Genomic DNA, 54,535 nt, shown 5'->3' with positions numbered 1-54,535 from the left:
GGCCAACGGCGCCGACGTGGTGCTGAAGGTGCCGGCCGGAACCGAGATTCTGGCCGAGGACGGCGAGACCCTGATTGCCGACATGACCCATGTCGGCCAGCGTGTGCGTCTCGCCAAGGGCGGCAATGGCGGCTTCGGCAACGCCTACTTCACCACCTCGACCAACCGGGCCCCGAAGCATGCCAATCCCGGGCTGGAAGGCCACGAACAGTGGGTCTGGCTGCGCCTGAAACTCATCGCCGATGCGGGCCTCGTTGGTCTGCCCAATGCAGGCAAGTCGACCTTCCTCGCCACCGTGACGGCCGCCAAGCCCAAGATCGCCGACTATCCCTTCACCACGCTCCACCCCGGTCTCGGCGTCGTGCGCTCCGACGAGCGAGAATTCGTCCTCGCCGACATTCCGGGCCTGATCGAGGGTGCCCATGACGGCGTCGGCCTCGGCGACAAGTTCCTCGCCCACGTCGAGCGCTGCCGGGTGCTGCTGCACCTCGTGGAAGCCACCAACGAGCATGCCGGCCAGACCTACAAGCTCGTCCGGCGGGAACTCACGGCCTATGGCCACGGCCTCGACGAGAAGCCCGAGATCGTGGCCCTCTCCAAGGCCGACGTGGTCGATCCGGACGTGCTCAAGGAGCAGGTCGCACGCCTGAAGCGGGCTTCGAAAAAGAAGCCCCTGATCCTCTCCTCCGCCACCGGTCTCGGCGTGCAGGACGCCCTGCGGGCGCTCGCCCAGGAGATGGATGCGGCCAAGCGCGCCGAGGCCGAGGCACAGCCTGCCGAGGCGTGGCAGCCCTGAGGCGATGCCGCCAGCCCTTGTGCAGCAGGCAACCGCTCGTCACAAGCGGAGGATCGTCCTCCCGCCGCCGCTGCCGATGACCTTCGACGCCCTGATCCCAAACCTCCAAGATTTCCGCCGCATCGTCATCAAGGTCGGCTCGGCCCTCCTCGTCGATCGGACGCGCGGACGCCTGCGACATGCCTGGTTGAGTGCGCTCGCCGAGGACATCGCCGACCTGCATGCCAGCGGAGCCGACGTGCTCGTCGTCTCTTCCGGCGCCATCGCGTTGGGGCGCACGGTGCTTGGCTATCCGCCCGGCACCCTGCGCCTGGAAGAAAGTCAGGCGGCCGCGGCCGTCGGGCAGATCGCCCTCGCACGGCACTGGTCGGAGGCCCTGGGTCATCACGGCATCGCGGCCGGGCAGATTCTGGTGACGCCGCAGGACACGGAGGAGCGTCGGCGCTATCTCAATGCCCGCGCCACGGTTCTAAAGCTCCTCGAGGTGCGGGCCGTGCCCGTCGTGAACGAGAACGATACGGTCGCCACCAGCGAGATCCGCTACGGCGACAACGACCGCCTCGCCGCCCGCGTCGCCACGATGATCGGCGCCGATGTGCTGGTGCTGTTCTCGGACATCGACGGGCTCTATACCGCGCCTCCGAACACCGACCCGGACGCGCGCCATCTGCCCCTGATTGAGCGGATCACGCCGGAGATCGAGGCCATGGCCGGCGGCCCGGCCTCGGAACTCTCGCGCGGCGGCATGCGCACCAAGGTCGAGGCGGCCAAGATCGCCGCCAGCGGCGGCACCCACATGATCATCGCCGACGGACGCGAGAAGAATCCCCTGCGCACCATCCTGCGGGGCGGCCGCTGCAGCTGGTTCCTGTCGGGGTCGAATCCTGTCACTGCCCGCAAGAGCTGGATCGCCGGCTCCCTGGAGCCGCGCGGGATCCTCACGGTCGATGCCGGTGCGGCGCGGGCTCTCCAGGGCGGCGCGAGCCTGCTGCCGGTGGGTGTCATCAAGGTCCAGGGCGGCTTCGGGCGCGGCGATGCCGTGGTGATCCGGGACGAGGCCGGACGCATCCTCGGGCGCGGCCTCGTGGCATATGACAGCGACCAGGCCCTGCGCATCATCGGCCGGCCGAGTCGGGAAATCGCGGATCTCCTCACCCATCCGGGCCGTGCAGAAATGGTGCACCGCGACGACCTCGCCATGGTGGGGGAATAGCTGCTCTGTCAGCGGCAATGCTTGTTTTGACCGTATCCGCCATGGCATGACGGGCGGGAACACATGGCGGCCGCGCCCCTTTCCGCGACGGTCGCGAGGATGAAGGCCGTGCCCGTTCTGAACCTGCGAACCGATTTTGCGCCCCCCGGCGATCTCTCCGAGGAGATGAACGCCATCGGCCGGCGCGCCCGCGCCGCCGCCCGCCAGATCGCTCTCGCGCCGGCCCAGACCAAGGACGCAGCGCTGCGCCTGATCTCCGAGCGCCTCCGGGCCGAGCGGGACGCCATCCTGGCCGAGAATGCCCGTGACGTGGAGGCGGCTCGCGCCGCGGGTCAGACCCAGGCGCTCATCGACCGGCTTACCCTCGACGCGGCACGCTTCAACGGCATCGCGGATGCGGTGGCCAAGATCGGCGCATTGCCGGACCCTGTCGGCCGCCAGATCGCAGCCTTCGAGCGGCCCAACGGATTGCTGATCGAGCGCATCGCCGTGCCCCTCGGCGTGATCGGTGTCATCTTCGAGAGCCGCCCCAACGTCACCGCCGATGCCGGGGCGCTCTGCCTGAAGGCCGGCAATGCCGCGATCCTGCGGGCGGGCTCGGACAGCCACCGCTCCGCCATGGCCATCGCCCGTGTCATGCGCGCCGGTCTGGAGGCCGCCGGTCTGCCCGCCGATGCCATCCAGATCGTCCCGACCCGCGACCGTGCGGCGGTGGGGGCGATGCTCACCGGCCTCGACGGCGGTATCGACGTCATCGTGCCCCGCGGCGGGCGCGGCCTCGTGGAGCGGGTCCAGGCCGAGGCCCGCGTGCCTGTCTTCGCCCATCTCGACGGCATCTGCCACGTCTACGTGGCGGCAGGCGCCGATCTCGAGATGGCCCGGACCGTCGTCCTCAACAGCAAGATGCGGCGCACCGGCATCTGCGGCGCAGCCGAGACCCTGCTCGTCGACCGGGCCTGCGCGGACACGCATCTCGCTCCCCTCGTCGCCGCGCTCTTGGAAGCCGGCTGCGCCGTGCGCGGCGATGCTGCCACCCAGGCCGTCGACGATCGGGTCACCGCCGCCACCGATATCGATTGGCGCACCGAGTACCTCGACGCCGTCATCTCGGTGCGGGTGGTCGACGGCCTCGAGGCAGCGATCGAGCACATCGAGACCAACGGCTCGCATCACACCGACGCGATCATCACCGACGACATGGCGGAGGCGACCCGGTTCCTCGCCGAAGTCGATTCGGCAATCGTGACGCACAATGCCTCGACCCAATTCGCCGACGGGGGCGAGTTCGGTTTCGGGGCAGAGATCGGCATCGCCACCGGCCGCATGCACGCCCGCGGCCCGGTGGGCGTCGAGCAGCTGACCACCTTCAAGTATCGCGTCCATGGGAACGGGCAGACGCGTCCTTGACGCGGCTCCCTCCGCCCCGTTCGGGCTCCGATGCGCCTTGATGCGTCGGGGCCGGCGCACCTGCCTCCCGTCGCGCCGGGCCTGCGCATCGGCCTCTACGGCGGCTCCTTCAACCCGGCCCATCTCGGGCATCGGCATGTCAGTCTCGTCGCCCTGAGACGGCTGCGCCTCGACCGCATCTGGTGGATGGTAACCCCTGGCAATCCGCTGAAGGACCGGGGCGAACTCGCGGCCATCGACCGCCGGGTCGCACGAGCGGACCGCGTCGCCGACCACCCCCGCATCGTGGTCACCGACTTCGAATCGCGGATCGGTGCGCAATACACCCGCCAGACCCTTCGGTATCTCACCCGTCGCAACCCATCGGTGCGCTTCGTCTGGATCATGGGCGCCGACAGCCTCGCGACATTTCACCGCTGGCAGGGATTTTTCGAGATCGCCAGCCTGATGCCGATCGCCATCATCGACCGGCCGGGCTTCACGCTGACGGGGCCGGCCGCACGCGCAGCCCAGGCCCTCGCGCGCTGGCGCATTGCGGAGGCCGATGCACCCACCCTGGCAAACCGACCGGCCCCCGCCTGGATCTTCCTGCACGGACCGCGCTCGGCCCTCTCGTCGACGGCGCTGCGGGCCGGCGCGAAGGACGGCGCATAGGCGGGTTCACGGGCCGGTCATGGAAAAGGCAAGAGCCACGTTCCACTTTATCCGCATACAGGGTACGATCATGGGATGACGATGGCGATTGCAGGAGCCCAGACGCTGAACGACGCGGTCCATACCGGAGCCCCGGGCTCCGACGATTCCACCAGCCGGAAGATCGATGATCTTCGGAGCCTGGCCCTCGATTGCCTCGAGGACATGAAGGCCGAAGAGACGATCGAGATCGATCTGATGGGTCGGACTTCCCTGGCCGACACCATGATCATCACCTCCGGTCGCTCCCAGCGCCATGTCGGCGCGATTGCCGACCGGGTCCTGCAGGAAATGAAGTCGAAGGGTCTCGGTACCGCCCGCGTCGAGGGCCTTCCGGCCTGCGATTGGGTGCTGATCGACGCCGGCGACATCATCCTGCACATCTTCCGGCCGGAGGTGCGTGGCTTCTACAATCTCGAGAAGATGTGGGGAGCCGATCGTCCGACCAGCGACCGTCCCCTGTCCGCCCTGGCCGAGTGAGCGTCGGCACCGCTCCGTGCGCCTCCTCGTGGCGGCGGTCGGCCGCCTGAAGCCCGGGCCCGAGCGCGATCTTGCCCTCCGCTACCGCGAGCGGGCCGCGCAGATGGGGCGTGGTCTCGGCTTCAGCGCGTGCGACGTCAGCGAGATCCCTGAGAGTCGGGCACGGCGTGCCCCGGATCGCGCCGCCGAGGAGGGGGCTGCCATCCTCGCGCAAGCGGCCACCGGCGCGGTTCTGGCGATCTACGACGAGCGCGGCCGGTCGGACCTCACCAGCGAGACTATCGCGGCGCGCATCGGCGGCTGGCGTGATGCCGGTCGCTCCGTCCTCATTCTTGCCATCGGGGGTGCCGATGGTCTCGATGCCGTCGTGAGGAGCCGGGCTGAACTCGCCCTGTCCTTCGGAGCCGCCACCTTGCCGCACGGACTTGTGCGCATCCTCGCCCTGGAGCAGGTGTATCGCTCTCTGACAATCCTGGCGGGCCACCCGTATCACCGCGGAAACCTCGACGAGCGATGAATCCGGCCACGCGACGCAGGCAAGACGGCATGAGTGGCGGCCTGCTGGCGCTCGTCTTCCTCGTCCCACCGCTGCTCGTCCTGTCGGTCGCGCCGCGTGCCGAGACGCCCGCGACGCCGGAGGCGGTCCAGAAGGCCCTGGAGGAGAAGACCCGCCGGGCCGAGAACCTGAAGCGCATCGAGGAGGCGCTGGCCGCCAGCACCGGGGCCCGCGCCAAGTTCGAGGCTGAGATCGCTAGCATCGGCGGCGACCGGACCAAGCTCAACACCGCGCTCCTCGACGCCACCCGCCAGGCGCAGGCCACCGAGGTCCGGATGAGCCGGCTCGAAGAGCGCCTGAGGACCCTCGGGGCCAGCGAGGCGGCTCTGCGTCGGTCGCTGGAGGCCCGGCGCGGCGTAATTGCCGAGATCCTGGCGGCCCTGCAGCGGATGGGGCGGCGCCCGCCCCCCGCCGTGCTGGTGCGGCCCGAAGACGTGCTCGCGGTGATCCGCACCTCGATGCTGCTGGGCGCCGTCGTGCCGGAGTTGCGTGGCGAGGCCGAGACCCTGGCGGCCGACCTCTCCGAGCTCGTTCGCCTCAAGGGACTGATTGCGGCCGATCGCGAGGGCCTGACCAACGACCTCGCGGGCTGGGCCCGGGAGCAGCAGCGGCTGAACGCCCTGATCGCGGCGCGCCGTGCCCGTCAGGCGGAGATCGAGAGCGGCCTCGCGGCCGAGCGAACCCGCGCCGCCGAACTGTCGGTCCAGGCCCGCAGTCTCAAGGATCTCCTCGACCGGATGGAGGGAGAGGTCGCCTCCGCCCGCCGTGCGGCGGAGGAGGCCCGGGTTGCCGAGACCCGCGAGGCCCGTGCGACGCAGGAGCGCTTCGCCGCCGCCGGTGCCCGGGACCCGGCTCGACTGGCGCCGAAGGTGCGGTTCGTCGACACCCGTGGCGACCTGCCGCGTCCGGTGAGTGGCGCGCTCCTTCGCAGCTTCAACCAACCCGACGGAAACGGTGGCACGACCCGCGGCATATCGCTCGCGACCCGGCCGAAGGCCGTGGTTTCGTCACCGGCCGATGGCTGGGTGTCCTTCGCTGGACAGTTTCGCTCATACGGGCGTCTCTTGATCATCAACGCCGGCGATGGCTACTATCTCTTGTTGGCGGGGATGGACCAGATCAACGTCGAGGTCGGCCAGTTCGTGCTCGCGGGCGAGCCGGTGGCGGCGATGGGGGAGGGCGGAACCGGCGCCGATACGGCAGCCGGTGATCGCGGCGATCCGGTCCTGTACGTAGAGTTCAGAAAAGACGGCGGCTCCATCGATCCGGAGCCTTGGTGGGCGAAAAGCCCCAGCGAGAAGGTTCGCGGATAATGCGCAAGGTTTCCCTCGTTCTGCTCGGCGCGTTCATCGGCGTCGGGTCCTCCATGGTGGCGACCCAGACCCGCCTGCTCTCCGGAACGAGCGCGGTCGCGGCATCCGCCGAGACCTACCGCCAACTCAGCCTGTTCGGCGACGTGTTCGAGAAGGTGCGCACCGATTACGTCGAGAAGCCCGACGAGGCGAAGCTGATCGAGGCAGCCGTCAACGGTATGCTGACCTCCCTCGACCCGCATTCGAGCTACATGGATTCCAAGAGCTTCCGCGACATGCAGGTGCAGACGCGCGGCGAGTTCGGCGGCCTCGGCATCGAGGTCACGATGGAGGACGGCCTGATCAAGGTCGTGACGCCGATCGACGACACGCCCGCCTCGAAGGCCGGCATTCTCACCAACGACATCATCACGCAGATCGACGAGGATCAGGTCCAGGGCCTGACCCTCAATCAGGCCGTCGACAAGATGCGCGGCCCGGTGAACTCGCCGGTGAAGTTGAAGATCAGCCGCAAGGAGTCGAAGGACCCGATCGAGGTCACGCTCAACCGCGACGTGATCAAGATCAAGCCCGTGCGCTCCCGCGCCGAGGGCGGCGATGTGGGCTACATCCGCCTGACCCAGTTCAACGAGCAGACCTTCGACGGCCTGCGCGCGGCGATCGACAAGCTGAACGCCGATATCGGTGCCGACAAGCTCAAGGGCTACGTGCTCGACCTGCGCAACAATCCCGGCGGTCTCCTGGACCAGGCGGTGATGGTGTCCGACGCCTTCCTTGACCGCGGCGAGATCGTCTCCACCCGCGGCCGCAATCCGGACGAGACGCAGCGGTTCTCGGCCAAGTCCGGGGACCTGACGAAGGGCAAGCCCATCGTCGTGCTGGTGAACGGCGGCTCGGCTTCGGCCTCCGAGATCGTGGCCGGCGCCCTGCAGGACCACAAGCGCGCCACGGTGCTGGGCACACGGTCGTTCGGCAAGGGCTCGGTGCAGTCGATCATCCCGCTGGGCGGCAGCGGCGCTCTGCGCCTGACCACGGCGCGCTACTACACGCCGTCCGGCCGCTCGATCCAGGCCAAGGGCATTGAGCCGGACCAGGAGGTCCTGCAGGAGGTGCCGGACGAGCTCAAGGGCAAGGACGAGACCAAGGGCGAGGCCGGCCTGAAGGGCCACCTGAAGCAGAAGGACGTCGAGGAGCGCGGCGGCTCGTCGGCCTACGTCCCGCCGGACCCGGCCAAGGACAAGCAGCTCATCGCCGCCTTCGATTTCCTGCGCGGCATCCAGAAGGGCGCGGCCAACACGCCGAAGGCCGCCGTCCCGAACTGATTTAGATCCGCATCGCCTTAGCGATGCGTTAACCATGATGGCCCCCAATGTCGGTTCAGGACCGACGTGGGGGCCGTTGCTGTTTCGGCCGTGAGAAGGCCCCCCTGCGCATCGGTCCGGAAGCCTGGGGAAGCGGCTGCGCGTGGCCACCGACGACATCCTGACTCGTCCGCTTGGCGGCAAGCCGACCGCCGGCCAGCGCCTTCGGTCGCTGCTGCAGGTGAAGGTGACCGCGCCGATGGTGCTCGGCGGACTCGTGGTGGGTCTCGTCCTCGGCGCCAGCATTCTCGTCGTGGCAGGAGATCCCGAGGGCGGCGAGCCGAGCGCGATCGCGACCATCGCGCTTCGCGAACCTGTTGCGGTGGAACCGGCGGCACAGGCGGCCAGGTCCGAGGCGCCGAAAGCCGGTCCGAGCAGCGCCAGCGAGGTGGAGAATGCCTCCGGCGTGACCGTCGTGCGCCCGACCGGTACGGCGGCGCCCACCGATGCGGTGGTGATCCAGGTCCCGCCCGCGGCTCCGGTCAAGCTGAGCGCAGCTCCCGATCCGCGCCTCGTCGAGCGCGGGCGCCACGGCAACATCCCGCGCCTCGGGGACGGGCGCCTGCGCGCCCTCGACGTCTACGCCCGCCCTGATGCCGGCGGTTCAGGCCCCCGCGTCGCCATCCTGGTCTCGGGCCTGGGGATCGGGCAGGCGGCGACCGCCAGCGCCATCACCCGGCTTCCGCCCGCGATCAGCCTCGGCTTCGCGCCCTACGGCAGCGACCTCGAACGGACCGTCGCCCGGGCACGCGAAGCCGGGCACGAGGCCCTGCTCCAGGCGCCGATGGAGCCGTTCGACTATCCCGACAGCGATCCCGGCCCACAGACGCTGCTGACCGGTTCGCGCCCCCCGGAGAACCTCGACAGACTGAGCTGGGTCATGAGCCGGTTCTCGGGCTTTGTCGGCATCGTCAACTACATGGGCGCGAAGCTGACCAGCGACCCGGCCGCCCTCGAACCGGTCCTGCGCGAGATCGGCGCCCGCGGCCTCGGCTTCGTCGACGACGGTACCTCGCCGCGCTCGCTCGCCACCTCGCTGGCCGCCAAGGCGAAGGTGCCCGTCGCCCGCGCCGAGATCGTACTCGATGCCCTGCCGCGCCCGGAGGCGATCGACCGGGAACTGGCACGGCTCGAAGCTCAGGCACGTCAGAAGGGCTTCGCCTTCGCCTCGGCTTCGGCCCTTCCGATGAGCATCGACCGCATCGCCCGCTGGGCCGCCGAGGTGGAGGCGCGCGGCATCCGCCTCGTTCCCGTCAGCGTCGCCCTGCGTGGCAGTGGCGCGAACACCCGACTTACCAGCGCCAAGCCCTGAAGCATCGTCCCGACGTCTGCGCCCGGGCGACCCGACCCTGAATTGCGCGGCGCTGCCGTTTCGTGCGTTGCGGCACATGCTGCGCCTGCCTATGGTCCCGCCCATGACCGCATCCCCGATCGCCGACGGCGCCGACCTCCCGTACCGTCCCTGCGTCGGCATCACGCTGATCTCGCGCGCAGGCCTCGTCTTCATCGGGCGGCGGCGGGCCGATGCCGGGCCGGAGCACGTGGCGGATGGACGGGCCTGGCAGATGCCCCAGGGTGGCATCGACGACGGTGAGGACCCGGAGGCCGCCGCCCTGCGCGAACTCCACGAGGAAACCAATGTCTCGGCCGGCTCCGTGGTCCGCCTCGGCGAGACTGCGGGCTGGCTCTCCTACGACCTGCCGCCGGAGGTTCTGAAGCAGGCCTGGAAGGGACGGTATCGCGGCCAGACCCAGAAGTGGTTCGCCTTCGGTTTCCTCGGCTCCGACGACGAGATCGACGTCGCGACACCCGGCAATGGAGCTTTCAAGTCCGAATTCGACGCCTGGCGCTGGGAGCCGATCGCCGAGCTGCCGGACCTGATCGTGCCGTTCAAGCGCCCGGTCTACGAGGGCGTGGTCGAGGCCTTCTCGGGGCTCACGGCGTGGCACGCATCCGCATGACGGCCTGACGCCCGATGCGGTGGTGGTCGATCCCGATCCTGTTGGTGCTCGGATGGTTCGCGTACACGCTGACGCCGCTCTGGGCGCTCTACGATCTGGCCCGTGCGGTCCAATCACACGACACAGACTACGTCGCCCGGCACGTCAATTTCCGGACCCTGCGCCTGTCGGTGATCCGCCAGGCCGCGGCGGCCGCGCAGGCGCGCGACCCGGCGTCACCCGAGGCCGAGCCGCGAGAGCGCCAGCGGATCGCGGAGGCCGCCGCCGCCTTGGCGATCCCCATCGCCGAGGCCCTGGTCACCCCCGCCACGGTGGTCGATCTCCTCGATGACGGCTGGCCGCAATCGGTGGAAATCGGCCGCGACGCGCCGGACGGAAAATCCAGGGGCGGAGGCTTGCGGATCGACAATCTGCGCCGCCTGATTCCGTTCTATCTCGCCTCCGAGATGCGGGGCTTCCGCACCGTGGTCATCGGCGTGCCGCCCGAGGCCAGCCGCGACCGCCGCCTGCGAATCCGCCTGCGCCTGCGCGGCTGGACCTGGCGCCTCGTCGATATCGAACTCAACGACGAGCTGCGCGAGCGCATTGCCCAGGCCTTCGCGCGCACCGGCGCCAAAGCGCGCTGAGACGTTTGGGCGGCCTACGCTTCGTCGTCGGTGCCGCGGTTGGTGAACCGCGCATTGCCGAGGCCGGTGCCGATGGTGAGCACGCCCCAGCGCGTCACATCCTTGCGGTCCGGAACCTCGCTGAGACCCTGAACCACGGCATCGTTGTGCATCACCACCATGGTGGGATGCTCGCCGATGCGCGGAATCGCCGTCGTCACGCGCTCGACGAGGTTGAAGTCGCTGCCCTCCCAGTTGCCCGGCAGGTTCTGGCCACCGCGGTCGATGGTGCCGTCGGCCTCGATCATGCCGGGGCAGCCGATGCCGATGAAGGGCGCCAGGGTGAGGTTGGCACGGTCCGCCCGCCGGATCAGGTCGTTGAGCATCCCCACGAGACGCTCCACCGCCTCGTCGCGGCTCGGCATCGGGTCCTCGTCGCAGTGGCGCCAGATCTCGGAACGCCAGACCTCACTGCGCGACAGGTCCGAAGCCTTCCGGAGGTTCGTGACCACCACGCCCGCGCGCATGTTGCTCCCGCCGATATCGACGGCGAGCAGGCTGTCGTAGCCGGAGAACATCCAGGAGGGCGCCAGATGCACCGCGCCGATCAGGCCGCCCTCGTCGGGATGGTGCCGGATCGGCTCGAGGGTGATGTCGAGGCCGCCTGTGCGCAGGAGGAAGCCGGCACGCGCGACCGCGAGGCGGCCGGCCCGGCTGTCGGAGAACCCGCCGCCGACCACAATCGCCTGGGTGCCTTCCCAACCATCCTGCCCGAGGAAGAGGCGCGCCACGCGGGCGAGTTCCTGCGCGAAGTCCTCGATGGCGCTGAACACCACGCCGGACGCCAGAGGATCGTCCCCGAGCAGGATCTGGTCGAGGCGGCGCTTGGAGAAGTCGCAACTGTCCTTGTCGCCGAGGGGGTCGTCGCCGAGGGCCCGCAGGCGTTCCCGGCACGCTTCCAGCATCTCGCGGAAGGCTGCCTTCGAAACCCGGTCGCCGATGAAGCCGTCGCCGTCCTTCAGCTCGATGTTGTAGTCGTCGACCACCACCGACGGCAGCCGTTGTGCCGCGTGCGCGATGCCCGCCTCGCGGATCTGAGTGTCCTTCGCCATGCCGCTCCGCCTGCCCTCTGCCTCGTATTTACGCGCAGCTCAACGCGCGGGACGCTCATTTGGGCTTGGCGGTTTCACCCGGGGCCGGCGCTTTCGGTTCGCGGGCCTCCATCAGGTCCTCGGCCTTGTCCTCGTCGGTGTCGCCACCGCGCTCGATGGTCTTCTCCGGGTTGGCGGCCAGCGCTCGCACGATCTCGACCAGGCGCTCGCATTCGGCGGCGTACTTGTAGGTCTCCAGCACGATTGCCGCGTCGCGCAGGGTGCGCAGGTCGCGCACCGTCTGCTTGTTGGCGGTCTCGCGCAGCTCGGATTTGGCCGCGATCGCCTCCTCGAGCTTGGCGCCTTTCACGTCGCAGGCGGCCGAGGCCGTGGCGGTGCCGGCGAGGAGGACGAGGAGGGGCGCGAGGAAGGAGGCAACGCGAGGGGTAGGCAGATTGCGCATCGGAAGGCTCCGGGCTCCGGCGACCGAACCCGCGCCGTGCGCGGTCCGGTCTCAACCATGATGGGGGGGGGAACGCAGGATCTCGTTGGCGAGCGCCACGAGATGGCTCAAGCGGTAGGGCTTCGGGACGAAGATGGACTGGGTGACGGCCTCGGCCTGGGAGAGATGGCCGCGCCCGCCCGAGGTGTAGACCACGGGTAGGTTCGGCAAGTGGCGGCGCGCGCGATGCGCGAGGGTGATCCCGTTCGTATTGCGGGCCAGATCGATATCGGTGAAGAGCAGGTCGACGCGCTCCCGCGCCAGGATGTCCTCTGCCGCGTCGGCATCGGCGGCGGTGAGGACGCGGTAGCCCTCGTCGAGCAGCGCCTCGGCGGCGAGCTCGCAGACCATGGCCTCATCCTCGACAACCAGGACGGTCTCGGCGGCGACGCGCGGGCTGAAGGCGGGATGGATGGGAAAGGCGCAGGCGAAGGAAATCATGACGCAACTCCTACTCACCCGGTGTGAGCCCCTGGGGGCCGGGCCGGATCGCAAGACAAACGGGTCGCCGAGGCGCTTCGTTCGCTGCCGATCACTCCAATTGCGCCGACTTGGTAAGCGAAGCTTTAACCCTGTGGCGGCGGTGGTGAACGAGCGTGCTGCCCGTCCATGACCCGTCCCTGGCACCTCGGCTTCGGCCTCCTCCTCACGGCCCTGGCCGGCTACGTGGATGCCCTCGGCTTCATCCGGCTCGGCGGCCTCTACACCTCGTTCATGAGCGGGAACACGACCCAGTTCGCGGTCTCCCTCGGGCACGGCGACCCGCGCCACGCCATCCTGCCGGCCTTGCTGATCGCCGCCTTCCTCCTCGGGGGCCTCTGCGGCGGCGGCCTCTCGGCCCTGACGCCTGCGCGCTGGGTCACGCCGGTCATTCTCGGCTTCGAGACCGCGATCGTCGGTGCCGCTTTCGAGGCCGCCACGGCCGCGCCGGATTCCGGCATCGCCTCGCTGATGCTGGCCCTGGCGATGGGGGCGCAGAATGCGGTCCTGTCCCACGTCCAGGGTTTCCGCGCCGGGACGACCTTCGTGACCGGCGCCCTGTTCGGCTTCGGTCAGAAGCTGGCCTTGGCCCTCGCCCGGCGCGGTGCGCGCACGGCCTGGATCAGCGACGCCGTCGTCTGGTTCTCGCTCCTTGTCGGATCGGTGGCCGGGACGGTCGCCTACGGGAAGCTGGCGTTGTATGCCCTCGCCATTCCCGCCGGCATCGCCGGCCTCCTCGCGCTCGTCGCGACGGTCCTGACGGCGCGCGCGGTGCCGGCGAAGGCCGCCGTTGCGAAGTGAGCCCGCGAGCCCCTGGTTGAGAGATCCGCTGCGATGAGTGCCCCCTCCCTCCTCGATCACGTGACGCCGCTGGCGGCCGGCGCCCATGTCACCGCCACGGTCTGGCTGAAGGACACTCTCGCCCTGGCGCTCGGCGACGGGGGCGTGCTCCTGGCCTCCGGCGCCGATATCCGCCGGGTCGAGGCGCATCCGGACGCCGGCATCCTCGTGGCGGCCGGCGACGGGCGCCGCCTCGTCACCGGCGGCGACGACGGCCGGGTGGTGGCGACCTCCGACACGGGCGACGTCGTGGAGGTCGCGACTGCGAAGAACGGTGCCTGGATCGACGCCCTCGCGCTGCATCCCGAGGGCGGCCTCGCCTTCGCGGCCGGGCGCAACGTCGTCGCCCGCGATGCCAAGGGGCGCGAGAAGATCTTCTCGGCGCCGTCCACCGCCCGCGGCCTCGCCTTCGCGCCGAAGGGCTATCGCCTCGCGGTCTCCCACTACAACGGCGCCACCCTCTGGTACCCGAACCTCGACACGGCCCCCGACTTCATCGAGTGGAAGGGCTCGCATATCGACGTGACCTGGTCGCCGGACGGCCGGTTCGTGGTGACGACGATGCAGGAGAACTCGCTGCACGGCTGGCGCCTCCAGCCCGATCGCGGCCATATGCGGATGTCGGGCTATCCGGCGAAGGTGCGCTCGGTTTCCTGGTCGGGCGACGGGCACTGGCTTGCCACCAGCGGCGCCGAGGCCGCCATCGTCTGGCCGTTCGACTCCAAGGAAGGCCCGACCGGCAAGGCGCCGCGCGAGTGCGGCGTACGCCCCGCGCGGGTCTCGCGCGTGGCGTTCCACCCCAAAGCCCTGGTCCTGGCCATCGGATACGAGGACGGCTGCATCCTCCTCGTGCGCTTCTCCGATGCCTCGGAGCTGCTGGTGCGCCACGCGGTCAAAGGCAGTGGCATCTCGGCCCTGGCCTGGGACGGCCGCGGCAGCCGCCTCGCCTTCGGCTGCACCGACGGTCAGGCCGGTCTCCTGACCCTGCCGGCCTGACCGCGATGGCGCTGTTCGGCTTCGGCAGCCGCCGGCCCCCGGCGGACCAGGGCGCCCGGGAGGCGATCGCCGCCTGGGTCCGCCGCAATGGCGAGCTGGCGGAGAGCGTCGTCGTCAAGGCGAGCGAGATCGTCTGCGCCGACCCAGCCTGTCCGGGCACCGAGACCGTCATCCTGATCCTCGCGCCCGGGCGACCGACCCGCGCCCTGAAGGTCGCCCGGCCCATGCCCGAGGTCACCGAAGCCGACATCACCGCGGCGTTCGCACAGGAAAGATCCGCTTCGGAGTGAAAAGAGCTCCGCTCCGGAGCCTTGTGCCTCCGGCCGGAACCTGCCGCGGCGTCGTGCCCTTGTCCCACACCGTCACGCTCGTGGAGAGGCCGGTGTTTCGTGTCCTACGCACCCTGGGGCTCGCCCTGGCACTCATCGGCGGCGCCGTCGCCGCGCAGGCGCCGGAATTCGCCCAGCAATATGCGCAGCGTCTCGGCGGCACCCTGGACGAACTACGCCGGGTGGTCTCCGGCTTCGAGGCCGATGCCGCCGCCACCGGTCGCAGCCGCGAGGATGCGGTGGCGCGCCTGCGCGGCGACGGCGACCCCCTGGTCGCCCGCCGCGGCGAGGCGGCCCGCCAGGACATCGCGCGCCTCGCCGCCCTGGATCGGCAGCGGCGGGAACTCTCGGAAGCCGGAGGCCCCCTCGGTCGCGTCGTCGCCCTGGCGCGCGATCCGGACCTTTCCCTCGCCCGGGCGACCTACCAGGATTATACTCCCGCCATTCCCACCACCGCCGACGGCCTCACCGCGGGTCTCGTCGGATTTCTCGCGACCTGGGCGGGCTGGCGCATCCTCGCCGATCTCTGCCGGCGCGTGGTCGCGGGCCGAAGCCGCCGTTCGCTACCCCGGCCGGCGTGAAGGCCCGACTGTTGCACGACGTCTACAGCTTGGCCCTCCCGGCTGCACTAGGGTCTCGCCGTTAGCGCGCGGGCCTCATCCTGGCGCCGTTTCACGGCCTCCATCGAACCCATGGCGCGCGCTCCCTCCACCTCGGTCGATCCCGCTCTCGATGCCGCGGCGCTGCTGCGGCGGATCGGCTTCATCGGCCTGTTCGTGATCATGCCGGTGGCGGCCCAGGTCGCCCGACGGGCCGTGGTCATCCTGGCGCCGATCTCCATCGCGCTCCTGCTTCTGGCCAGCGCCATCGACGGCCGGGCCCGCCCGGTCGGAATGGCCTCCACCCGCCTGCTGCGGTCGCCCGCCTTCCTGGCCGGCTGCCTCGTGATCCTGTGGTCGGCACTGTCGCTGATCTGGACGCCGTTCCTCAGCCTGGCCACCGAACGGCTGCTCAACGTGGTCGCGACGCTGCTGATGACGATGGCGGGGTACCTCGCCCTGCCGGACCGCATGCGCTCGGCCAACCTCTACCTCCTGCCGGTGGGTGTGGCGGCGGCGGCCGTCTTCGCCATCGGCCTCGGGCTCACGGGGCAGGGACCGTTCGGCCAGGGCCTGCTCGGACCGGATGAGGACGCGATCCTCGATCGCGGCCTGATCCTCCTCGTCCTCTTCGTCTGGCCGGCCGTGTCCTGGCTCCGGTCGCGCGGGCGCAACGGCGAGGCCCTCGGACTTGCGCTGCTCGTCTCGGTCGCGCTGATCGTCTCCCCCGGGCCGACCACCCTCGTCGGCCTGGCGATCGGCGCCGTCGCCTTCGCTCTCGCGGCGTTCCGGCCGGTCCTGGCCCCGCGGCTTCTGGGCGTCACGGCGGCGGCCCTGCTGGTGCTCGGCCCGATCCTTCCCTTCGTCGCCCGGCCGATCGGCGCGACGGTCTTCGGCGGCCGGGCGCCCGGCGTGCTCAGCCTGAAGGCCTGGCAGACCATCGTCACCAGCGAGCCGCTGCGTCTCGTCACCGGACATGGACTCGAGACGGCCCTGCGCGGGCGCTACGTCAACCTGCTGCCGATGAACGCTCCGCGCACCCTGCTGTTCGAGCTCTGGTACGAACTCGGTCTCGTGGGGGCCTTCGCGGCCGCCTTCGCTCTGCACGCCGCGATCCGCCGGGCGGGCCGCGAGGCGTCCGTGCTGGTCCCGGGCGCCATGGCGGCCTTCGCCTCGGCCTTCCTGATCGCCTGCATCGGCGTGGGCATGACGGTGATGTGGTGGCTCACCACCCTGGCGCTGGCCGTCCTGGTCTTCGTGGCGGTGGAGCGCGGGCAGTTCCGGACCCGCCGACCCAAGGCCAGCCTGCTTCCCTCCGCCCAGAAGGCCTGACTCCCTCAGGGATCCGCCGCTGCCTCGATCGCCTTCATGTCGGCATCCGACAGGCCGAAATGGTGCCCGATCTCGTGGACGAGGACATGCGTGACGAGGTGCCCGAGGGACTCGTCGTGCTCCGCCCAGTCGTCGAGCAGGGGTCGGCGATAGAGCCAGACCTGGTTCGGCATCTGGCCGGTCGCCGTCTCGCCGCCCTGGGCGAGGCCGATGCCCCGGAACAGGCCGAGGAGGTCGAACGGGCTCTCGCAATCCATCTCCCGCAGGGTCTCGTCGTCGGGAAAATCCTCGACATGGATCACGAGCCCGGCGCAGAGGTTCCGGAATGCCAGCGGCAGGTTGGCAAAGGCGGCATGGGCCAGATCCTCGATCGTGCCGAGGTCCGGCGACCGGGCCGATGCCCAGTCCGGGTTGGTCCCGCCGCTCATGCGAGTTCCGGCAGCACGCGCTGCGCCAGGAATCCGGCGAGATCGCTGGTGATGTGGTCGATATGCGGCTCGCGCACCGCCTCCTGCTCGAAGGCCTCGCGGAAGGGGTCGATCGTTGGGGGGACCACCAGCACGGTGGACATGCCGATGTCGTGCGGCACGATGAGGTTGCGGGCGATGTCCTCGAACAGGGCCGCACGGCGCGGCTCGACCCCGTGCCGCTTGAGAAAGCGCTCGTAGGTGGAGCGCTCAGGCTTCGGGATGAAATCGGCGTCGGCGATGTCGAACACGTCCTCGAAGTGGTCGAGGATACCGAGCTTGGCCGCCACGCTCTCGGCATGCCGGCGCGATCCGTTGGTCAGGATCAGCTTGCGGCCGGGCAGGCGCTCGATGGCATCGCCCAGTGCCGCGTCGAGGCGGATCGACGAATGGTCGATGTCGTGGGCGAAGTCGAGGAAGTCGTGCGGGTCAATCGCCGCCTCCACCATCAGAGCCTTCAGCGTCGTCCCGTAGCGGTGGTAGAAATACTTCTGCAGCGCTCGGGCCGAGAGGCCGTCGAGCCCGTATAGCCGCATCACGTACAGGGTGATGCGCTCATCAACCTGCGGCCAGACGCGGGCATCGCTCGGGTACAGCGTGTTGTCGAGATCGAACACCCAGGTGTCGACGTGGCGAAAGCCGCGGGATTGCGCCGTGGTGAAGTGAGTTTCGCCGGGAAGGAACACGATAGGTCGATGCGGTTCGATGAGGGCCGCGAAGCCCGGCCGCAGAAGATGGGGACCGGGCGCCGCGATGGGAAGCGGAGCGCTATCTTTTCAGAGCATGGCCTTACGCCGCCCGCAAGCGGCCGAGCCGGCGCCTGTCTCTCCATCGGCCGGTCGGTAAAGGGCGCGCAGACACGCGGCATCTCTCCGGCCGAAATGCAATGACCTCTGTTTAGGCAAAACTGCACAATCTGGATTCGAAATAGGCAGCTTTACAGCGTTTTCAGCCCATATTTGCTTATACGCGTAAAGACGTTTCTCCGGTGGCACTTTAACCCGACATATACGAACGCGGCGCTATTTCTTCGAAACGGTACAGCGCGCGGCGCGGCCGCTGCCAGTTTCGAGAGGCAGGAGAAATTGCATTGCTCGCTCGCGATTTCATGAATTTCTTCGACGCCTCGCGGCGTCAGGGCGTGATCCTCTCCTTCGGCGGCGACATTTCCGAGAACGTCCTGTTCTCCCTCGGCGAGGTGCTCAAGCTGCGCATGAGCCAGGGCGAGACCGATGCCTCGGTCGCCAAGCGCGTCTTCGCGGTCTTCGTGGAGCAGGCCCAGAACGTGATCCGCTACTCGGCCGACAAGGTCGTGAAGCCGGGTGGCCCTCAAACGGGCCTCATCAGTCACGGCGTGATCGTCGTCGGGATGGAAGGGGGGCGCTTCTACGTCGTCTGCGGCAACGAACTACCCGTTACCGACGTGTCGCCGCTGCGGGCCCGCCTCGATCACATCGCGAGTCTCAACAGCGACGAACTCAAGGCGTTCTACCGGGAGAAGCTGCGCCAGCCGCCGGACGAGGGCAGCCTCGGCGGCAGCATCGGCCTGATCGAGATCGCCCGGCGCTCCAGCGCGCCGGTCGAGTACGACTTCCAGGAGCTCGGCTCCGGACGCAGCTTCTTCTGCCTCAAAGCCTATATCTGACGGGCCGATTACCCATGGACCGAATTCAGCTAGCCGCTACGGAACGCTCGCCGCGGGTCGATTTCGACTTCGCGACCGGGCACCTCTCCCTGCACGGCGAATCCTACCCCGAGGATGCGGCGGCCTTCTTCGGGCCCCTGCTCCAGGCCCTGCGGGCCTACCTGGCGGACGCGTCCGGGCCTGCGATCGTGTTCGAGGTGGGGCTCGCCTACTTCAACTCGTCCAGCGCCAAGGCGCTGATGAACCTGTTCATGCCCCTCGAAGATGCGGCCGAGGAGGGGCGTTCGGTGACGGTGCGCTGGCGCTTCGCCGACGGCGACGAGACCATCGAGGAGGCGGGCGAGGACTTCGCCGCCGACTTCTCCTTCGCCCGCTTCGAAATGGTGAGGGAGGCCGCATGACCCACGCGATCAGAGCCGTCGCCAGCGCCGCCGCCGAGACGGCTACTGAGGCCGCCGCCGATTCCTTCAGCCTCTACGACGCCGAGGAAGCGGTCCTGACCCGCACCGAGGCGATGCTCTCGGGGCTCTCCGATGTGGCGGGTGGTGTCCAGGCCCTCGCCGATGCGTATCGCCGGGGCTACCGCGAGCAGCGGCGGCTGGTCCGGATGAGCGATCGGATGCAACTCGACCTCCAGAAGGCCAACAACTCCCTCGCCCAGCAGCGCCGCGACCTTCAGGTCCTGAACGCCGCCCTGTCGAGCGAGATCGAGCACCGGACCCGCCTCGAGGCCGAATTGCGGCGCCTCGCCGACACCGACGACCTCACGGGCGCCCTGGCACGGCGCCGGTTCATGGAGATCGCGGCGCGCGAGTGGCAGCGCCACGACCGCAGCGGCGCCCCGGTCTGCATCCTCATGCTCGACCTCGACCGGTTCAAGCTCCTCAACGACAGCTTCGGCCACGCCGCCGGCGACGCGGCGCTGATGTCCTTCGTGGCGACCTGCCGGGCCAGCCTGCGCACTCTCGACTTCATCGGCCGTACCGGCGGCGAGGAATTCGCCATCGTTCTCTCGGATACGTATCTGGACGCGGGCGTCGCCTTTGCCGAGCGCCTGCGCGAGGCGGTCGCCGCGACGCCGGTGCCGACGATGGACGCCGCCATGCGGATCACCGTGAGCATCGGCGTCGCCCAGGCCCAGCCCGGCGAAAGCGTTGAGACCGCGATGCAACGGGCCGATGCGGCTCTCTACGTGGCCAAGGGAAGTGGCCGCAACCGCGTCGCCGTGAAGCCGGACGAGCCCAAGGCCCAGGGGGACGCGACCTGCCCATGATCGCCGACTCCGACGCTGCAGGCCTTGAGCCTTCCAAATCTGCCCGGATCCGGGGCGGTTCGCTGCGCGGGGCCGGGCCTCGGCGCAGCAGCGATTTCCTGTCCGCGGCGGGCTTCGTCGACGTCCCGGGCGCGGAACCGAGCTCGATGCGTCCGGGCGCCCTGCGCGGTTCGGCCCAGGGCCGCGACCTCGACAGCCTCGCCCACACGCTCTTCCTGCGGATCTACCCCGTCATCGCTGTCGTCGTGCTGGTGACGCAGATCGGCATTGCCTGGGTGAATTATCACGACCAGTTCCGCCTCTATACCGAGCGCGCGGGCCTGATGGCGTCGCTGACCGCCAAGGCGATCGCGAGCCCGGCCTGGAGCGCCCGCCCGGAGGTCTATCGTCGTCCGATGGAGGCGCTGACCCTCGACCCTGCCTTCCGCGCCGCGACCCTGCGCGATGCGGCCGGCACGGTGGTGATGACCCTCGGCGAACCGAAGCGCGGGCGATCGTTCGAGCAGATCACCACCCAGGCTGACCTCGTCGCCGTCCCGGGCGAGGCGCCCGCGGGACGGCTGACCTTGTCGATCTCCGCCGAGGACCTGCGCGGCAACGCCGAGAAGCAGGCCGTGCTGGCCGTCGGTACCAGCCTGATCCTGATGCTCGCCTTCGTGGTGACCCTGCACGCCAACGTGCGCCGCCACGTGCTGGCCCCCCTGAAGCGCCTGCTGGTGGCCATGCGCGAGGTCGAGCACAAGCGCTGGGTGGCGGTGGAACTCGACGGAGCCTTCCGTGCCAGCAACGAGATCGACGTCATCTCCCAGGCCTTCAACCGCATGGTCGACGGGCTGCGCTCCGGTGACGAGGCCAAGCAGTTGCTGCAGCAACTGGAACAGGCCCACCGGAAGCTGGAGCAGGCCAACCACCTCGTGATGGAGAGCATCGGCTACGCCCGGCGCATCCAGAGTTCGGTGCTGCCGGACCGCTCCGCCCTCGACGGCACGGGCCTCGACGTGGCGGTGCTCTGGGAGCCGTTGCACATGGTCGGCGGCGACTATTTCTGGCTGGAGGAGATCGACGGCCTCGGGATTCTCCTGGTCGCCGATTGCACCGGGCACGGCGTGCCGGGCGCGTTCCTGACCCTGATCGTCGCCACCGCCCTCGACCGGCTGATCCACGAGCGCGGCCTGCGCGACCCGGCCGCCATCCTGGAAGCACTGGACGGAATGGTCCGGACCCAGCTGCGTCAGGACGGTCGCGGCGCGGAATCCGATGACGGGCTCGATTGCGGTCTCTGCATCTGGGACCCGGCCACGTCTGAGATCCGCTTCGCCGGCGCCGGTACCGCGCTGACCACCATCGACGGCGCGGCGGTGACCCGCATCCGTGGCGCCAAGCGCGGCCTCGGCTATCCGCAGCGGCCGGGCGAGCGCCAATCCGTCGAGGAAAGCCGCCTGCACGTCACGCCGGGCATGACCCTCTATCTCATGACCGACGGCATCACGGACCAGATGGGCGGCCCCGGGCCGGGCCGCCGCCTTCTCGGCCATCGCGGCGTCACCGAGATCCTGGCCAACCACCAGGCGGCTCCGCTGGCGGAGCAGGTGGCGATCCTCGACGCGGCGCTCGCCGACTATCGGGCCGGCGGGAGCCGACGGGACGACATGACCCTGGTGGCCTTCCGGCCCCGCGCCGCGTGAGCGCGGGGCAGGGGACGTTTCAGCCCCGGCGGATCAGGGTGCCGGCACCGTAATCGGTGAACAGTTCCAGCAGCACCGCGTGGCTGACCTTGCCGTCGAGGATGACCACCGCCTCGACGCCCTGCTCCAGGGCGTAGATGCAGGTCTCCACCTTCGGGATCATGCCACCCGTGATGGTGCCGTCCGCGATCAGGCGGCGGCAATCGTCGATCGACAGCTCCGGGATCAGCTTCTTGTCCTTGTCGAGCACGCCCGGAACGTCGGTGAGCAGCAGCAGGCGCTTGGCCCGGAGCGCGCCCGCGATCGCGCCCGCGAAGGTGTCGGCGTTGACGTTGTAGGTCTGCCCGTCGGCGCCGAAGGCCACCGGTGCCAGGACCGGAATCAATTCGGCCTTCAGCACCGCGTCGAGCACGCCGCGCTCGACATGCTCGGGCTCGCCGACGAGGCCGAGATCGACCTCCTGTTCGGTCTGGCTCTCCGGATCGATGATCGTGCGGGTGGCCTTGCGGGCCCGCACCATGTTGCCGTCCTTGCCGCAGAGGCCGACGGCCCGGCCGCCCTCGGCCGAGATCCAGCCGACGATCTGCTTGTTGATCGAGCCGGCCAGGACCATCTCGACCACCTCGACGGTGGCCTCGTCGGTGACGCGCAGGCCGCCGCGGAACTCCGATTCGATGCCGAGCCGGCCGAGCATCCGCCCGATCTGCGGGCCGCCGCCATGGACCACGATCGGCTTCAGGCCGGACTGCTCGAGGAGCACGATGTCCTCTGCGAAATCCTCCGCCGCCGCCCGGTCACCCATGGCGTGGCCGCCATACTTGATGACCACGATCTCCTGGTCGTAGCGCTGCATGTGCGGCAGGGCCTGGACCAGGACCTCGGCGCGCACATGCACGTTGGGCAGCGGTTCTTTCATCGTGGGGCTCGTCCTCGATGGTGCGTCGGGCACCGCGCGCGACGCCGGGCTTCTAGCGCAGCAAGGCGACGCTGCGAAGCAGCGCTGGGACGAATTTCGCATCCGGGCAGGGAGTTTCGCCGGGGTCCGGCAGAGGATGGTGGGGCGCCTTCGGCCTCGGCATGGATGGCACCGCGCTTGCAACCGCTTATTGTTAAGTCTTCCTTAAGGTTGATAAATCATGATCATCCCATCGCCGGGGATTCTGCACCATGCTTAATGCCGATCCGTACCTGCCGCGTCCCACCCTGCTGAATCCGCACCACATCGCCAGTGCGGTCGATCAGCTCGGCCATCAGGCCGCCTCGCCCTCGGAGGTCTGGCGGCTCCTCACCGATCGCTTCACCGTGGATCTCGATGCCGTCGCGGCCGTCCTGCCGCGCTCGGAGCCGGAGCCGCACTGGCTGCAGACCCGCCGCTGAGCGCTCCACGGGCCGTCCGCTCCACCCGAGAAACCACGCTGGCACACGCCGTGCTTGGCAGCTTCCAACAACAACGACGCGGGGAACACCAAGGCAACGATCACGCGGCCGCTCGCACGCCGGAGCCACACCGCGGACCTTATTCGCCATCTCGAACAAGGGGTCCGTCATGTCCGAACTGCTTTCCGTCGCTCTCGTCTGCGCTGCAACGCTCCTCGCCAAGGATTGCTCGCGCGACACCGCCCTCGACGTCATCGTCGCGCCTGCCCGGACTCCGATGGAATGCCTGATGCATGGGCAGGTGGCTGCGGCCTCCACCGGACTGACCGGTGGGGAAAACCGCTACCTCAAGGTCACGTGCGAGCGCCGCCACGCCGACCTGCGCCACCTGCGCCGGGCCGGTTACGCCGCCGCCATCGTCCTCGTACACCGCGACGCGATCTAGCCGCAGGCCCTGTCTCGGCGAGAACGAGTCTAGGCGAGGGCAAGCGCCTCACCCGCCGTCAGCACGCCTCCTTCCAGCACCTCCGCGTAGACCCCGCAATCGGTGTGGCCGAGATGCTGGGAGAGGGTTCGCGGGATCGCGAGGTCGCGTTGGCCCGTGACCGGGTCGACATTCGTCGCCGCGCAACGCTGCGTCCGCTTGTGGATGCGCAGGCGCACACCGTCCGGCCCGGTGAGCGTGCGGCCGACGAGGCCGAGCTCGGACCAGGGGGCCAGACCCGTGACGTGGAGGTTCGCCCGGAAGCGGAGCGGGTCCACCGCCGCACCGGTCAGGGTCTCGAGTGCGGCGACGCTGGCGAGGTTCAGGAGCGAGACGAAGCCGCGCGGCGAATCCGTGAAGCGGTACCCGGCGGGTGCCGCGAGAACGCGGGCAGGGCCGCGCAGGGAGCCCGGCACGAAGCCGGTGAGGAAGGCCTCGATCGCCGCGCGCCCATCCGGCTGGGCGAGGTCGCCCCGAGCCACGATCGCGCCGCCCTGGCGGATCGTCAGCGTCCCGTCCTCGGGATCATAGCGCGTGTCGAGTTGCGCTAGAGCCTCGTCGCGCATCAGCATCAGGAACTTGATCTTGGGCTGATGCACCGGGGCCGCGGGGTCGTAGCCCGAGGGGCCGTTCTCCACCGCGAACAGCCGGTCCCCGGGAAAGTAGTCCCCCGTCGTGAGCGTCGCGCGCGCCATCGGCTCGGGCGAGAGGCCCTTCACGGGATAACGGTAGAGGGCGTCGAGGTGGAGGCGCGGCGTATCGGTCATGCGTCGAGCGTGGCCCTGAAATGCGTCCATGCGCAAGCCTTCGCGCATCCGCACCCGATCGCGTCCCGAGCCCTTGTGGTGCCGATATGCAACACCACATCCCCATCACCGGCGGCCATGTGGCGCCGGGGTCTCCAGCGGCACCGGCCGAGGGGACGACGTTTCGGCGATCTTCCGTGCCGCGAAGAGCGGGCGGCGGGTCGAGCCGACTCGGGGAGGTGGGACACAGATGAATTTCGAGATCTATACCGAGCGCGCCCGCGGCTTCGTTCAGGCGGCGCAGAGCCTCGCGATGCGCGAGGGCCATCCGCAGTTTCAGCCGGGCCACATCCTCAAGGTCCTGCTCGACGATTCCGAGGGCCTCTGCGCCGGTCTGATCGACCGGGCCGGCGGCCAGTCGCGGGTCGCCCTCGCGCAGACCGAGGCCTGGCTCGCCAAGCAGCCGAAGGTGTCCGGCAACGCGTCTCAGCCGCAGGCGACGCGCGAGCTCGTGCGCCTGTTCGACACCGCCGAGAAGGCGGCCGAGAAGGCCGGCGACAGCTACGTCACCGTCGAGCGCCTGCTCCTCGCCCTCGCGGTGGAGAAGGACACCGAGGCCGGCCGCGCGCTGGCGGCGGCCGGCGTCACCGCGGCCTCGCTCAACGGCGCCATCAATGCCCTGCGCAAGGGCCGCACCGCCGACAACGCCACGGCCGAGAACGCCTACGATGCGCTGAAGAAGTACGCCCGTGACCTGACGGAGGCGGCGCGCGAGGGCAAGCTCGACCCGGTGATCGGCCGCGACGAGGAGATCCGTCGCACGATCCAGGTCCTGTCCCGGCGCACCAAGAACAACCCCGTCCTCATCGGTGAGCCCGGCGTCGGCAAGACCGCCATCGTCGAGGGTCTGGCGCTCCGCATCGTCGACGGCGACGTGCCGGAATCGCTTCGCGACAAGAGTCTGCTCGCCCTCGACATGGGATCCCTCATCGCCGGTGCCAAATATCGCGGAGAATTCGAGGAGCGGCTGAAGGGCGTGCTTTCCGAGGTCACGGCGGCCGAGGGCGGGATCATCCTGTTCATCGACGAGATGCATACCCTGGTCGGAGCCGGCAAGGCGGACGGAGCGATGGATGCGTCCAACCTCCTGAAGCCCGCGCTGGCCCGCGGCGAACTGCACTGCGTCGGTGCCACCACCCTCGACGAGTACCGCAAGCACGTCGAGAAGGATGCGGCCCTGGCGCGGCGCTTCCAGCCCGTCTTCGTGTCCGAGCCTACCGTCGAGGACACGGTCTCGATCCTGCGCGGCATCAAGGAGAAGTACGAGCAGCATCACGGCGTGCGCATCCAGGATGCGGCGCTGGTGGCGGCCGCGACCCTGTCGAACCGCTACATCACCGACCGCTTCCTGCCGGACAAGGCCATCGACCTGATGGACGAGGCCGGATCGCGCCTGCGCATGCAGGTCGATTCGAAGCCCGAGGAGCTCGACAACATCGACCGCGAGATCGTGCGCCTGAAGATCGAGGGCGAGGCCCTGAAGAAGGAGACCGATTCCGCCTCCCGCGACCGCCTGGTGCGGCTGGAGAAGGAACTGGCCGACCTCGAGGAGCAGTCCGCCGCGATCACCTCGCGCTGGAAGGCCGAGAAGGACAAGCTCGGAGCCGCCGCTGAACTCAAGCGCAAGCTCGACGAGGCGCGCAACGAGTTGGCCGCGGCCCAGCGTCAGGGCCAGTACCAGCGCGCGGGCGAACTCGCCTACGGCGTGATCCCGGGGCTGGAGCGCCAGCTCGCCGAGATCGAGGCCCAGGCCGAGAGCGCCATCGTCCGTGATGGCATGGTCGAGGAGGCGGTGACGCCGGCCCACATCGCGGGCGTCGTCTCGCGCTGGACCGGGGTCCCCGTCGACAAGATGCTGGAGGGCGAGCGCGACAAGCTCCTGGCCATGGAGAAGGTGTTGGGTGAGCGCGTCGTCGGGCAGCGTGAGGCGGTCGAGGCGGTGGCGACCGCCGTGCGCCGCGCCCGTGCCGGCCTTCAGGATCCCAACCGGCCGATCGGCTCGTTCATCTTCCTGGGGCCCACGGGCGTCGGCAAGACCGAGCTGACCAAGGCCCTGGCCGGCTTCCTGTTCGACGACGACACCGCCCTCGTGCGCCTCGACATGTCGGAATACATGGAGAAGCATTCCGTGGCCCGGCTGATCGGAGCACCTCCGGGCTATGTCGGCTACGAGGAGGGGGGCGCGCTGACCGAGGCGGTTCGGCGCCGTCCCTACCAGGTCGTGCTGTTCGACGAGATCGAGAAGGCGCATCCGGACGTGTTCAACGTCCTGCTGCAGGTGCTCGACGACGGGCGGCTGACCGACGGACAGGGGCGGACGGTGGACTTCCGCAACACGCTCCTGATCATGACCTCGAACCTCGGCTCGGAATACCTCGTCAATCAGGGCGAGGGCGACGACACCGATGCCGTGCGCGAGGAGGTGATGGGTGTGGTGCGCAGCCACTTCAGGCCGGAATTCCTCAACCGGATCGACGAGATCATCCTGTTCCACCGGCTCAAGCGGTCGGAGATGGGGGCGATCGTCGACATCCAGCTGAAGCGCCTGCAGAAGCTCCTCGACGAGCGCAAGATCACCCTCGACGTCGAGCCCGAAGCCCGCGACTGGCTGGCCGACAAGGGCTACGACGCCGCCTACGGGGCGCGCCCCCTGAAGCGGGTGATCCAGAAGGCGGTCCAGGACCGGCTGGCGGAGCAGCTCCTGTCCGGGCTGATCCACGACGGGGAGGCGGTGCCGGTGGAGGTCGGCCCCCTCGGGCTGAAGGTCGGCAAGTCGGGCCTCAGCACCGAGCGCCGGCCGGAGAGCGTCACCCTGAACTGAGGCCGAGCGCCACCGGGAAACGATCGGGCCCGCGACGGCTGACGCCGTCGCGGGCCTCGTCGTGTGAGCCCATCACTGCCCGGAATGCAGGATCATGCGCCGGAGGCGGCCGTCGAGGTCCTGGAATCGGACCGAGATGCCGCGCCCGACGCAGCCCTGGAAGCTGTCGCCGGCAAAGAAGCCGCGGGCACTCTGCTCGCGGCAGCTCATCAGCGGCGGTACCAGGACGGCGCCGAGGCCGATGGCCAGCACGAGCGCGATGTTGAGGATTACCGCGATGAGCCAGCCGAGAGGCGAGAGGAACGGCTTCTCGAAGTCCGTCCGGCCCCGGTCCGGGCGGGTCAGGTCGCGGACGGACCCGGTTGCGCGGCGCCGCTCGGCCATCCGCGTATCGAGGTCCCGGAACTTCGAGATTTCGGCCACGGACGCGGTCTCCCAGGCGAGGTCTGGATGGAGCCTACGGAGGAGCCCTCAAGGAACTCTGAAGCTCCGGCACTGACATTCACGCGGAACCGTCCGCACCAAGGCTGTGCACCGGCGTGAATACGTCTTGAGCCGAATCGGCATTTGCGGAGAATGCCGGCGCCAAGGCCACGTTTCTCGTTCCCAGGACCTCCCGATGTCGATCCCTACGCCGGAGCGTCGCGCCGACCCGGCCGCGACGGACAGTGCCCTGTCGCGAGCGGGTATCCGCTTCACCGCCTGGGCCGAGAAGTGGTTTCCCGACGCCTTCATCTTCGTGGCCATCGCGGTGGTCATCGTCGCCCTCGGCGCGCTCGCCAACGGCGCCCCGGCTCCGGCCATCGCCAAGAGCTTCGGCGACGGGTTCTGGAGCCTGATCCCCTTCACCATGCAGATGGCCTTCGTGACCATCGGCGGCTATGTCGTGGCCACGGCACCCCCGGTCCAGGCGCTGATCGACCGTCTGGCGGGCATCCCGAAGACCGGGCGCGGCGCCGTCGGCTTCGTCGCCGCCGCCACCATGCTGTCGTCCTTCCTGAGCTGGGGCCTCAGCCTGATCTTCGGCGGCCTCCTGGCGCGGGCGCTCGCCCGGCGCACGGAGCTGCGCATGGATTACCGCGCCGCGGGGGCGGCCGCCTATCTCGGCCTCGGAGCGACCTGGGCCATGGGCCTCAGCTCCTCGGCGGCCCAGCTTCAGGCGAACCCGGCGAGCCTGCCGAAGGCACTCCTGCCGATCACCGGCGTGATCCCGTTCAGCGAGACCATCTTTCTCTGGCAGTCGATGCTGATCGCCCTGATCCTCTTCGTGATGTCGGTGATCATCGCCTACGCCTCGGCGCCGCGCCCGAACACGGCGGTGACGGCGGAGGACCTCGGCGTGAGTGTCGCCCGCGAGAAGACCGACCTCGGTCGTCCCGAGCAGCCGGGCGAATGGCTGGAGCACTCGCCGATCCTGACGATCCTGCTCGTGGTGATTGCCGGCGCCTGGATCTACCAGGAGTTCGCGCGCCAATCCTGGATTACCGCGATCTCGAACCTCAACACCTACAACCTGCTGTTCATCACCCTCGGCCTGCTGCTGCACTGGCGCCCGAAGCGCTTCCTCGTGGCCGTGGCCAAGGCGGTGCCGGCCACTGCCGGCATCCTGATCCAGTTTCCGCTCTACGCCGCCATCAGCGCGATGCTGACCGGGCCGAAGAACGCCGCCGGCATCTCGGTCTCCGAGGTGATCACCCACGCTTTCGTCAGCCTGAACACCACCGGCAGCTTCCCGATCTCGATGGGCGTCTACTCGGCAGTGCTCGGCTTCTTCGTGCCGTCGGGCGGCGGCAAGTGGCTGCTCGAGGCGCCCTACGTGATGCAGGCCGCCAACGAGCTGCAGGTCCATCTCGGCTGGGCCGTGATGGTCTACAACGCGGCCGAAGCCCTGCCGAACCTGATCAACCCGTTCTGGATGCTGCCGCTCCTCGGCATCCTCGGCCTGAAGGCGCGCGACATCGTCGGATTCAGCTTCCTGCAACTCCTCATCCACCTGCCGGTGGTGCTGTTCCTGCTCTGGGCACTCGCCTTCACGCTGACCTATCACCCGCCCGTGATGCCATAGCCGTCCGCGCAAGCTTGGCGCAGGGGAGGATCTGCATGCGTCTCGCCATCCTGACGATCCTGTCGACCCTGCTGCTCGGGAGCCTGTCCGCCGTGGCCCAAGATCGTCTGCCGGAAGATCGTCTGCCGGAAATTCCGGCCGATGCCCTGACCGATGCCCAGATGAAGGCGTCGGCGGACTTCCTCGCCGCGCGTGGAACGCCGGTCTTCGGGCCGTTCGTGCCACTCCTGCGCAGCCCTGAATTGATGACCAACGCCAGCACTATGGGGCTGCACCTGCGCTACCGCAGCGTGCTGCCCCTGCGGCTGAGCGAGTTCATCATCCTCATCACCGCGCGGGAATGGACCCAGCAGCTGGAATGGCACATCCACGCGCCGATCGCCCTGAAGGCCGGCCTCGATCCCGCCATCGTCGCGGCGATCCAGGAGGGCCGGCGGCCGGACGCGATGGGGGCCGAGGAAACGCTGGTCTATGCGTTCTCGACAGAGCTCCACCACAACAAGGCGGTGAGCGACACGACCTACGCGCGTGCGGCTCAGACCTTCGGCGAGCAGGGCGCCGTCGAGATGGCGGGCATCAACGGCTATTACACACTGCTCGCCATGAGCATGAACATGGCGCGCACGGCCCTGCCGGACGGCACCGTGCCGCCGTTGCCGCCCCTCGTGCGCTGAGCCGTCGCCGCGGCCTGCGCGGGTAGCGGCGGAAGGCTTCCCGGCCGTCACGCGTCAGGCGGCGCGCACGCTGGCCAGGAAGCGCTGCACTTCGGCGTTCAGATGCTCGGCCTGGCGCGTGAGGTCGGAGGCCGACGTCAGCACCTGTGTCGCTGCCAGCCCGGTCTCCTGCGCCGTGCGCGCCACGTCCGCCACGTTCATCGTCACCGCATCCGTGCCGGTGGCGGCCTGGGCCACGTTGCGCACGATCTCCTGCGTGGCCGCCCCCTGCTCCTCCACCGCCGCCGCGATGGATGTCGCGACCCCGGAAATTTCCTGGATACGCGTCCCGATCCCTCCGATGGCGCCGACCGCCTGACCGGTGGAGGCCTGGATCCGCCCGATTTGCGCGCCGATCTCGTCGGTGGCCCGGGCGGTCTGGTTGGCGAGTTCCTTGACCTCGGCGGCGACCACGGCGAAGCCGCGGCCGGCTTCGCCCGCGCGGGCGGCCTCGATGGTGGCGTTCAGCGCCAGCAGGTTGGTCTGGCCCGCGATGGTTGAGATCATCGCCACGACGTCGCCGATGCGGCCAGCGGCCTCCGCGAGGTCCCTCACCAGATCGGCGGTCGCAGCCGCCTCGGTCACCGCCGCCTGTGCCAGGGCGGCCGATTCCGAGACCCGGCGTCCGATCTCCTGGACCGACGAGCCGAGTTCCTCGGCCGCCGCCGCCACCGTGGTGACGTTGTTGGCTGCCTGGACGGCCGCGGCGGAGGCGTCGGTGGACTGCGCGGCGGTCTGGCCGGCGGCCTCGCTCATGCCGCGGGCGGTCCCATGCAGGGCACCGGCCGCCGAGGACACGGTACCGACGATGCCCCCGACCGTCGCCTCGAAGCCGTCCACCATCTGCTGCATGCCGGCCCGACGCTGCGCCTCCGCAGAGGCTCGCGCCAGGGCCGTCTCGTCCTCGAGCTGCCGGGTCCGCAGCAGGTTCTCACGGAAGACCTGCACTGCGCCCGCCATCGCGCCGAGTTCGTCCCGACGGCCGCCATAGGGAACCTCGAAGGCTGCATCTCCGCCGGCGAGACGGCGCATCGCGCCGGTCATGCGCTCGATCGGGCGGGTCACGCCGCCCACGATCCAGACTATGCTGCCGATGCCCATGAGGACGGCACAGATCAGAACCACGAACTGCGTCATCGCGCCCGTCCTGGCCTTTCGGGCCGCCTCGGTCGCCATGGCGTCGAGCTGGGCGACCGCCGCGAGCGGAATGGCCATGAGCAGGTTGAGCGCGGGTGTCGATTGGGCGCGGGATTCCGCGAGGGTCGGGCGCGGCAGCGCCATGTCCGTCAGCGTGGTCAGGAGGGCTTGGTTGCGCGCCGAGAAAGCACCCTTGAAGTAGTCGGCGCGGGCCTGTCGGACGGCGCCCTTCATCGCGTCCGAAGCCGGCATGCCGTCGACGATGGACTCCACGATGCCGAACGCGAACTCGGTCTGGCGGCTCAGGAGGGTGTAGTCGAGGACTTCCCGGGGCGTGATCGCGCGATTCTGGGCCAGGACATCGTTGATGACGAGGTTGGTGTTTCCGGCCAGCGTCCGGGCCGACCAGCCGAGCTCCCGTACCCGCAGCAGGTTGGAGAAGCCCGGATCCAGCCGGCGGATCTGGGTGTCGGTCGCGGCCAGGAGGCCTTCGATCGCGGCGATCAGGCTGCCGGTCGCGTCGTTGACCCGCTTGGTCAGGCTCGGATCGCGCGCGGGCACCACCTGGGTCAGGCCGGCATCGACCTCCTGGCGAACCTGTTGCAGCGCCCGGTACCGCTCGGCGAACAGGTGCGTGTCGAGGCCTTCCTGCGCCGACAGGCGCTCAAGGGCGACGGGGAACGCCTCATCGCTGACTTTGCGGCGGGCCGCGATGTCACTGAGGTTCGGTCCGAGCTTGTCGATCTGGAGCGCCAAGGCCGAGACCATGGAGCCGCGTTCGAACCGAAGTTCCGAGAGGCCTCGGGACAACATGAGTTCGCCCTCGGACAGTCGAGAGACGAGATTAGACCGTGTCCATCGCCCGTAGGACCCGTACAGGTCCGTGCCGGTCTCGTAGAACGCGAACAGGCTCAGGATGGAAATGAGCGCGAACAATCTTGATTTGATGGACATTGCTCACCTCAGACGTCGAGAACTAGAATTCGACGTCGTCGGGATCTTTTATCAGATCAATCGTTGATAATGTGTTCGACTTCCGCAGTTTAGCTCTGGTTCGACTGATAAAGTGAAATATCGGGAAGGAGTTTCCGGAGGAGGCCCCGCGACGGCCGGCCCGCAACTCGGGCGACGGCTGTCTTCAGGGGCGACGGCCGGGCACGACGGCCGACAGCGCGGCGAGCAGCCAGCCGGCCATCAGCACCGTGCCGCCGATCGGCGCCGCCATAGGGAAGAGCGGGGAGCCGTGGAGCGCGCGCAGGGCCAAGTCGCCGGAGAACAGCGCGAGGCCGAGGACGAGGCCGGCCGTGGCGAGGCGCGTGAGGAGCCGGTGCGTCGTGCCGGTGGCGGCCAGGGCCACGAGCGCCAGGATCGCGGGGGCGTGGAACAGCAGGAATTGCGCGGCGGTCTTCAGGCTGTCGGCACCGCTGACATGGGCCGCCGCCGCACTCGCCGCCACGCCGAGAAGGCCTGCCAGTGCCCCGAGCGCCAGGAGAACGCGATCGATGCCGCTCACGCGCCGCGCTCCCGGAGCAGCCTGGCGACGCTCGCCCGCAATTCGGGCACGCCCCGGTCGTCGCGGCTGGAGGTGAGCAGGATCTCCGGATACGCCGCCGGGCGCCGGGCGATGGCGGCCTGCACGCCGGCGATGCGCGCATCCATCTCGGATTTCTTCAGCGCGTCGCCCTTGGTCAGCACGATTTGGTAGCTGACGGCGGCCTTGTCGAGGCCGTCGAGGACGTCGGTGTCGATGCTCTTCAGGCCGTGGCGCGAATCGATCAGCATGAACACCCGGGCGAGGTTCGAGCGGCCCTTGAGGTAGTCGTGGATCAGGTCGGTCCAGGCCTCCACCTTGGTCTTCTCCACCGCCGCGTAGCCGTAGCCCGGCATGTCGACCAGGGTCAGGCGCCCGCCGATGTCGAAGAAGTTGAGCTGCTGGGTCCGCCCGGGCGTGTGCGAGGTCCGCGCCAGGGTGTTGCGTCCGGTCAGCGCGTTGACGAGGCTCGACTTGCCCACGTTGGAGCGGCCCGCGAAGGCGATCTCGACGCCTTTCATCGGCGGAAGGGCAGGCACGTTCGGCGCCGAGGCGATGAAGTCTGCCGCCCCCGCGAACAGCAGGCGTCCCGCCTCCAGGAGGGCGGCATCGTCTTCGGCTTGGGACATCGGGCGGCTCCGGACGGATGAGGCGCATCCGCCGCCCTCGCGAGCCGACACGCCGGAAACAGGAAGTCCTCCCCGTCGCCGGACGGGGAGGACTGGATCGGTCGGACCCCATCCGGCCGCGAGGCCGGAGAAGGGCTCAGCTCTTGGCGACGGCGTTCTTGCGCTTGAACATCCCGCTCAGGTTGTCCCACAACTCCACCTTCACGCCGTTGCGGCGCATGATGACGTATTGCTGGATCACCGACAGGGTGTTGTTCCAGGCCCAGTAGATCACCAGTCCGGCCGGGAACGAGCCGAGCATGAAGGTGAACACGATCGGCATGAAGGTGAAGATCTGCGCCTGGACCGGGTCCGGCGGCGCGGGGTTCATCTTCATCTGGATGAACATCGTGATGCCCATGATGATGGGCCAGATGCCGAGGTGGACGAGGTCCGGAGCCGCGTAGGGGAGCAGGCCGAACAGGTTCAGGAAGCTCGTCGGATCGGGCGCCGCCAGGTCCTGAATCCAGCCGAAGAACGGCGCGTGCCGCATCTCGATGGTGATGAACAGGACCTTGTACAGCGCGAAGAAGACCGGGATCTGGATCAGCACCGGCCAGCAGCCGGCGACCGGATTGATCTTCTCCTTCTTGTAAAGCTCCATCATCGCCTGCTGCTGCTTCATCTTGTCGTCAGCATAGCGCTCGCGGATCGACGCCATCTCAGGCTGCACGGCCTTCATCTTGGCCATGGACTGGTAGGACTTGTTGGCGATCGGCAGGAACAGCAGCTTCAGGCAGAAGGTCACCACCAGGATCGACACGCCGAAATTGCCGAACAGGTGGAAGAAGAAGTCCAGGGCCCGGAACATCGGCTTGGTGATGAAGTGGAACCAGCCCCAGTCGATCAGCAGGTCGAACTGCTTGATGTTCTGGTTCGCCTGATAGGCGTTGACCGTGTTCACTTCCTTGGCTCCGGCGAAGAGCTGCTGGGTCGCGGCTGCCGAGGCGCCGGGCTGCACCACCTGCACGTTGCCGAGGACGTTGGCCTGGTAGACCTTGGTGGCGCCGTCGGTCCGCTCCGTGAAGCTGCCGGTATAGGGCGCGGACTGGTCGGGAATCGCGGCGGCGGCCCAGTACTTGTCGGTGATGCCGACGAAACCGCCGGTCACGCCCGCCCAGGTCTTGCCCTTGGTGCTGGCATTGCCGAGCGCCGGCTCCTTGGCGAGGTGGTCGTAGGTGTATTCCTGCAGGCCGTCGGCGCCGAGGACGCCGATCAGGCCCTCGTGCAGCACGTAATAGCCCTGGGTGTGCGGCTTACCCCAGCGCGAGACGAGGCTGTAGGGATAGAGGGAGACCGCGTTGCCGCCCTTGTTCTCGACCTCGTCGCGAACGGTGAACAGGAACTTGTCGTCGACGGCGATGACCCGCTTGAACAGCAGGCCGGCGCCGTTGTCGTAGCTGAGTGTCACGGGCTTGCCCGGCGCCAGGGTGGTGGCGTCGGCCGTCCACAGGGTCTCGCCGGTGGGCAGCGGGCCGGCATTCTGGCCGACCCAGCCGAACTCGGCGTAGTACGGGTTCTCGGTGCCGGTGGGCGAGAGCAGCACGATGCGCGGGCTCTTGTCGTCGACGGTCTCGTGGTAGTTCTTCAGCGAGACGTCGTCGATGCGGCCGCCCTTGAGGGCGATCGAGCCGGCGAGCGCCGGGGTGTCGATGGTCACGCGCGGCGAGCGCGAGATCGCCGCCTCGCGGGGCACGACGCCGCCGCCGGCGCCCGAGGCGCCCGGCAGGGTTCCGGGGACGGGATTGGCCGGGCCGCCTTCCTTGGGAGCCGCGCTCGGCACGCCATCCGGGCCGGCGGCCTGGGTCGCCGCCTTGTTCTGCAGGGCGGCCTGGCGCTGCTGCTCCACGCGCGGGGCGGCGACGAAGTAGTTCCAGCCGAGCAGGACCGCCAGCGACAAGGCGATCGCGACGATCATGTTCGTCTTGTCATTACCCATCGGTCGGTCCGTCGCATGCGTTGGAAAGAGGGGAGGGCGCGTTCGCGCGGGCCGGTCCCGGACCGGACGCCGCAGCGGAGGCCGTCGCGCCCGAGGCCAATACCGGAGCCGCCGCCGATGCGCCAGACGCGGGCGCTCCTTTGCCGCGTCCGCGGCGGGTCGGCCGCACGGCGGACGAGTCGGATTTCGGGCCTTGCGGCTTCGTCACCACGGCGACGGCACGGCGCAGGTCGTCGATGAGGGTCTCGAAGGGCGCGTGCAGGGCCGGACGTCGTGCCACCAGCACCACGTCGGCCCGGCGCACCGGCAGGTCGCCGGCGGCCTGCGCCACCGCGGCACGCAGCCGGCGCCGGATGCGATTGCGCTCCGTGGCGTGGCCGACCCGCTTGGTGATGGTGAAGCCGATGCGCAGGCCGTCGCCGGCCGGATCGTCCGAGGCACCGTCGGCGGGCGCCTCGACGGCACGGACGAGGCCCTGTGCCGAAAGGCGTTCGTTGTGGAAGCGGCGCCCCCCGGCCGCGGCCAGAAACTCGGAGCGTCGCGTGAGCCGTCCGATCGTCGACATGGCCGATCCGATCTCGCAGCCGGTCTCTTGGCCCGAGGCCGAACTCATGATGTGGCGCGCCGCCCGTGACGGCGCCGCCGATCTCAGGCCGAGAGCTTCTTGCGGCCGTGGGCGCGGCGGGCCGCGATGACCTTGCGGCCGCCGGCAGTGGCCATGCGGGCGCGGAAGCCGTGACGACGCTTACGCACGAGCTTGCTGGGCTGGTAGGTTCTCTTCATGGCGCGATCTCCGAATGGCCGAGGATCGATCCGGGCCGCACCGAAGGCCGCGCCGGATATTCACTCGCCCTGAAATGTGTCTGCAAGCGCGAACAGCGCCCCTCAAGGGCGCCGCGTCGCGATGGCGCGGCTTATGGGGCAAGGTCCCGCGCGAGTCAATTCCGGAGCGTGCCGAAACGGCATGGTTCGCCCTCCCGTATCCCTTACGGCGACACCGACGCCGCAAACCCTTCGTTAACCAATCCACGCGATCCTGTGATCCTGTTCGGTCCTCCCGAACAGCGCGCGGACCTCCGGGTCGCTCGCTTGGACTGCTCCCGAAACTCACCTCCCAGGCCGCCCCGCAACGGGCGGCCTTTTTTCGTCTCCGGCGCTCCGCGGCCCGCCGGCTGGATCAGAAGCCACGGCACTGATCGGTCCCGGTAACGTTAACGATCAGTAAAGGCCGCGGACCGGGGCATTCGGCGCTAGAGTTGCGCAGACAGGTGCAAACGCACCGCCTTCGTCCCATCGCGGGACGCAATCGGTCCGGTAGCGGCACAGGAGGCACCATGAGAGGGTTCGACGTCATGTTCCGGGACGAGCGCGACTGGGTGAATTTCGGTGATACCTACGTCACCTCGGAATCCTTCAAGGTGCTCTTTCGCGAGGGTATGAACCTCGTCGAGGAGGCCGCGGCCTACCTCGACGGCACGGGGCGCGAGGAATCCCGGCTGATGTCCCGCGACGGCACGCTGAGCTATGCCAGCGAGAGCATGCGCCTCACCACGCGGCTGATGCAGATCGCCTCCTGGCTCCTCGTGCAGCGCGCGGTCTCCGAGGGCGAGCTGACGCCCGCCGAGGCGATGCAGGAGAAGACCCGGGTGCGGCTCACCACGCCCGAGACCTTCCGCAGCGACGTGTTCGGCGTTCTGCCCCCGACCCTGCAGGACCTGATCGTGCGCTCGCGCCGGCTCCATAGCCGGATCCTGCACCTCGACGGTCTGATCGCGGACGAGCGCCCGACCCCGCAGCCCCAGGAGAGCCCGGTGGTCGCGCAGCTCAGCCTGCTGCGCTCCGCCTTCGGCGCAGCCTCCGCCTGACGCACGAGACGCGCGCCCGGCCCTGCGCCGGGCGAGGGGACCCTGAACGCAGAACGGGCGGCACCGTGGGTGCCGCCCGTTCTGCGTTGTCCCGAGGGCGCCGGCACGTCGTCGCGGCGGCGGACCGAAGTGTTCTTACTTCTTGCCGAAGGAGAGAGCGCCGAAGCGGGTGTTGAAGCGCGACACGCGGCCACCGCGATCGAGCATCTTCTGCTCGCCGCCGGTCCAGGCCGGGTGCGTGTTCGGGTCGATGTCGAGGTTGAGGGTGTCGCCCTCCTTGCCGTAGGTCGACCGGGTCATGTACTCGGACCCGTCGGTCATCACGACCTTGATGAAGTGGTAGTCGGGATGCTCGGTACCCTTGGCCTTGTCGGCCGCGCTCTTTGCCATGACGAAATCCTTGAATAGCCAAGCCGACCGGCCCGTCTGGCGGCCCGCGGCCATAGATCACGCGCAATCGGATGAAGGCGCGCCTATACCTCACGCACCTTCGCCCGACAAGCGTGCGCCGATCGAAGAGGCCGATCGCCGGTCGCTTTTTCTGCAAGTCGCTCTTCCTGCAAGACCAATGATGACGAGGCACCATGGCGCGCGGCCGTGACAAGAAAATCCCCGGAGAGGCCCGGCCGAAGGCACCGCTCGGCTCGCTGCGCCCGCTGATCCCCTTCGCGATGGTCTATCGGGGCCGGATGCTCGCGGCCTTCCTGGCGCTCCTGGCCGCCTCGGGCGCGACCCTGGTGGTTCCGATCGCCCTGCGCCGGGTCATCGATCACGGCTTCTCGCCCGAGGGCCACGGCTTCATCGACACCTATTTCGCCGCGCTGATCGTGGTCGTGGCGGTCCTCGCCCTGTCGAGCGGCGCGCGCTACTACACCGTCGCGACCCTCGGCGAGCGCGTGGTGGCGGATCTGCGCACCGCCGTGTTCCGGCGCCTGACCCAGCTCGACCCCGCCTTCTTCGACCGCTCGCTGTCGGGCGAGATCATCTCGCGCCTCACGGCGGACGCGACCCAGGTCAAGGCGGTGTTCGGCGTCTCGATCTCGATCCTCCTGCGCAACGCCTTCCTGTTCACCGGTGCCGTGGTGATGATGGTCATCACCAGCCCGAAGCTCTCCGTCCTCGTGCTCGCGGCGATCCCCCTCATCGTGTTCCCGCTGATCCTCTCCGGGCGCGGCGTGCGGCGCCGCTCCCGCGCGGCACAGGACCGCCTCGCCGACGCTTCGGCCTACGCCGCCGAGGCGGTGAACGCGATCCGCACGATGCAGGCCTTCGGCATGGGCCGGACCACGGCCGCCCGCTTCGCCGGCGCCGCCGAGAACGCCTACGGCGCGGCGCGCGATTCGATCCAGGCGCGGGCGCTCCTCACCGGCGTCGCCATCTTCCTCATCTCGGCGAGCGTCGTCGGGGTGATGTGGTACGGCGCGCAAGGCGTCCTGGCCGGCACCATGACGGCCGGGCAGCTCTCGCAGTTCGTGCTCTACGCGGTGTTCGGGGCCAGCGCCCTTGGCCAGCTCTCGGAGGTCTACGGCGAACTCGCCCAGGCCGCCGGCGCCGCCGAGCGCCTCGGCGAGATCCTGGCCGCCGAATCGACCATCCGGGTTCCGTCCGAGCCGCTCGCCCTGCCGGTTCCGGCCAGGGGCGCCGTCGCCTTCGAGGCCGTGCGCTTCCAATACCCCACGCGGCCGGACCACCCCTCCCTCGACGGCATCAGCTTCACGATCGCGCCGGGTGAGCGCGTCGCCCTGGTGGGACCCTCCGGCGCCGGCAAGACCACGGTGCTGCAGCTGCTGCTGCGTTTCTACGACCCGCAATCCGGCTTCGTCCGGGTCGACGGCGTCGACATCGCCCGGGTCGATCCGGACTCCTTGCGCGAGCGCCTCGCCCTGGTGCCGCAGGACCCGACGGTGTTCTCCGGCTCCGTGCTCGAGAACATCCGCTACGGCCGGCCCGAGGCGACCGAGGCGCAAGTCCAGCGCGCCGCCGAGCTCGCCCATGCCGACGGCTTCATCCGGGCCCTGCCGCAAGGCTACGCCACCACCGTGGGCGAGCGCGGCGTCACCCTGTCCGGCGGCCAGCGCCAGCGGGTGGCGATCGCCCGCGCCATCCTCAAGGATGCGCCGATCCTGCTCCTCGACGAGGCGACCTCGGCCCTCGACGCCGAGAGCGAGCGCGCGGTGCAGACGGCGCTGGACACCCTGATGCGCGGGCGCACCACCCTGGTCATCGCGCACCGGCTCGCCACGATCCGCAAGGCCGACCGCATCCTCGTCCTCGACGGTGGCCGCATCGTCGAGAGCGGCACCCACGAGAGCCTTCTGGCGCAGGGCGCGCTCTACGCCCAGCTGGCCGCACTGCAGTTCACCGACGCCCACGACGACGGGATGCGCTTCCGCGAGCCGCGTCCGCTGCTCGACGCCCTGCCGGCCGAGTAGGGCGGCCCGGGGTGGAGCCGGTCCGGAACAGGGGTCAGGCCTCCGCGCCGGTCCCGTTCAGGGGGTTGGCCTCGTCCCAGCCGTAGCCGAGGGTCTCGAAGCGCATCGCGCGGGTGTCCACCATGAGCAGGCGGCCGACGAGGGGCTCCCCGAATTCCGTCACCGTGCGGATCACCTCCAGGGCCATCAGCGAGCCCATGATGCCCGCGAGTGCCCCGAGCACGCCGGCCTCGGCGCAGGGCGCGACGCTGCCGGGCGGCGGCGGATTCGGGAACAGGCAGCGATAGGTCGGGTTCGGGCGCCCGCGGGCGTCGGTCTCGTAGGGCCGCAGCGTCGTGAGCGAGCCGTCGAAGCGCCCCAGCGCCGCCGTCACCAGGGGGCGTCGGGCGTGGAAGCAGGCATCCGAGACCGCATAGCGCGTCGCGAAATTGTCGGACCCGTCCGCGACCACGTCGTAGGCGCCGATGAGCGCCTGCGCGTTCTCCGGCGTCAGTCGCGACGGGTGCGCCTCCACCGCGACGTGCGGGTTGAGGCGCGCGACGGATTCGGCCGCGCTCTCCACCTTGAGGCGACCGATATCCGGGGTTGCGTGGATCACCTGGCGCTGCAGGTTCGACAGGGAGACGGTGTCGTCGTCGACGATGCCGATCGTCCCGATCCCGGCGGCGGCGAGGTACTGGATCAGGGGGGCGCCGAGCCCGCCCGCGCCGATGACGAGGACTCGGGCGGCCTTCAGGCGGGCCTGGCCCGGGCCACCGACCTCCGGCAGCACGAGGTGGCGGGCGTAGCGTTCGACTTCGTCGGGGGAGAAGGCCATGCCCCGCAGATAAGCTCCGCCGGCGCGCGGTGAAAGCCCGGCCGCGAATTGCACCCCCGCGCGGCGGCGCTTATGGCCGTGCGCACAAGGACATCACCCGAGAGTCCCGCCCGTGCCGAACGCGCCCCTCGACCGCTCCCCCGTCGCCCTCGCCCAAAGCCTGATCCGCTGCCCGTCGGTGACCCCGGAGGAGGGGGGCGCGCTCGCTTGGCTCGCCGGCATCCTCGAGGGAGCCGGGTTCACCGTCGAGCGGCCGCGCTTCTCGGAACCGGGTACCCCCGACATCGATAATCTCTACGCCCGCATCGGCACGCGGGCGCCCTACCTGCTGTTCGCCGGCCATACCGACGTGGTGCCCCCCGGCGACCTCGCCCGCTGGCGCCACGGCCCCTTCGCCGGGACCGTGGAGAACGGGGTGCTGTACGGGCGCGGGGCCGTCGACATGAAGGGCGGCATCGCCTGCATGCTCGCCGCCACCCTCGACTATCTCGACGTGGCGGGTCCGGACTTCCCCGGCTCGATCGGTTTCCTCATCACCGGCGACGAGGAAGGGCCGGCGATCAACGGCACGGTGAAGCTCCTCGACTGGGCCAGGGCCCGGGGCGAGCGCTTCGACCATTGCCTCCTCGGCGAGCCGACCAACCCGGATTCCCTCGGCGACATGATCAAGATCGGCCGGCGCGGCTCCCTCACCGGACGGCTGACCGTGCATGGCCGCCAGGGCCACGTCGCCTATCCGGACCTCGCCGAGAACCCGATTCCCGGCCTGCTGCGCCTCGCCTCGGCGCTTCTCGCCGCGCCCCTCGATGCCGGGACCCAGCATTTTGGCGCCTCGAACCTCGAATTCACCACCCTCGACGTCGGCAACAAGGCCACCAACGTCATTCCGGCCGAGGCGCACGGCACCTTCAATATCCGCTTCAACGACCGCTGGACCGCCGAGACTCTCGGCGCCGAGATCCGGGCTCGCCTCGCGGCCGCCGCCGGGCGCAGCGTGCGCTACACCCTCGACCTCCTGCCCTCGAACTCGCCGGCCTTCCTCACCGAGCCCGACGCCTTCACCGAGCTCGTGGCCGGCGCCATCGCCACCGAGACCGGCCGCCGCCCGGTGCTCTCGACCACGGGCGGCACCTCGGATGCGCGCTTCATCAAGGATGCCTGCCCGGTCATCGAGTTCGGCCTCGTCGGCCAGACCATGCACCAGACCGACGAATGCGTGCCGGTGGCCGACCTCAACCGCCTGACGGCGATCTACACCCGGGTGCTGGCGTCGTATTTCGGGGCCTCGAACCCAGTTGGATCGACGGTGTAATCCACACCCACCAGCGTCAGCCCGCAGGCGGGCGCCAGGGGACCGCAGCGGCTGCGGTCCCGGCTCGCCAGGATGTCGGCGACGTCGTCGGCGGTGATACGGCCGCTGCCGGCCAGCATCAGGGTGCCGACCATCGAGCGGACCTGGTGGTGCAGGAAGGCGCGGGCCGAGGTCGCCACCACGATCTCGTCGTGCAGGCCCATCGGCATCGCCGCCACGTCGAGTTGGTCGAGGGTTCGAAGAGGGCTCCTGGCCTGGCACTCGGCGGCGCGGAAGGCCGTGAAGTCGTGCAGGCCGAGGAGGCGGGTGGCAGCCTCCCGCATCCGCGCGACGTCGAGGGGCCAGGGCACCTGCCAGACATGGGCGCGGTTGAGTACCGGCGGGCTGCGTCGGTTGAGGATGCGGTAGCGGTAATGCCGGCGGGTGGCGGAGTGGCGGGCGTTGAACGCGGCGCCGACGATCTCCGCGCTGAGGATCGCCACCGGATTCGGGCGCAGATGCGCGTTGAGCGCGTCGCGCACCACGTCGGTGCGCCAATCCCGTTCGAGGTCGAGATGCGCCACCTGATGCGTGGCGTGGACGCCCGTATCCGTGCGGCCGGCGCAGGTCAGGCCGGCGATCTCGCCGGAGAAGCGCTTGACCGCCGATTCGATCGCCCCCTGGACGGAGGGCTGCGAGGTCTGGCGCTGCCAGCCGCAGAACGGGCTGCCGTCGTACTCGATGACGAGCTTGTAGCGCGGCATCAGGTTCGGCCCGGTTCGGTCATGCCAGCCGCGTCCCGGGCGAGCGATGGGTGCCACGCATGAATTCGGCCCCCGTGCTGGTGCCACCCTTGCCGGCGCGGCGCAGGGCGCGGAGCCGAACCGCCCCCTCGCCGCACGCGACGGTACCGTCCGTCTCGAGGAGCATGCCGGGAGCGCCGGTACCGGGAACGGCGTCGGCCGCGAGGACCTTCACGCGCTCCGGTCCCTTGCCGAAATCCGCCTCGAAGAAGGCGCCTGGGAAGGGCGACAGGCCGTTGATGTGGTCGGCGACCTCGCGGGCCGGGCGGCTCCAGTCGATGCGGGCCTCGTCGTTGGTGATCTTGTGGGCGTAGACGACGCCCTCCTCGGCCTGGGGCCGGAAGGTCAGGTCGCCCCGCTCCAGCGCGTGCAGCGCCTGCGCCATCAGGTCGGCCCCGAGCGGCATCAGCGCGTCGTGGAGTTGACCCGCCGTCATGCCGGGGGTGATCGGAAGCCGGGCCTCCAGCGCCACGGGCCCGGTATCGAGGCCGGCCTCCATCCGCATGATGCCGACGCCGCTCTCCGCATCCCCGGCCATCACGGCGCGCTGGATCGGCGCGGCGCCGCGCCAGCGGGGCAGCAGCGAGCCGTGCAGGTTGAGGCAGCCGTGGCGCGGCAGGTCGAGGATCGCCCGCGGCAGGAGCAGGCCATAGGCCACCACCACGGCGACATCGGCTCCGTGGCCGGCGAAGGTCGCGGCGGCCTCGAGCCCTTTGAGGCTGGCGGGCGTCAGCACGGGCGCGCCGAGGCTCTCGGCCATCGCCTGCACGGGGGAGGGCTTGAGGGCCATGCCGCGCCCGGCCTTGGCCGGCGCACGGGTGTAGACGGCGGCGATCGCATGGCCGTCGGCGGCGAGGCGCGCCAGGGTCGGCACGGCGAAATCCGGCGTACCCATGAAGACGACGCGCATGGCTCTTGAACCCTTGAAGCCGGCCTCAGACGTCGCCGCGCTTGGCCGCCTTGGCGAATTTCTTCACCACCCGGTCGCGCTTCAGCTTCGACAGGTGGTCGATGAACAGCACGCCGTCGAGGTGGTCGATCTCGTGCTGGATGCAGGTGGCGAGGAGGCCGTCCGCCTCGATCTCCTGCTCCGTCCCGTCGAGGTCGCGGAAGCGAACCCGGACGCGGTCGGGCCGCTCGACCTCGCCGTAGAATTCCGGGATCGACAGGCAGCCCTCGTCGTAGATCCGCTTCTCCTCCGAGGCCCAGACGATCTCGGGATTGAGGAAGACCTGCGGGTGGCGGTCGTTCTCGTCCTTCGAGGTGTCGATGGTGACGACGCGCTTCGGCACGCCGATCTGGATCGCGGCGAGCCCGACGCCGGGGGCGTCGTACATCGTCTCCAGCATGTCGGCGGCGAGCGTCCGGATCTCGTCGGTCACGGGGCCGACCGGCTCTGAGGCAAGGCGCAGGCGCGCATCGGGCAGGATCACGAGGGGGCGGATGGTCATGGGGCGATCGGACTTGAAACGGGGGCGGGGCGGGCGGCGCCGGGAATCCCCCGCAGATACGGATGTGCCGGAGGCCGGTCAAATACCGGGCCCAAAAACCGGGTCCATGAACCGGGTCCGGATACAGGGTCCTTGGGCTCCGGTCTCAGAACGGCGTCCGGCTCCGGATCGCCGCGGTCAGCGTGCCCTCGTCGAGATAGTCGAGTTCGCCGCCGACCGGGACGCCGTGGGCGAGGCGGGTGACCTTCAGGCCGTGCGCCTTCAGGGATTCGGTGACGTAATGGGCCGTGGTCTGTCCGTCGACGGTGGCGTTCAGCGCCAGGATGATCTCGCGCATCGCCGGATCGGCCGCCCGGGCCACGAGGCTGTCGAGGTTGAGATGCTCCGGGCGTACGCCGTCGAGGGCCGAGAGGACGCCGCCGAGCACATGGTAGCGGGCCGTCACCGCGCCCGAGCGCTCCAGGGCCCAGAGGTCCGAGACGTCCTCCACCACCACCAGGGTCGCCGGGTCGCGGCTCTCGTCGCAGCAGATCGTGCAGGGGTCGCGCGTATCGACGTTGCCGCAGGTCTGGCAGACGACGATCCGCTCGGAGGCCACTCGCATCGCCTCCGCCAGCGGTGCCAGCAGCGTCTCCCGCTTCTTGATCAGCTGCAGGGCGGCGCGGCGGGCGGAGCGGGGCCCCAGGCCCGGCATGCGGGCCAGGAGCTGGATGAGGCGCTCGATCTCGGGACCGGCGACGGCTTGTGCCATGGACGAAAATACTCGTGACGGTTGAGGCACCCACACGGCGCACTGCTTAAGAAGCGGGCGGGTGAAGCGCAGCGGCGGCCTGGGCCCGGCGCGTCCGATCGCGCCCGGCCCGTTTCACGATCCCATAAATAGGGTCTCCAGGCCGATCTTTCGCCCCCGTCGACACCGAATCACACCAGAAAGCGGCCCGGTTCGGCCACCCGCGAAGGAATCTTCGATGGTAATCCTGATCATGTCAGTTTTTTTGTCGGCCAACAGGCGGATTGACGGCAAATGATCCGTGTCTATGCAGGAGAAGCGCGGTTTCGGAGCGGTGAACCTGCGCGCGGTGGCCCTGACCAACCGCGCGGACACTCCGAAAACCGGCGGATATGGAGAGCCGGTACGGCTCCCTGTCTATGGGGCGGCGACGCGATCAGGGGCCGGAGGAGAGATGAGCGTGACCAATATCGGCGAGTTCAACGCAGCGCACGGGTCCGAGGCCATCGGCCTGCGCAACCTGAAGGCGGTTCACTGGAACCTCGACGTTCCCCGCCTCTACGAGGAGGCCCTGGCCCGCGGCGAGGGGCAGCTGGCCCGCGGCGGCGCCTTCGTGGCGACCACCGGCTCCCATACCGGCCGCTCGCCCAAGGACAAGTTCGTGGTGCGCGACGCCGCCACCGAGAACGAGATCTGGTGGGACAACAACGGTGCGATCACGCCCGAGCAGTTCGAGACCCTGTATGCCGACTTCCTGGCCCATGCCGAGGGCCGCGAGCTCTTCGCCCAGGACCTGCGCGGCGGCGCCGATCCGTCCCACGGCGTCAATGCCCGGGTGTTCACCGAGTTCGCCTGGCACTCGCTGTTCATCCGCAACCTGCTGATCCGGCCGGACCGCGCCACCCTCGCGCACTACGTGCCCGAACTCACGATCATCGACCTGCCGAGCTTCCAGGCCGAGCCGCACCGGCACGGCTGCCGCTCGAAGACCGTGATTGCCATCGACTTCGTGCGCAAGCTCGTCCTCATCGGGGGCTCGGCCTATGCCGGCGAGATGAAGAAGTCGGTCTTCACCTACCTCAACTACATCCTGCCGAAGTCCGGCGTGATGCCGATGCACTGCTCGGCCAACGCGGCCCTCGACGAGGCCGGTGACTCGGCCCTGTTCTTCGGCCTGTCCGGCACCGGCAAAACCACCCTCTCGAACGATTCCTCGCGCCAGCTTCTCGGCGACGACGAGCATGGCTGGAGCCGGGACGGCATCTTCAATTTCGAGGGCGGCTGCTACGCCAAGACCATCCGGCTCTCGCGCAACGCCGAGCCGGAGATCTACGCCACCACCGAGCGCTTCGGCACGGTGATGGAGAACGTGGTGATCGATCCCGAGACCCGGATTCCGGATTTCGACGACGCCTCGCTCACCGAGAACACCCGCTGCGCCTATCCCCTCGACTTCATCGCCAATGCCAGCGCCACGGGCCGGGCCGCGCATCCGAAGAACATCGTCATGCTGACCTGCGATGCCTTCGGCGTGATGCCGCCGATCGCCAAGCTGACCGGCGCCGAGGCGATGTACCACTTCCTCTCCGGCTACACCGCCAAGGTCGCCGGCACGGAGCGCGGGCTCACGGCACCCGAGGCGACGTTCTCGACCTGCTTCGGCGCGCCGTTCATGCCGCGCCACCCGAGCGTCTACGGCAACCTGCTGCGGGACCTGATCGCCCATCACGCGGTGGATTGCTGGCTCGTAAACACCGGCTGGACCGGCGGCGGCGTCGGCACCGGTCGCCGCATGCCGATCCGGGTCACCCGCCGCCTGCTCAGTGCCGCCCTCGACGGCTCGCTCGCGCATGTCGAGTTCCGCCGCGACCCCTATTTCGGCTTCCAGGTGCCGGTCGCGGTGCCGGGCGTCGAGACCGAGGTCCTGTCCCCGATCGACACCTGGACCAACAAGGCGGCCTTCCAAGAGACCGCGACGCGCCTCGTCACGATGTTCCAGGAGAACTTCAAGCGCTTCGCCGCCCACGTCGACGCGGATGTCCGCGCTGCCGAGCCGGTGCTCTCCGCGGCCGCCTGAGGGCCGCGCGATCCGGGCCGCGGAGCGTGGTCTCCGCGTCCCGGGCCGAATCCCGGGGCCGCGCCGCTAGAATTTCGGCGCGGCCCCGGCATCTGGATCGTCGTCCCCGGAACCGTCGCATTCCGGATCTTCGTCGCACGGGGCCGCATCGCACAAGACATCCGGCGCGTTCCTGCGGGCTTCGCTGAAGAGAACGCCGACCTCGTTCTGTGCAGACCAGATCCGGCGCACCCGGTAGGCAGTCTTGCCCGGTCCGAGGAACAGGTCGAAGCTGTCCGGAATCTCGACCTCCGCGCAGAAGACCACACGGGCTCCGATCGGAGACAAGTTCCGGACCAGACAAGGCAATGTTTCCGGTGATGTCCCGTCGAGGGCAACACGACCGGCAAGATGTGTCAGGGCGCGAACGGCCTTGCGATGCTCATTCATGTCTTCGAGAGACGCCGATATCCGTTAAGATACCGACACGCCGATCGTCGGAAAACCGATCCATCCTCACGGCATCGGGTCGCGCGGCGGCTTCCTGCCGCCCCGAACTCAGGCGGCTTCCCGCACCATGACCTGACGCACCTTCAGGGCGAGCTGCTCCAGGGTATAGGGCTTGGCCAGCAACTGTACATCGGCGTCGACGAGGCCGTTATGCACGATGGCGTTGCGCGTGTAGCCGGTGGTGAACAGCACCGGTAGGTCCGGCCGGCGCGCATGCACGGCATCGGCCAGTTCACGCCCGTTCACCTCGGGCATGACCACGTCGGTGAACAGCAGCGCGATCTCGGGATGCGCGTCGAGCATCTCCAGGGCGTCCCTGGCCCCGTCCGCATGGATGACGGTGTAGCGCAGGTCGCGCAGGGCCTCGACGGCGAGGTGGCGCACGCCGTCCTCGTCCTCGACCACCAGGATCACCTCGCGCGGCGAGCCCTCGGGGAGCATGGTCGGCGTGACGGGCTCCAACTCCGCGGCGTCGCCGAAATGACGCGGCAGGTAGAGGCGCACCGTCGTCCCCCGGTCGGGCTCGGAATAGATCGCCACGTGGCCCCCGGACTGGCGGACGAAGCCGTAGACCTGGCTGAGGCCGAGGCCGGTGCCCTGGCCCACCGGCTTGGTGGTGAAGAAGGGGTCGAAGGCCTTGGCGGCGACGTCCGGCGGCATGCCGCTGCCGCTGTCGGTCAGGGCCACGAGGACGTACTGCCCGGCCGGAACACCCGGATTCTGCGCGGCATAGGCCGCATCGAGATGGACGTTGTCGGTCTCGATGATTAGCCGTCCGCCCTTCGGCATCGCGTCGCGGGCATTCACCGCGAGGTTGAGGATGGCGTTCTCGAGCTGGTTCGCGTCCGCCTTCGTGGTCCAGAGGTCGGGCGCCGTGACGGTCTCGATCCGGATCGCCTCGCCGAGGCTGCGGCGCAGCAGGTCGGACATGGCGGCGATGAGGCGGTTGCAGGCGATGGCCTCCGGGGCCAGGGGCTGCTTGCGGGCGAAGGCCAGGAGCCGATGCGTCAGCGTCGCGGCCCGGTCGGCCCCCTTGAGCGCCTGCTCGGCATAGCGCTCCACCGCGCGGTCGCCTCGCTCCAGCCGCCGCTTGAGCAGGCTGAGATTGCCGATGATGATCGCCAGCATGTTGTTGAAGTCGTGCGCGAGGCCGCCGGTGAGCTGGCCGAGGGCCTCCATCTTCTGGGATTGACGCAGGCGGTCCTCTAGCATGTCGCGGGTGGCGGCCGCCTCGATCAGGGAGGCGTTCGCCGCCTGTAGCGCGGCATGGGCGCGAAGGGTGCGCTGGTGGCGCCGGCCGGCGTCGATCACCACGTAGCCGCCCAGCACGACCACCAGGACGACGGCCGCCGCCACCGCGACCTGAACCTGGCGCGCCTCCTCGCCCGCCTGTTCCTGGCGGCTGATCAGGCGGCTGTAGTTGTCGGCCTGCGCCTCCTCGAACAGGGAGCGGACCTCGTCCATGAGATGCTTGCCCTCGCCGGTGCGCATCCGGGCCAGGGCCGCCTCGGTCTGGCCGGCGCGGCGCAGGGCGATGGTCTCCCGCAATTCGCCGAGCTTGGCCTCCGCGACGCGGCTGAGACGGGCGATGATCGCCGCCATGCCGGGGTTGCGGGCCACCGCCTCGGCGATGGTCGCCAGCCGGCCGGGCGTGTTCGCGATCGCCGCCTCGGAGAGCTTGAGGTAGGTCTCGTCGCTTGAGAGGAGGTAGCCACGCTGCCCGGCCTCCGCATCCTGGATGCCGGAATACAGGGTGAAGATCGCGTCGCGGATGCGGACGCTCCGGCGCAACTCCGCTCGGTTCGCGTCCTGCTGCGCCACGAGGCCGGCCGTCGCAGCAACCGTTGCGATCAGGAGAAGAAATCCGATGACGAGGGGAGCGATGTCCCCGAGACGTCCATAAACAACCTGGGGCTGTGCCTGTATCGCCCGAGGAGAATGCGAATCAAATGTCATGATCCGGCCGCAGGGAGGACGTCGGATACGCAACGTTCCACTCTGGCGGCCCCATGGCAACGCTTGACCGACCAAATTGTGATCGATGTTGCCGAATTGCCGGGTTGACGCGCCTAGAAGAGCTTCATGCCCGGCGGGATCGGCAGACCTTTGGTGAGCTCCGCCATCCGTTCGGCTGCAACCTGCTCGGCCTTGCCGCGGGCATCGTTCACGGCCGCCACGATGAGATCCTCGAGGATCTCGCGCTCGTCGGGCACGAGCATGGCCGGGTCGAGCTGAACACCCTTCACCAGGCCCTTGGCCGTCATCGTCACCCGAACGGCGCCGCCGCCGGAGGCGCCGGACACCTCGACGGTGTCGAGTTCGTCCTGCAGGGAGGCCATCTTCTCCTGCATGGCCTGGGCCTGCTTCATGATGCCCATGAGGTCGCGCATCGGGTCTGCCCTCTCTGTCGTTTCGGAACCGGACTGGATCACATCTGGGGCGTGGGGCCCCCGGAGACTATGCCTCGTTCTCGGGCTCGTCGGTCTCGGCCTCGCCGGTGGGCGGGGCCTCGACCGCCGGCGAGGTCTCGGGGGCCTTGTCGCGCACGTCGATGATCTGCGCCCCCGGGAACCGGGCCAGCACCTCGCGGACCAGCGGGTGCGCGGCGGCGTTCTGGTGACGGGTCTCGGTGGCGGCCCGCGCGGTGGCATCGAGGGTCGGCTCGCCAGCCTCCTTCGACAAGGCGACGATCCAGCGCCGGCCGGTCCAGGCATCGAGGGCACGGGCGAGATCGTTGGCGATGCTCTGGCGCCCGCCCTCGGCGAGGCGGAACTCGATGCGGCCCTCCTCGAAGCGCACGAGATGGACCTCGCGCTCCAGCGCCATCTTCAGGCCGATGTCGCGCTTGGCATCCGCCAGGGCGACGACGTCGGTGAAGCGCGCGAGGCGCGGACCTTCCGGCTGCGGAGCGGGAGCCGGAGCCGGGCTCGTCAGGGCGGGGCGTGAACCGCCGCCGTTTGCCGCCATCGCCAGAGCGGGCCGCGGCGGGGGCGCCTCGGCGGAGAAGGTGGGGATCGGCGGCAGGGCCGGGCGGCCCTCGGCCATCGTTGGTCCCGGGGCCGGGGACTGCGCCAAGGCGCCGGAAGCCGTCCCGGGGCCCGCCAGCGCCTGGGCCTTCATCTGGCGCAGGGCCTCGTCGGGGGTCGGGAGATCGGCCGCGTAGGCGAGGCGTACCAGGGCCATCTCGGCCGCCGCCAGGGGCCGGGTCGCCGTCTGCACCTCGGGGATCGCCTTCAGGAGGATCTGCCAGGCCCGCGACAGCACCCGGACCGAGAGCCTCTTCGCGAAATCGCCTCCGCGCGAACGCTCCGCTTCGCTCAGGGTCGGGTCGGCGGCGGCCTCCTCCGGCACCAGCTTCAGGCGGGTGACGAGGTGGGTGAAGCTCGCGAGGTCGGAGAGGATCACGGCCGGGTCCGCGCCGGCCTCGTACTGTCCGCGCACCTCGGCGAAGGAGGCCGGGATGTCGCCGCGCATCACCGCCTCGAACAGGTCGACGATGCGGCCGCGATCGGCCAGCCCCAGCATGTCGCGCACGCTCTGGGCACTGACGAGGCCCGCCCCGTGGGCGATCGCCTGGTCGAGGAGGGAGAGCGCGTCGCGCACGGAGCCCTCGGCCGCCCGGGTGATGGCGGCCAGCGCCTCGGCGTCGGCCTCGACGGCCTCGGCGGCGCAGATGCGGGCGAGGTGACCGACCAGGGTCTCGGCCTCGACGCGGCGCAGGTCGAAGCGCTGGCACCGGGACAGGATGGTCACCGGCACCTTGCGGATCTCGGTGGTGGCGAAGACGAACTTGGCGTGCGGCGGCGGCTCCTCCAGCGTCTTCAGGAAGGCGTTGAACGCCTTCTCCGAGAGCATGTGGACCTCGTCGACGATGTAGACCTTGTAGCGGGCCGAGACCGGCGAATAGCGGATGCCGTCGATGATGCCGCGCACGTCGTCGATGCCGGTATGCGAGGCGGCATCCATCTCCAGCACGTCCATGTGCCGGGATTCCATGATGGCCTGGCAGTGCCGGCCGAGTTCCGGCATCGCGATGGTGGGACCGGTGTCGGGCTGGCCGTCGCGGACGTAGTTCAGGCCGCGCGCCAGGATGCGCGCCGTGGTGGTCTTCCCGACGCCGCGCACCCCGGTCAGCATCCAGGCCTGCGGGATGCGGTTGGCCGCGAAGGCGTTGGCCAGCGTCCGCACCATGGCGCCCTGGCCGATCAGATCGTCGAAGTTCTGAGGGCGGTACTTGCGGGCCAGCACCCGATAGGGCGTGGCGGCCGGGGTCGGCTCGGGAAGGCCGGGCAGAAGCCCGGCGTCGCTCAGAGGACCGGAAGTCGCGTCCATGCCGCCTTGCTGGGTTGGTGCGGCTCCGGTCGGAGGGTGCCGCCACGCGAGCCCGAGGCATCGATCGAGGTGGGAGGCTGGACGAAGACCCGCTCGGTCTCGTTAGGGCTGCTTCCTTCCGGACCTGACCCGGTTGGCGAGTGAAACGTCCCTCGCCAACCTCCCGAGCGCTATATGGCCGCCGCGCGCGACGGATGCAAGCGGACTTCGGGCCTCGGCGGGGCACATCGCGGCGGGACGAGGCGGGCCGACCGGGAGGCCGGGCTCGGCGTGCCCGCAAATCGCCCGATCCGTGCGCCAGCCTTCGCCTCCTGTCTGTGTCGACGAAGAGGGAGACGCCGATGACGCGGCGGTTCGGTCCGAGCCTGACGGCCTCGACCTGTCTGATGGCGGGTCTCACGGCAGCTTCCGCAGCCGCCGCTCCGGAAGCTCCGAGCGCCTGGGCGGGCCGCTATCTCTACGAGCATGACGGGGGTCGCACCGTCGGCGGATCGCCGATCGTCGTCACCTACGAGCTCGACATCGCCCCCGGCCGCGGCAACCGCGACTGCCTGCTGCGGATCGAGGGCTTCCAGACCGACGAGACCATCGTCTGCAAGGCGAGCGGCACGGCCGAGAGCGTGGCCGTCACGTTCCACACCTTCGGCGACGGCCGCACCATCAACGCCTACGGCACGCGGCTCTACGATGTCGGGGCGAACCTGTTCGAGATGCGCCGGGGCGGCGATGCCGTGCTGACCCAGTGGCGGGCGCTCAATCCGAGCGGCGCCGGCTCGGCGGCGCCCGCCGGCACCTACTTCACCCGCAAGGGCTGAAGCCGTCAGCGTCGGCCCTCCGGCGAGACGTCCGTCCCGCCGGAGGGCCGTGGGACTACTCGGCCTTGCGCTTCACGATGGCGAAGGTCTTGGGATCGAGCTCCAGGTCGAACTGCTTGCCGTTGGCGTCGATGGCGTCGTCGACCTCGATCTCGTCGTCCTCGACCTCGATCTTCTTCCACTTGGTGAAGCCTTCCTGCTTCAGCACGGCCTCGATCTTGGTCTGCTCGTCCGGGGTGGGCGCCCGATCGGCGAAGGCGGAGCCGGTGAATGCGAGGCCGAGACCGAGGGCCGCGAGGCCCGTGAACTTGATCGACATGATGTCTCCCTGATGTCCGGAGGATTGTTTCTGACCCCTCCGGAACCGCTGAGCGGGAACGAGGTTCCTGGCGAAAGTCCGGGATGCCTGCGCGCTCTGGTTGTGCGGCGGCGCGCCGCCCCCTAGGGTCGTCGAATCTGCGAGCCCCGGGGTCGGTCCAGCATGGTCACGCGCGTCGCCACCCTGGCGTTCGAGGGCATCGAGGCGCGAGCCGTCGATGTCCAGGTCCAGATCGCCCCGGGCATCGTCGCCTTCACGGTGGTAGGTCTCGCCGACAAGGCGGTGGCGGAATCGCGCGAGCGGGTGCGCTCCGCGCTGATCGCCTCCGGCCTCGCCCTGCCGGCCAAGCGCATCACCGTGAACCTCGCCCCGGCCGACCTGCCGAAGGAGGGTTCGCACTACGACCTGCCGATCGCCCTGGCGGTGATGGGCGCCATCGGCGCGCTGCCGGCGGATGCCCTGGCGGGCTACTGCGTCCTGGGCGAACTCGCCCTCGACGGCACGATCACCGCCGTCTCCGGGGTCCTGCCCGCCGCCATGGCGGCCAACGCCCTCGGCCTCGGCCTGATCTGCCCGGCCGCGACCGGGCCCGAAGCCGCCTGGGCCGGCGGCGACCTCGACGTGCTGGCGCCGCGCTCGCTCATCCAGCTCGCCAATCACTTCAAGGGGACGCAGGTGATGGCCCGGCCCGAGCCGGCGGTGGCCGCGCCGGGCGCGGCGCTGCCGGACCTGCGCGACATCAAGGGCCAGGAGGGGGCCAAGCGCGCCCTGGAGATCGCCGCGGCCGGCGGCCACAACCTCCTGATGAACGGGCCGCCGGGGGCGGGCAAGTCGATGCTCGCCGCGCGCCTGCCCTCGATCCTGCCGCCGCTGGCCCCGCGCGAACTCCTCGAGGTCTCGATGATCCAGTCGGTGGCGGGCGAACTCAAGGGCGGCGCGCTCTCGAACCGGCGTCCCTTCCGGCAGCCGCACCATTCGGCCTCCATGGCGGCCCTCGTCGGCGGCGGCATCAACGCCCGTCCGGGGGAGGCCTCGCTGGCCCATGGCGGCGTGCTGTTCCTCGACGAATTGCCCGAATTCACGCCCCAGGTGCTCGATTCCCTGCGTCAGCCGATGGAGACCGGGACGATCATGATCGCGCGGGCCAACCACCGGGTGACCTACCCGGCGCGTTTCCAGCTCGTCGCTGCGATGAATCCCTGCCGCTGCGGACAGGCGCTGGAGCCGGGCTATGCTTGCCGCCGCGGCCCCAACGAGCGCTGCGTGGCCCAGTACGGTGCCCGCATCTCCGGCCCGCTTCTCGATCGCATCGATCTGCGCATCGAGGTCGGTGCGGTGACGGCCGCCGACCTGATCCTGCCGCCGCCGCTGGAGGGGTCGGCCGAGATGGCGGCCCGTGTCGCGGCCGCCCGCGCCCTGCAGACCGCGCGCTATGCCGCCCACGACCCGGAGAGGTCGTATACCAACGCCACCTGTCCGCCGCCGGTGATCGAGGCGGTGGCGGCGCCGGACCCGGAGGGCGCCGCCCTGATCCGCTCGGCCGCCGAGACCATGCGGCTCTCGGCGCGCGGCTTCCACCGCACCCTGCGGGTCGCCCGCACCCTGGCCGATCTCGACGGCGAGGCACGGGTCCGCCGCATCCATCTCGCCGAGGCCCTGTCCTATCGCGGGCGGGCGGAGCAGCCCGCCGCGGCCTGACCTCGCGCGCGAGCGCCTGTCCCGGCGCGGTCGAGGCCCCGCGCTTGCCGGGGTGGCGGCAGCGGGCCGGAGGCTCGGGCGACCGGAGGCCCTATTCCGCGGCCTGGCGGGCGGCGTAGCCGAGGCGGCCGTTGAGTTCCTCGATCAGCTTCACGGCGGCCTCCGCGATGACGGTGCCGGGCGGGAAGATCGCCGAGGCGCCGGCGGCGTAGAGGGCGTCGTAGTCGCCGGGCGGGATCACGCCGCCGATG

The 54,535-nt window shown here is 69.7% G+C and carries 57 protein-coding genes and 1 other RNA gene (2 of these 58 cut by a window edge); 31 read left to right on the top strand and 27 right to left on the bottom strand.

The features are described from left to right. The 11 genes from obgE to ACXJY8_RS16705 form a co-directional block, all read left to right on the top strand. A protein-coding gene (gene obgE, locus ACXJY8_RS16755; protein ID WP_463780718.1) for a GTPase ObgE crosses the window boundary here: on the top strand, window positions 1-796 show its 3' portion. 239 nt of this gene lie to the left of the window's left edge; the window shows 796 of its 1,035 coding nt (coding positions 240-1,035); its start codon lies beyond the left edge, outside the window; its stop codon occupies window positions 794-796. A gap of 76 nt (window positions 797-872) precedes the next feature. Continuing rightward, entirely contained in the window at window positions 873-2,009 is a 1,137-nt protein-coding gene (gene proB / locus ACXJY8_RS16750; RefSeq protein ID WP_463770895.1) for a glutamate 5-kinase, read from the top strand. Window positions 2,010-2,117: 108 nt separating this feature from the next. Next, window positions 2,118-3,416 (top strand): glutamate-5-semialdehyde dehydrogenase, encoded by a 1,299-nt coding sequence (locus tag ACXJY8_RS16745; RefSeq protein ID WP_463770892.1) that lies wholly within the window; start codon window positions 2,118-2,120, stop codon window positions 3,414-3,416. A gap of 30 nt (window positions 3,417-3,446) precedes the next feature. Further along, window positions 3,447-4,070 carry a nicotinate-nucleotide adenylyltransferase gene (locus ACXJY8_RS16740; RefSeq protein ID WP_463770888.1) on the top strand — a complete coding sequence of 208 codons (624 nt, stop codon included), beginning with the start codon at window positions 3,447-3,449 and terminating at the stop codon, window positions 4,068-4,070. A 75-nt stretch (window positions 4,071-4,145) separates the two neighbouring features. Continuing rightward, complete coding sequence (rsfS, locus tag ACXJY8_RS16735) at window positions 4,146-4,589, top strand: ribosome silencing factor (RefSeq protein ID WP_463770885.1); 444 nt, start codon at window positions 4,146-4,148, stop codon at window positions 4,587-4,589. A gap of 16 nt (window positions 4,590-4,605) precedes the next feature. After that, entirely contained in the window at window positions 4,606-5,106 is a 501-nt protein-coding gene (rlmH, locus tag ACXJY8_RS16730; RefSeq protein WP_463770882.1) for a 23S rRNA (pseudouridine(1915)-N(3))-methyltransferase RlmH, read from the top strand. Between the two features lie 29 nt (window positions 5,107-5,135). Then, window positions 5,136-6,458 carry a murein hydrolase activator EnvC family protein gene (locus ACXJY8_RS16725; RefSeq protein WP_463770878.1) on the top strand — a complete coding sequence of 441 codons (1,323 nt, stop codon included), beginning with the start codon at window positions 5,136-5,138 and terminating at the stop codon, window positions 6,456-6,458. After that, complete coding sequence (locus tag ACXJY8_RS16720; protein WP_463770874.1) at window positions 6,458-7,780, top strand: S41 family peptidase; 1,323 nt, start codon at window positions 6,458-6,460, stop codon at window positions 7,778-7,780. Before ACXJY8_RS16725 ends, ACXJY8_RS16720 begins: the two co-directional genes overlap by 1 nt. 136 nt (window positions 7,781-7,916) lie before the next feature. Further along, window positions 7,917-9,131: a divergent polysaccharide deacetylase family protein gene (locus ACXJY8_RS16715; protein WP_463780713.1), complete on the top strand. Its 1,215-nt coding sequence runs from the start codon at window positions 7,917-7,919 to the stop codon at window positions 9,129-9,131. Window positions 9,132-9,234: 103 nt separating this feature from the next. Then, window positions 9,235-9,780 carry an RNA pyrophosphohydrolase gene (locus ACXJY8_RS16710; protein WP_463770871.1) on the top strand — a complete coding sequence of 182 codons (546 nt, stop codon included), beginning with the start codon at window positions 9,235-9,237 and terminating at the stop codon, window positions 9,778-9,780. A gap of 14 nt (window positions 9,781-9,794) precedes the next feature. Then, window positions 9,795-10,406, top strand: coding sequence for a DUF2939 domain-containing protein (locus ACXJY8_RS16705; protein ID WP_463770869.1), 612 nt, complete (start codon window positions 9,795-9,797; stop codon window positions 10,404-10,406). A 14-nt stretch (window positions 10,407-10,420) separates the two neighbouring features. Here the strand turns inward: ACXJY8_RS16705 and ACXJY8_RS16700 are convergent, their stop codons facing one another. From ACXJY8_RS16700 to ACXJY8_RS16690, 3 genes are read right to left on the bottom strand one after another with little or no spacing between them, the layout of a single operon-like run. Beyond that, window positions 10,421-11,497: an ROK family protein gene (locus ACXJY8_RS16700; protein ID WP_463770867.1), complete on the bottom strand. Its 1,077-nt coding sequence runs from the start codon at window positions 11,495-11,497 to the stop codon at window positions 10,421-10,423. Between the two features lie 55 nt (window positions 11,498-11,552). Further along, a complete protein-coding gene (locus ACXJY8_RS16695; RefSeq protein ID WP_463770865.1) occupies window positions 11,553-11,939 on the bottom strand; it encodes a photosystem reaction center subunit H in 387 nt (128 codons plus the stop codon). Window positions 11,940-11,990: 51 nt separating this feature from the next. Then, complete coding sequence (locus ACXJY8_RS16690) at window positions 11,991-12,419, bottom strand: response regulator (RefSeq protein ID WP_463770863.1); 429 nt, start codon at window positions 12,417-12,419, stop codon at window positions 11,991-11,993. A gap of 168 nt (window positions 12,420-12,587) precedes the next feature. Between ACXJY8_RS16690 and ACXJY8_RS16685 the strand changes: the two genes are divergently transcribed. The 5 genes from ACXJY8_RS16685 to ACXJY8_RS16665 all read left to right on the top strand — a co-directional run bounded on the left by ACXJY8_RS16685 (window position 12,588) and on the right by ACXJY8_RS16665 (window position 16,554). Further along, window positions 12,588-13,259, top strand: coding sequence for a YoaK family protein (locus ACXJY8_RS16685; RefSeq protein ID WP_463770860.1), 672 nt, complete (start codon window positions 12,588-12,590; stop codon window positions 13,257-13,259). A gap of 33 nt (window positions 13,260-13,292) precedes the next feature. Next, window positions 13,293-14,294 carry a WD40 repeat domain-containing protein gene (locus ACXJY8_RS16680; RefSeq protein ID WP_463770857.1) on the top strand — a complete coding sequence of 334 codons (1,002 nt, stop codon included), beginning with the start codon at window positions 13,293-13,295 and terminating at the stop codon, window positions 14,292-14,294. 5 nt (window positions 14,295-14,299) lie between these two features. Further along, the gene (locus ACXJY8_RS16675) at window positions 14,300-14,584 is read left to right on the top strand and encodes a hypothetical protein (RefSeq protein ID WP_463770855.1); all 285 of its coding nucleotides are present in this window, start codon (window positions 14,300-14,302) and stop codon (window positions 14,582-14,584) included. A 92-nt stretch (window positions 14,585-14,676) separates the two neighbouring features. Further along, window positions 14,677-15,204, top strand: coding sequence for a DUF2937 family protein (locus ACXJY8_RS16670; protein ID WP_463770852.1), 528 nt, complete (start codon window positions 14,677-14,679; stop codon window positions 15,202-15,204). 111 nt (window positions 15,205-15,315) lie between these two features. Next, on the top strand, window positions 15,316-16,554 hold the full coding sequence (locus ACXJY8_RS16665) for a peptide ABC transporter permease (protein ID WP_463770849.1): 1,239 nt from the start codon (window positions 15,316-15,318) through the stop codon (window positions 16,552-16,554). A 5-nt stretch (window positions 16,555-16,559) separates the two neighbouring features. On the opposite strand, the gene ACXJY8_RS16660 is transcribed toward ACXJY8_RS16665, so the two are convergent. Continuing rightward, complete coding sequence (locus ACXJY8_RS16660) at window positions 16,560-16,982, bottom strand: metallopeptidase family protein (protein WP_463770847.1); 423 nt, start codon at window positions 16,980-16,982, stop codon at window positions 16,560-16,562. Further along, window positions 16,979-17,707, bottom strand: coding sequence for a pyrimidine 5'-nucleotidase (locus tag ACXJY8_RS16655; RefSeq protein WP_463770844.1), 729 nt, complete (start codon window positions 17,705-17,707; stop codon window positions 16,979-16,981). Before ACXJY8_RS16655 ends, ACXJY8_RS16660 begins: the two co-directional genes overlap by 4 nt. 404 nt (window positions 17,708-18,111) lie before the next feature. Here ACXJY8_RS16655 and ACXJY8_RS16650 point away from each other — a divergent pair, with 404 nt between their 5' ends. From ACXJY8_RS16650 to ACXJY8_RS16635, 4 genes are all read left to right on the top strand, one after another. Beyond that, window positions 18,112-18,666 carry a SiaB family protein kinase gene (locus ACXJY8_RS16650; protein ID WP_463770841.1) on the top strand — a complete coding sequence of 185 codons (555 nt, stop codon included), beginning with the start codon at window positions 18,112-18,114 and terminating at the stop codon, window positions 18,664-18,666. Between the two features lie 14 nt (window positions 18,667-18,680). Next, the gene (locus tag ACXJY8_RS16645) at window positions 18,681-19,067 is read left to right on the top strand and encodes a DUF1987 domain-containing protein (RefSeq protein ID WP_463770836.1); all 387 of its coding nucleotides are present in this window, start codon (window positions 18,681-18,683) and stop codon (window positions 19,065-19,067) included. Then, a complete protein-coding gene (locus ACXJY8_RS16640; RefSeq protein WP_463770833.1) occupies window positions 19,064-19,939 on the top strand; it encodes a GGDEF domain-containing protein in 876 nt (291 codons plus the stop codon). The genes ACXJY8_RS16645 and ACXJY8_RS16640 overlap by 4 nt, the downstream gene beginning before the upstream one ends. A gap of 146 nt (window positions 19,940-20,085) precedes the next feature. Beyond that, a complete protein-coding gene (locus ACXJY8_RS16635) occupies window positions 20,086-21,624 on the top strand; it encodes a SpoIIE family protein phosphatase (RefSeq protein WP_463770829.1) in 1,539 nt (512 codons plus the stop codon). A 19-nt stretch (window positions 21,625-21,643) separates the two neighbouring features. Here the strand turns inward: ACXJY8_RS16635 and argB are convergent, their stop codons facing one another. Continuing rightward, window positions 21,644-22,540, bottom strand: a complete 897-nt coding sequence (argB, locus tag ACXJY8_RS16630) for an acetylglutamate kinase (RefSeq protein WP_244013842.1) — start codon at window positions 22,538-22,540, stop codon at window positions 21,644-21,646. A gap of 251 nt (window positions 22,541-22,791) precedes the next feature. On the opposite strand from argB, the gene ACXJY8_RS16625 reads away from it, so the two are divergent. Both ACXJY8_RS16625 and ACXJY8_RS16620 read left to right on the top strand, forming a co-directional pair. Then, window positions 22,792-23,001: a hypothetical protein gene (locus ACXJY8_RS16625; protein ID WP_463770824.1), complete on the top strand. Its 210-nt coding sequence runs from the start codon at window positions 22,792-22,794 to the stop codon at window positions 22,999-23,001. A gap of 169 nt (window positions 23,002-23,170) precedes the next feature. Beyond that, window positions 23,171-23,446 (top strand): hypothetical protein, encoded by a 276-nt coding sequence (locus ACXJY8_RS16620; RefSeq protein WP_463770822.1) that lies wholly within the window; start codon window positions 23,171-23,173, stop codon window positions 23,444-23,446. A gap of 29 nt (window positions 23,447-23,475) precedes the next feature. Here ACXJY8_RS16620 and ACXJY8_RS16615 read toward each other — a convergent pair whose 3' ends face one another. Beyond that, a complete protein-coding gene (locus ACXJY8_RS16615; protein ID WP_463770820.1) occupies window positions 23,476-24,252 on the bottom strand; it encodes an MOSC domain-containing protein in 777 nt (258 codons plus the stop codon). Between the two features lie 229 nt (window positions 24,253-24,481). Here ACXJY8_RS16615 and clpB point away from each other — a divergent pair, with 229 nt between their 5' ends. After that, window positions 24,482-27,112: an ATP-dependent chaperone ClpB gene (gene clpB / locus ACXJY8_RS16610; RefSeq protein ID WP_463770815.1), complete on the top strand. Its 2,631-nt coding sequence runs from the start codon at window positions 24,482-24,484 to the stop codon at window positions 27,110-27,112. Window positions 27,113-27,184: 72 nt separating this feature from the next. Here the strand turns inward: clpB and ACXJY8_RS16605 are convergent, their stop codons facing one another. Continuing rightward, window positions 27,185-27,535 carry a hypothetical protein gene (locus tag ACXJY8_RS16605; protein ID WP_463770811.1) on the bottom strand — a complete coding sequence of 117 codons (351 nt, stop codon included), beginning with the start codon at window positions 27,533-27,535 and terminating at the stop codon, window positions 27,185-27,187. A gap of 196 nt (window positions 27,536-27,731) precedes the next feature. On the opposite strand from ACXJY8_RS16605, the gene ACXJY8_RS16600 reads away from it, so the two are divergent. Continuing rightward, the gene (locus ACXJY8_RS16600) at window positions 27,732-29,177 is read left to right on the top strand and encodes a short-chain fatty acid transporter (protein ID WP_463770809.1); all 1,446 of its coding nucleotides are present in this window, start codon (window positions 27,732-27,734) and stop codon (window positions 29,175-29,177) included. A gap of 35 nt (window positions 29,178-29,212) precedes the next feature. Further along, window positions 29,213-29,851 (top strand): carboxymuconolactone decarboxylase family protein, encoded by a 639-nt coding sequence (locus tag ACXJY8_RS16595; RefSeq protein WP_463770806.1) that lies wholly within the window; start codon window positions 29,213-29,215, stop codon window positions 29,849-29,851. A gap of 54 nt (window positions 29,852-29,905) precedes the next feature. Here the strand turns inward: ACXJY8_RS16595 and ACXJY8_RS16590 are convergent, their stop codons facing one another. From ACXJY8_RS16590 to rpmH, 6 genes are all read right to left on the bottom strand, one after another. Then, window positions 29,906-31,981: a methyl-accepting chemotaxis protein gene (locus tag ACXJY8_RS16590; protein WP_463770804.1), complete on the bottom strand. Its 2,076-nt coding sequence runs from the start codon at window positions 31,979-31,981 to the stop codon at window positions 29,906-29,908. 184 nt (window positions 31,982-32,165) lie between these two features. Next, window positions 32,166-32,540: a DUF423 domain-containing protein gene (locus tag ACXJY8_RS16585; protein WP_463770801.1), complete on the bottom strand. Its 375-nt coding sequence runs from the start codon at window positions 32,538-32,540 to the stop codon at window positions 32,166-32,168. After that, on the bottom strand, window positions 32,537-33,187 hold the full coding sequence (gene yihA / locus ACXJY8_RS16580; protein WP_108038500.1) for a ribosome biogenesis GTP-binding protein YihA/YsxC: 651 nt from the start codon (window positions 33,185-33,187) through the stop codon (window positions 32,537-32,539). Before yihA ends, ACXJY8_RS16585 begins: the two co-directional genes overlap by 4 nt. A gap of 136 nt (window positions 33,188-33,323) precedes the next feature. Beyond that, window positions 33,324-35,165 carry a membrane protein insertase YidC gene (yidC, locus tag ACXJY8_RS16575; RefSeq protein WP_463770798.1) on the bottom strand — a complete coding sequence of 614 codons (1,842 nt, stop codon included), beginning with the start codon at window positions 35,163-35,165 and terminating at the stop codon, window positions 33,324-33,326. Further along, window positions 35,158-35,730 carry a ribonuclease P protein component gene (gene rnpA / locus ACXJY8_RS16570; protein WP_463770795.1) on the bottom strand — a complete coding sequence of 191 codons (573 nt, stop codon included), beginning with the start codon at window positions 35,728-35,730 and terminating at the stop codon, window positions 35,158-35,160. The genes yidC and rnpA overlap by 8 nt, the downstream gene beginning before the upstream one ends. Before the next feature lie 83 nt (window positions 35,731-35,813). Next, window positions 35,814-35,948 carry a 50S ribosomal protein L34 gene (rpmH, locus tag ACXJY8_RS16565; RefSeq protein ID WP_055947927.1) on the bottom strand — a complete coding sequence of 45 codons (135 nt, stop codon included), beginning with the start codon at window positions 35,946-35,948 and terminating at the stop codon, window positions 35,814-35,816. A gap of 551 nt (window positions 35,949-36,499) precedes the next feature. Here rpmH and rcdA point away from each other — a divergent pair. Further along, a complete protein-coding gene (gene rcdA, locus ACXJY8_RS16560; RefSeq protein WP_463770792.1) occupies window positions 36,500-37,030 on the top strand; it encodes a protease adaptor protein RcdA in 531 nt (176 codons plus the stop codon). 135 nt (window positions 37,031-37,165) lie between these two features. On the opposite strand, the gene rpmE is transcribed toward rcdA, so the two are convergent. After that, the gene (rpmE, locus tag ACXJY8_RS16555; protein WP_463770790.1) at window positions 37,166-37,420 is read right to left on the bottom strand and encodes a 50S ribosomal protein L31; all 255 of its coding nucleotides are present in this window, start codon (window positions 37,418-37,420) and stop codon (window positions 37,166-37,168) included. A gap of 194 nt (window positions 37,421-37,614) precedes the next feature. On the opposite strand from rpmE, the gene ACXJY8_RS16550 reads away from it, so the two are divergent. Next, entirely contained in the window at window positions 37,615-39,462 is a 1,848-nt protein-coding gene (locus tag ACXJY8_RS16550; protein WP_463770788.1) for an ABC transporter transmembrane domain-containing protein, read from the top strand. Between the two features lie 34 nt (window positions 39,463-39,496). On the opposite strand, the gene ACXJY8_RS16545 is transcribed toward ACXJY8_RS16550, so the two are convergent. Further along, entirely contained in the window at window positions 39,497-40,279 is a 783-nt protein-coding gene (locus tag ACXJY8_RS16545; RefSeq protein ID WP_463770786.1) for a HesA/MoeB/ThiF family protein, read from the bottom strand. 112 nt (window positions 40,280-40,391) lie between these two features. Here ACXJY8_RS16545 and dapE point away from each other — a divergent pair, with 112 nt between their 5' ends. Beyond that, window positions 40,392-41,591: a succinyl-diaminopimelate desuccinylase gene (dapE, locus tag ACXJY8_RS16540; protein WP_463770782.1), complete on the top strand. Its 1,200-nt coding sequence runs from the start codon at window positions 40,392-40,394 to the stop codon at window positions 41,589-41,591. Here dapE and truA read toward each other — a convergent pair. From truA to recR, 4 genes are all read right to left on the bottom strand, one after another. Continuing rightward, window positions 41,531-42,334, bottom strand: coding sequence for a tRNA pseudouridine(38-40) synthase TruA (gene truA, locus ACXJY8_RS16535; RefSeq protein ID WP_463770778.1), 804 nt, complete (start codon window positions 42,332-42,334; stop codon window positions 41,531-41,533). The two genes, dapE and truA, sit on opposite strands and share 61 nt — an antisense overlap. A 19-nt stretch (window positions 42,335-42,353) precedes the next feature. Further along, on the bottom strand, window positions 42,354-43,283 hold the full coding sequence (fmt, locus tag ACXJY8_RS16530) for a methionyl-tRNA formyltransferase (protein ID WP_463770774.1): 930 nt from the start codon (window positions 43,281-43,283) through the stop codon (window positions 42,354-42,356). A gap of 25 nt (window positions 43,284-43,308) precedes the next feature. Continuing rightward, window positions 43,309-43,824, bottom strand: coding sequence for a peptide deformylase (locus tag ACXJY8_RS16525; RefSeq protein WP_463770772.1), 516 nt, complete (start codon window positions 43,822-43,824; stop codon window positions 43,309-43,311). 145 nt (window positions 43,825-43,969) lie between these two features. After that, window positions 43,970-44,575: a recombination mediator RecR gene (recR, locus tag ACXJY8_RS16520; protein WP_463770769.1), complete on the bottom strand. Its 606-nt coding sequence runs from the start codon at window positions 44,573-44,575 to the stop codon at window positions 43,970-43,972. Between the two features lie 439 nt (window positions 44,576-45,014). Between recR and ACXJY8_RS16515 the strand changes: the two genes are divergently transcribed. Next, on the top strand, window positions 45,015-46,631 hold the full coding sequence (locus ACXJY8_RS16515; RefSeq protein WP_463780709.1) for a phosphoenolpyruvate carboxykinase: 1,617 nt from the start codon (window positions 45,015-45,017) through the stop codon (window positions 46,629-46,631). A 66-nt stretch (window positions 46,632-46,697) separates the two neighbouring features. Here the strand turns inward: ACXJY8_RS16515 and ACXJY8_RS16510 are convergent, their stop codons facing one another. The 5 genes from ACXJY8_RS16510 to ffs form a co-directional block, all read right to left on the bottom strand. Then, complete coding sequence (locus ACXJY8_RS16510; protein ID WP_463770765.1) at window positions 46,698-47,060, bottom strand: hypothetical protein; 363 nt, start codon at window positions 47,058-47,060, stop codon at window positions 46,698-46,700. Window positions 47,061-47,168: 108 nt separating this feature from the next. Further along, window positions 47,169-48,911 (bottom strand): CHASE3 domain-containing protein, encoded by a 1,743-nt coding sequence (locus tag ACXJY8_RS16505; RefSeq protein ID WP_463770762.1) that lies wholly within the window; start codon window positions 48,909-48,911, stop codon window positions 47,169-47,171. A 278-nt stretch (window positions 48,912-49,189) separates the two neighbouring features. Further along, window positions 49,190-49,510, bottom strand: coding sequence for a YbaB/EbfC family nucleoid-associated protein (locus ACXJY8_RS16500; RefSeq protein WP_463770759.1), 321 nt, complete (start codon window positions 49,508-49,510; stop codon window positions 49,190-49,192). 67 nt (window positions 49,511-49,577) lie between these two features. Further along, window positions 49,578-51,452, bottom strand: coding sequence for a DNA polymerase III subunit gamma/tau (locus tag ACXJY8_RS16495; RefSeq protein WP_463770757.1), 1,875 nt, complete (start codon window positions 51,450-51,452; stop codon window positions 49,578-49,580). A 68-nt stretch (window positions 51,453-51,520) separates the two neighbouring features. Beyond that, window positions 51,521-51,617, bottom strand: an RNA gene (gene ffs / locus ACXJY8_RS16490) — signal recognition particle sRNA small type. Between the two features lie 176 nt (window positions 51,618-51,793). Between ffs and ACXJY8_RS16485 the strand changes: the two genes are divergently transcribed. Beyond that, entirely contained in the window at window positions 51,794-52,267 is a 474-nt protein-coding gene (locus ACXJY8_RS16485; protein WP_463770755.1) for a DUF5991 domain-containing protein, read from the top strand. A 55-nt stretch (window positions 52,268-52,322) separates the two neighbouring features. Here the strand turns inward: ACXJY8_RS16485 and ACXJY8_RS16480 are convergent, their stop codons facing one another. Then, entirely contained in the window at window positions 52,323-52,586 is a 264-nt protein-coding gene (locus ACXJY8_RS16480) for a PepSY domain-containing protein (RefSeq protein ID WP_463770752.1), read from the bottom strand. A 162-nt stretch (window positions 52,587-52,748) separates the two neighbouring features. On the opposite strand from ACXJY8_RS16480, the gene ACXJY8_RS16475 reads away from it, so the two are divergent. After that, entirely contained in the window at window positions 52,749-54,284 is a 1,536-nt protein-coding gene (locus tag ACXJY8_RS16475) for a YifB family Mg chelatase-like AAA ATPase (RefSeq protein WP_463770749.1), read from the top strand. Window positions 54,285-54,375: 91 nt separating this feature from the next. Here ACXJY8_RS16475 and scpA read toward each other — a convergent pair whose 3' ends face one another. Further along, window positions 54,376-54,535 carry the 3' end of a methylmalonyl-CoA mutase gene (gene scpA, locus ACXJY8_RS16470; protein WP_463770747.1) on the bottom strand. It continues 2,006 nt past the right edge of the window, so 160 of the gene's 2,166 nt are visible here — the last part of the coding sequence; its start codon lies beyond the right edge, outside the window — the gene reads right to left on this strand; the stop codon is at window positions 54,376-54,378.

The sequence above is a fragment of the Methylobacterium sp. TK31 genome, from assembly GCF_055361545.1.
The sequence above is the reverse complement of the archived record's forward strand: the minus strand, read 5'-3'. Positions and strand labels throughout refer to the sequence as shown.

What these genes read in the sequence shown, in the direction of transcription:
- ACXJY8_RS16680 (WP_463770857.1), top strand. Translation starts at nt 13,293, where the DNA reads ATGAGTGCCCCCTCCCTCCTCGATCACGTGACGCCGCTGGCGGCCGGC.
- rnpA (WP_463770795.1), bottom strand. Translation starts at nt 35,730, where the DNA reads ATGTCGACGATCGGACGGCTCACGCGACGCTCCGAGTTTCTGGCCGCG.
- ACXJY8_RS16625 (WP_463770824.1), top strand. Translation starts at nt 22,792, where the DNA reads ATGCTTAATGCCGATCCGTACCTGCCGCGTCCCACCCTGCTGAATCCG.
- ACXJY8_RS16640 (WP_463770833.1), top strand. Translation starts at nt 19,064, where the DNA reads ATGACCCACGCGATCAGAGCCGTCGCCAGCGCCGCCGCCGAGACGGCT.
- ACXJY8_RS16620 (WP_463770822.1), top strand. Translation starts at nt 23,171, where the DNA reads ATGTCCGAACTGCTTTCCGTCGCTCTCGTCTGCGCTGCAACGCTCCTC.
- rsfS (WP_463770885.1), top strand. Translation starts at nt 4,146, where the DNA reads ATGACGATGGCGATTGCAGGAGCCCAGACGCTGAACGACGCGGTCCAT.
- ACXJY8_RS16485 (WP_463770755.1), top strand. Translation starts at nt 51,794, where the DNA reads ATGACGCGGCGGTTCGGTCCGAGCCTGACGGCCTCGACCTGTCTGATG.
- ACXJY8_RS16475 (WP_463770749.1), top strand. Translation starts at nt 52,749, where the DNA reads ATGGTCACGCGCGTCGCCACCCTGGCGTTCGAGGGCATCGAGGCGCGA.
- ACXJY8_RS16705 (WP_463770869.1), top strand. Translation starts at nt 9,795, where the DNA reads ATGCGGTGGTGGTCGATCCCGATCCTGTTGGTGCTCGGATGGTTCGCG.
- ACXJY8_RS16710 (WP_463770871.1), top strand. Translation starts at nt 9,235, where the DNA reads ATGACCGCATCCCCGATCGCCGACGGCGCCGACCTCCCGTACCGTCCC.
- ACXJY8_RS16615 (WP_463770820.1), bottom strand. Translation starts at nt 24,252, where the DNA reads ATGACCGATACGCCGCGCCTCCACCTCGACGCCCTCTACCGTTATCCC.
- rpmH (WP_055947927.1), bottom strand. Translation starts at nt 35,948, where the DNA reads ATGAAGAGAACCTACCAGCCCAGCAAGCTCGTGCGTAAGCGTCGTCAC.
- ACXJY8_RS16685 (WP_463770860.1), top strand. Translation starts at nt 12,588, where the DNA reads ATGACCCGTCCCTGGCACCTCGGCTTCGGCCTCCTCCTCACGGCCCTG.
- ACXJY8_RS16725 (WP_463770878.1), top strand. Translation starts at nt 5,136, where the DNA reads ATGAGTGGCGGCCTGCTGGCGCTCGTCTTCCTCGTCCCACCGCTGCTC.
- ACXJY8_RS16695 (WP_463770865.1), bottom strand. Translation starts at nt 11,939, where the DNA reads ATGCGCAATCTGCCTACCCCTCGCGTTGCCTCCTTCCTCGCGCCCCTC.
- ACXJY8_RS16510 (WP_463770765.1), bottom strand. Translation starts at nt 47,060, where the DNA reads ATGAATGAGCATCGCAAGGCCGTTCGCGCCCTGACACATCTTGCCGGT.
- ACXJY8_RS16480 (WP_463770752.1), bottom strand. Translation starts at nt 52,586, where the DNA reads ATGTCGATCAAGTTCACGGGCCTCGCGGCCCTCGGTCTCGGCCTCGCA.
- ACXJY8_RS16660 (WP_463770847.1), bottom strand. Translation starts at nt 16,982, where the DNA reads ATGAGCGGCGGGACCAACCCGGACTGGGCATCGGCCCGGTCGCCGGAC.
- truA (WP_463770778.1), bottom strand. Translation starts at nt 42,334, where the DNA reads ATGCCGCGCTACAAGCTCGTCATCGAGTACGACGGCAGCCCGTTCTGC.
- ACXJY8_RS16590 (WP_463770804.1), bottom strand. Translation starts at nt 31,981, where the DNA reads ATGTCCATCAAATCAAGATTGTTCGCGCTCATTTCCATCCTGAGCCTG.
- ACXJY8_RS16525 (WP_463770772.1), bottom strand. Translation starts at nt 43,824, where the DNA reads ATGACCATCCGCCCCCTCGTGATCCTGCCCGATGCGCGCCTGCGCCTT.
- yihA (WP_108038500.1), bottom strand. Translation starts at nt 33,187, where the DNA reads ATGTCCCAAGCCGAAGACGATGCCGCCCTCCTGGAGGCGGGACGCCTG.
- ACXJY8_RS16635 (WP_463770829.1), top strand. Translation starts at nt 20,086, where the DNA reads ATGCGTCCGGGCGCCCTGCGCGGTTCGGCCCAGGGCCGCGACCTCGAC.
- ACXJY8_RS16675 (WP_463770855.1), top strand. Translation starts at nt 14,300, where the DNA reads ATGGCGCTGTTCGGCTTCGGCAGCCGCCGGCCCCCGGCGGACCAGGGC.
- ACXJY8_RS16665 (WP_463770849.1), top strand. Translation starts at nt 15,316, where the DNA reads ATGGCGCGCGCTCCCTCCACCTCGGTCGATCCCGCTCTCGATGCCGCG.
- ACXJY8_RS16500 (WP_463770759.1), bottom strand. Translation starts at nt 49,510, where the DNA reads ATGCGCGACCTCATGGGCATCATGAAGCAGGCCCAGGCCATGCAGGAG.
- ACXJY8_RS16740 (WP_463770888.1), top strand. Translation starts at nt 3,447, where the DNA reads ATGCGCCTTGATGCGTCGGGGCCGGCGCACCTGCCTCCCGTCGCGCCG.
- recR (WP_463770769.1), bottom strand. Translation starts at nt 44,575, where the DNA reads ATGGCACAAGCCGTCGCCGGTCCCGAGATCGAGCGCCTCATCCAGCTC.
- ACXJY8_RS16600 (WP_463770809.1), top strand. Translation starts at nt 27,732, where the DNA reads ATGTCGATCCCTACGCCGGAGCGTCGCGCCGACCCGGCCGCGACGGAC.
- ACXJY8_RS16645 (WP_463770836.1), top strand. Translation starts at nt 18,681, where the DNA reads ATGGACCGAATTCAGCTAGCCGCTACGGAACGCTCGCCGCGGGTCGAT.
- ACXJY8_RS16720 (WP_463770874.1), top strand. Translation starts at nt 6,458, where the DNA reads ATGCGCAAGGTTTCCCTCGTTCTGCTCGGCGCGTTCATCGGCGTCGGG.
- ACXJY8_RS16495 (WP_463770757.1), bottom strand. Translation starts at nt 51,452, where the DNA reads ATGGACGCGACTTCCGGTCCTCTGAGCGACGCCGGGCTTCTGCCCGGC.
- ACXJY8_RS16690 (WP_463770863.1), bottom strand. Translation starts at nt 12,419, where the DNA reads ATGATTTCCTTCGCCTGCGCCTTTCCCATCCATCCCGCCTTCAGCCCG.
- ACXJY8_RS16545 (WP_463770786.1), bottom strand. Translation starts at nt 40,279, where the DNA reads ATGGCCTTCTCCCCCGACGAAGTCGAACGCTACGCCCGCCACCTCGTG.
- ACXJY8_RS16700 (WP_463770867.1), bottom strand. Translation starts at nt 11,497, where the DNA reads ATGGCGAAGGACACTCAGATCCGCGAGGCGGGCATCGCGCACGCGGCA.
- argB (WP_244013842.1), bottom strand. Translation starts at nt 22,540, where the DNA reads ATGAAAGAACCGCTGCCCAACGTGCATGTGCGCGCCGAGGTCCTGGTC.
- yidC (WP_463770798.1), bottom strand. Translation starts at nt 35,165, where the DNA reads ATGGGTAATGACAAGACGAACATGATCGTCGCGATCGCCTTGTCGCTG.
- fmt (WP_463770774.1), bottom strand. Translation starts at nt 43,283, where the DNA reads ATGCGCGTCGTCTTCATGGGTACGCCGGATTTCGCCGTGCCGACCCTG.
- clpB (WP_463770815.1), top strand. Translation starts at nt 24,482, where the DNA reads ATGAATTTCGAGATCTATACCGAGCGCGCCCGCGGCTTCGTTCAGGCG.
- ACXJY8_RS16595 (WP_463770806.1), top strand. Translation starts at nt 29,213, where the DNA reads ATGCGTCTCGCCATCCTGACGATCCTGTCGACCCTGCTGCTCGGGAGC.
- rpmE (WP_463770790.1), bottom strand. Translation starts at nt 37,420, where the DNA reads ATGGCAAAGAGCGCGGCCGACAAGGCCAAGGGTACCGAGCATCCCGAC.
- rcdA (WP_463770792.1), top strand. Translation starts at nt 36,500, where the DNA reads ATGAGAGGGTTCGACGTCATGTTCCGGGACGAGCGCGACTGGGTGAAT.
- proB (WP_463770895.1), top strand. Translation starts at nt 873, where the DNA reads ATGACCTTCGACGCCCTGATCCCAAACCTCCAAGATTTCCGCCGCATC.
- ACXJY8_RS16550 (WP_463770788.1), top strand. Translation starts at nt 37,615, where the DNA reads ATGGCGCGCGGCCGTGACAAGAAAATCCCCGGAGAGGCCCGGCCGAAG.